Raw genomic sequence first — 55,502 nt, 5'->3', positions numbered from 1 at the left:
TCGACCTGAACCAGGCGGTACTCAAGGAACTCGCCGAACTGGGCGGCACCATCAGCCACTCACCGCGTGATGCGGCCCAAGGTGCCGAACTGGTGATTACCATGCTGCCGGCAGCCGCCCATGTGCGCAGCGTGTGGCTCAATGAAGACGGCGTGCTCGCCGGCATCGGCAAAGGCGTGCCGGCGGTGGACTGCAGCACCATCGACCCGCAAACCATCCGTGATGTCGCGGCAGCGGCGGCGAAACAAGGTGTGGCCGTGGCCGATGCACCGGTCTCCGGTGGCACCGGCGGTGCCCAGGCCGGGACGCTGACCTTTATGGTTGGCGCCAACCCGGAACTGTTCGCCACCCTGCAACCGGTGCTGGCGCAAATGGGCCGCAACATCGTGCACTGTGGTGATGTCGGCACTGGGCAAATCGCCAAGATCTGCAACAACCTGCTGCTGGGTATCAGCATGGTCGGCGTCAGTGAAGCCATGGCCCTGGGCGATGCACTTGGCATCGATACACAAGTGCTGGCCGGCATCATCAACAGCTCCACGGGGCGCTGCTGGAGTTCCGATACCTACAATCCTTGGCCAGGCGTGATCGAGACCGCGCCATCATCGCGTGGCTATACCGGTGGTTTTGGTGCCGACCTGATGCTCAAGGACCTGGGCCTTGCGACTGAGGCTGCGCGCCAGGCGCATCAGCCGGTGATTCTCGGCGCAGTGGCCCAGCAGTTATATCAATCGATGAGCCAGCGAGGGGAAGGGGGCAAGGACTTCTCGGCGATCATCAACAGCTATCGCAAGCCCAAATAAATACCTGTGGCGAGGGAGCAAGCTCCCTCGCCACAGGTTTTGCTGGGTCAGGCAAACACAAAATACTTACGCACTGTCTCGACCACTTCCCACGTCCCCTTCATCCCCGGCTCCACCACAAAGATATCCCCAGCGCGCAGATGGATCGGCTCCATGCCTTCAGGCGTGATCACGCAGTAGCCTTCCTGGAAATGGCAGTATTCCCACTTCACGTATTCCACGTACCACTTGCCCGGTGTGCAGATCCAGGTGCCCATGATCTTGCTGCCGTCTTCGCTGGTGTAGGCGTTGAGGTTGACAGTGTGCGGGTCGCCTTCGAGCTTTTCCCATTTGCAGGCATCCAGGACCGGCAGTGGGTGGGTGTCGCGCAGTACGGTGATGGGCTTGGACATGATGACTCCGAGGCAGGGAAGGGAAAGCTCAACCCTAAGGCCTCGGGCGTTGCGCCAGTGGTCTGAACTCGACATTGGGATGCCCAGAAGCGCAGTCACCTGAACACCGCAGTCCCCTGTGGGAGCCGGGCTTGCCCGCGATGACGCTGGCACAACAAGCATCTCCATTGCCTGACACTCCGCTATCGCGGGCAAGCCCGGCTCCCACAGGAGGTCTTGGTGTATCTGAGCGACAGATCTGTGCATCAAACCGCTGTTTCCTCGCAGTAACTGCGAAATATTTCCCGTGGCGCGCCAGAATTCGCAAGAAAATTCAGAGCTGGCCCTCGTATCATTCACCTCAGTACCCCGTGAGAGCCTTGCAATGAACCCAATAAAAACGTGGTGGGATATCAGCCCGCCCTTGAGCACGGCCACCCCGACCTGGCCGGGCGATACACCGTTTCAGGAAGAGCGTGTGTGGCAGTTCGGCCCGGAGTGCCCGGTGAATGTGGGGCGCGTAACCCTGTCGCCGCACACCGGCGCCCATGTGGATGCGCCGCTGCATTACAGCGCTGATGGCGCGCCGATTGGCGAGGTATCGCTAGATGTGTACATGGGCCCGTGCCGGGTATTGCATTGCCTGGGCAGCGGCGCCCTGGTGCAGCCGCATCAGTTGCAAGGGCGTGTGGATAACCTGCCCGAGCGCGTGCTGCTGCGCACTTATCCACAAGCGCCACTCACCGACTGGGATTCGAACTTCACCGCCATCGCCCCCCAGACCATTGAGCTACTGGCCAGCCTGGGTGTGCGCCTGATCGGTATCGACACGCCGTCTCTGGACCCGCAACAGTCCAAGACCATGGATTCGCACAACGTCGTGGCGCGCCATGGCATGGCGATCCTCGAAGGCATCGTGCTCGATGACGTACCGGAGGGCGACTATGAACTGATCGCGTTGCCGCTGCGCTTCGCCAACCTGGACGCGAGCCCCGTGCGCGCCATTCTCCGCCCGCTCAAGGAGCCCACGCGATGAGCCAATGTCCTTTTTCAGCTGATTACCAACCGCCGGAAGAATGGCATAACGCCGAATTGAATTTCTCCGAGTCCATGAGCTATGGCGACTATCTGGACCTGGGCAAAGTCCTCAGCGCCCAGCACCCGCTGTCGCCAGACCACAACGAAATGCTCTTCATCATCCAGCACCAGACCTCTGAGCTGTGGATGAAACTGATGCTTCACGAACTCAAGGCCGCCCGCGAACATGTGCGCCTGGGTGAGCTGCCGCCGGCGTTCAAGATGCTGGCGCGGGTGTCGCGGATCTTCGATCAACTGGTGCACGCCTGGGCGGTGCTGGCGACCATGACGCCATCAGAGTACAAGGCAATTCGCCCGTTCCTGGGGCAGTCGTCGGGGTTCCAGTCGTTCCAGTACCGCGAGATAGAATTCATCCTCGGCAACAAAAGCCCGGCGCTGCTGCGGCCCCATGCCCATCGCCCGGAGTTGCTGCAGCAATTGCAGGTGGCGATTGCCACGCCGTCGCTGTATGACGAGGCCGTAAACCTGATGATCAAGGCGGGGTTGGCGATTGATCCCAAACGCGCCGAGCGCGACCCGACCGCAGCCACGGTGCACGATGAATCGGTGGAAGCGGCCTGGCGCGAGGTGTATCGCGACCCGAGCCGTTACTGGGATTTGTATCAGTTGGCCGAGAAGTTTATCGACCTGGAGGACTCGTTCCGCCAATGGCGCTTTCGCCATGTGACCACGGTGGAGCGCATCATCGGTTTCCAGCCGGGTACCGGCGGTACTGAAGGCGTGGGGTATTTGCGCAAGATGCTCGACACGGTGCTGTTCCCTGAACTGTGGCGAGTACGTTCCACCCTCTAAACAAAAAGCCCCGGATTACCGGGGCTTTTTCTATGTGAAATACACTCAACTGTGGGAGCTGGCTTGCCTGCGATGGCGGTGTATCAGTCGGCCACCCGTTGGCTGACACACCGCCATCGCGGGCAAGCCCGGCTCCCACAGAGGTTACTGGGTGACCGCAACTCTCGCGTTTCTGATCCGAAACCGATAGGCAACGTAGATAATCCCCACCCATACCGGCATCGCATACACCGACTCACGAATTCCCGGAATCGCCAGCATCACCCCGATGATCATCACCATGAACGCCAGGCACAGGTAGTTGCTGAACGGGAACCAGAAGGTCTTGAACGACGGCGTCACGCCTTGCTCGCCCATGGCCTTGCGGAACTTGATGTGGGTCAGGCTGATCAGCGCCCAGTTGATCATCAACGAAGCAACCACCAAGGCAAACAGCAACTCCAGCGCACTGTGCGGCGCGACGTAGTTGACCACCACGCACAGCATCGTCACCAACGCCGAAATCGCCAACGCCCGCAGCGGCACGCCTTGCTTGTTGAGCTTCATCAGCGCCTTGGGCGCGTCACCTTGCTCGGCCAGGCCGAACAGCATGCGGCTGTTGCAGTACACGCCGCTGTTGTACACCGACAACGCCGCGGTCAGCACCACGAAGTTGAGGATGTGGGCGGCGGTGTCGTTGCCGATCAGCGAGAAGATCTGCACAAACGGGCTACCGCTGTAGGCATCGCCTGACGCGCCGAGGGTTTGCAGCAGTTGATCCCACGGGTACAGCGACAACAGCACGGTCAGCGCACCGACATAGAAAATCAGGATGCGGTACACCACCTGATTGATTGCCTTGGGGATCACCTTGCGCGGTTCGCTGGCTTCGGCGGCGGTGATGCCGACCAGTTCCAGGCCACCGAACGAGAACATGATAAAGGCCATCGACATCAACAGCCCCATGCCGCCATTGGGGAAGAACCCACCATGGCTCCACAGGTTGCTGACCGAGGCTTGCGGGCCGCCGGTGCCGCTGAACAGCAGATAGCAGCCGAGCACGATCATGCCGACAATCGCCACCACCTTGATGATCGCAAACCAGAATTCGGCTTCACCGAAGAACTTCACGTTCAGGGTGTTGATCAGGTTCACCGCGACGAAGAACACCAGCGCGCTGACCCAGGTTGGGATCTCTGGCCACCAGAACTGGATGTACTTGCCCACCGCCGTCAACTCGGCCATGCCCACCAGCACGTAGAGCACCCAGTAGTTCCAGCCCGCCAGGAAACCTGCGTAACCGCCCCAGTATTTATGTGCGAAGTGGCTGAAGGAACCGGCCACCGGCTCTTCGACGATCATCTCGCCGAGCTGGCGCATGATCAGGAACGCGATAAACCCGGCCACCGCATAGCCCAGGATCATCGACGGCCCCGCCGACTTGAGTACCCCGGCCGAGCCGAGGAACAAGCCTGTACCAATCGCACCTCCCAAGGCGATCAGCTGAATGTGCCGGTTCTTCAGGCCTCGCTTGAGGCCCACCGGGTTAACCATGTCATCCGCCATTAACATTCCCTTCTACTTGTTTTTCTCAAGGGTGATTGCACGCCGCATCGGCCCCTCAGAACTGCTGAGGGTCAGATATTACTCTGCGTAAACTTTTCGTAATACAGCTGAACGCCATCAAGTGCCTGATCCACCAGCCATTGCTGGATGGATTCGACCATCGGAGGGGGGCCGCACACGTACATATCCGCCGATCTGTCCCGCAGTTCGGCCAGGTCGAAATGCTCGGTGAGGTAGCCGCGTTTGCCCGTCCACTCGGCTGAGGCGTCGCTCAGCACTTCGGTGTAGCGAAAGTTCGGGATTTTTGCCGCGTAGGCGTGGATACGCGCCGCTTCACATAAATCTTCGGCGCCGCGCACGCCGTAGTACAGGTGCACAGGTTGTGTGCAGCCGTTGACGGCCAGCTCATCAAGCATGCCCAACAACGCCGACAACCCGGTGCCGCCCGCCACCAGTACCAGCGGTTGGGTGACGTGCCGCAGATAAAACGCACCCAAGGGCGCTTCCATCAGCATTTCATCACCTACCTGGCAGCGTTCACGCAGGTAGTTGCTCATGACTCCATCGGGCAGCAGGCGTACCAGGAACTGCAACTGATTACCCGGCCGGTTGGCGAAGGAGTAGGAGCGCCAGCTATCGGTGCCGGGCACCGACAGACGCGCATATTGGCCCGGCAAAAAATCCAGTGGCTGGTCCAGTTGCACCTGCAAGATGGCGGTGCTGGTCGAGACCTGCTGCACCGCGCTCACCGTGCCGCGTACCTGCACGGGCCCGGGGGCGTTGCACAGGCTCGAATCGAAGTCGAAATAAAAGGTGGCGTCGGACTTCACCCGGGTCTGACAACTGAGCATCTTGCGCTGTTGCAGGTCGAGGCTGGAGAGCGCTTCCTCGTCGACGTAGTCCTGGCTGTACTCACCGGATTCGCAACGCCCCTGGCAGGTGCCGCACACACCTTCGCGGCAATCGAGCGGGATCTTGATGCCGTTGCGCAGGGCCGCGTCCAACAGGATTTCATGGGCGCCCACCGGGAAGAACAGGGTCTTGCCATCGGCAAAGCTGAAGGCCACTTTGTGATTCATTGATGAAACTCCAAGCGTGCCCCTGTGGCGAGGGAGCTTGCTCCCGCTGGGCTGCGAAGCTGCCCCAAAAAACTGGGAGCGCTGCGCACTCCAGCGGGAGCAAGCTCCCTCGCCACAGGGGGGATGTGCTGGTTTTAAAGGTGATAGAAATCCAGCACCGAGTTGATGGTGTCGTTGAGCAGCAGGGCGTGCTTGCGCATGATCAGCCAGCTGTCGCCCGCAGGCTTGAGGCGGTACGTGGCATGCCCATAGAACTGCTCGGACGTGGCCAGGCGATAGAACAGCGTGTGCCAGTTCAAACGCACCTCCAGCGTACCGTCGGCCTGCTCGGCAATGCGCACGTTGTTGATCAGGTGCAAGGTGCGCGGCATCGGCGTGGCAGAGGCGGCTTTGCCGGTGCGCAGGCGGAACACACGGTCTTCCAGGCCCGAGCGGTTGGCGTAGTAGATCAACGACATCTCGCGCTTGGGGTCTTGGGTGTAGACGTGTTCGGAATCCCATTGCGGCAGGTGGAATTCACTCTGCGGGTCGAACAATTGCACGTAGGCGTCCCAGTCCTGGGCATCGCACAGTTCGGACTTGCGGTAGAAGAACTGCTCGATCTGGTACTGCAATTGCGCATTCATCATTTCACCTCCCGCAGTGTCAGGGCTCGCTGGTCCAAACCCTTGAGCAGGAACTGCTGCCAGTTGCGATGCTGGTTGACGTACAAGCCTTCATGGGTGAATTCGGTGCCGGTCATCGCCGGTTGGATGCCAATGGCCTCACTGTTGGGCGTCGGCCCGGTCTCCCAGCGATGACTGCCCCGTGAGATGTCGCTCCAGCGTTCCAGACGGCCCTGGAAGCCGCGCTGGGCTTCGCGAAACTCCACCAGGTCATCGGGCGTGCCCATGCCCGAAACGTTGAAGAAGTCTTCGAACTGGCGGATCCGGTTTTCGCGATCGGCGTCGGACTCGCCCTTGACCCCCAGGCACTGGCTGATGATCTCGGTCTTGTTCCAGGCCACTGGGCGGATGATGCGCAACTGCGAGCTGATCTGGTCGAGGAAGAACAGGCTGGGGTAGATGTTCAGGTTGCGCAGGCGGTGCATCATCCATTCGGCCTTCTGCTGGCCGTGCTCTTCAATCAGGCGCGGCATGATGATGGCGTAGCCGGAGCGCACGCTGGGGTTGGGCATGTCGCTGAACAGCACGCTGTGGCCGTTGTTGAAGGCGAACCAGCCGTCGTCGGTATCCGCGTCACCGGCGCCGAGCTTGCTGTAGTCCAGCGTGGTGCTGGAACCCGTGCCGTTTTCGGTGTTGACCTGCTGGCGATGCTGCACGGTGGCCACGTAGTTGTAGTGCACGGTGCTGACGTGATAACCGTCCAGGCCGTTTTCGTTTTGCAGCTTCCAGTTGCCGTCGTAGGTGTAGGCGGACTTGCCCGGCAGCACTTCCAGCTCACCGGTGGCCGATTGCGCCACCATCATGTCGAAGAACACTTTGGCGTCGCCCAGGAAATCTTCCAGGCTGTTGGTGCCGTTCACGTCCAGGCTGATAAACACAAAGCCCTTGTAGCTGTCGATGCGCGCTTTTTTCAGGCCGCGGGTGGCCTTGTCGAAACCTTCCGGGTATTCCCCTGGCGCCTTGACTTTCACCAGTCGGCCATCGCTCTTGTAGCACCAGGCGTGGAACGGGCAGGTGAAGGTGGATTGGTTGCCCTTGCCCACGCGGGTGAGGGTAGTGCCGCGATGCTGACAGGCGTTGATCAGCGCGTTGAGCCGGCCTTCGCCGTCACGGGTGATGATCATCGGCTGGCGCCCGGCGCGCATCGTCACGAAGTCGTGGTTATTGGCCAGTTCGCTTTCGTGGCAGGCGTAGATCCAGTTTTTTTCGAAGATCAGCTCCATCTCCAGGTCGAACAGCTCGGGCTCGGTGAACATGTCGCGGGCGATGCGGAACACTTCATCCGCCGGGCGAAAGTCCAGGCAGCTTTCGATAAAGGATTTCCACTGCTCGACGGTTCTTGCACCACTCATGGGAGGCACCTTTTGATAATGGCTAAAACGGGTAAACCATTAAGGCGCTGCGAAGGGGCGGTGGGCTATCCGCTTAATGGGGGAAGATGGGCCGCAAAGTTGGGCAGCAAATACCCAACACGGTGCGGCGCGGTGACGCGATGCGCTACTGTCATTGCAGGTGACGGTCGCAGAAAACCTGAATTTATCCACATAGTCGACGATTGCTATCCACGCGGTTGCAACGGCGCCGACGTGGCTTGGAACTTGCTGTCGAGGTTCAACGACGCGCCGCCAGAGCGCGCAAACGCCTAACCGCCGTGGGTGCACCCTGATGAGTAGCCAGACACGCGATATTCATATTCAACGCTTCGACCTGGAAGGCGCGCGCAGCTGGATGTCCGGCATCTGCGGGCCCCATCGCCTGGCGACGGCCACCCCCGAACGCCTGCGCTTTCACCACAGCGCCAACGTGTTCAAATCCCGCGCCACCACCCTGGGCGTGATCGAGTACGGTACCGATGTGACCATCGACATCGAAGACGCCGAGCACTTCAGCAGCTACAGCTTGAGCCTGCCGTTGGTGGGGGAGCAGGAGTTGAGCAAGAACGGTGAACGTCTCAGTTCCAACCGCGACCAGGGCGTGATCATTTCCCCCAACGAGCATCAGGTGCTGGCGATTTCCGGTGACTGCCGCAAGTTGCAGGTGGTGATCACCCGCGCGGCGATGAGCGAGTCACTGGAAGGTTTGCTGCAACGGCCCATCGATGCACCGCTGCGGTTTGAGTCGGTGATGGATGCTGTGGACGGAGCACCGGCCTCGTGGTGGCGCATGGCGCGATACTTCATCGCCGAACTGGAATGCAGCAGCGAGTTGTACGAGCAGGCGGCGTTTACCCGTGACCTGGAAAGCTCGCTGATCAAGGGGCTGATCCTGGCCCAACCGAATAACTACTCTGAAGAGTTGCGTGAGGTGTTGGGGGTAAAACTGCCGCACTACTTGATCCGTGCGCGGCAATTCATCCACGACAACGCCCGTGAAGTGCTGCATCTGGAAGACCTGGAAGCGGCGGCGGGCGTGTCGCGGTTCAAACTGTTCGATGCGTTTCGCAAGTACTTCGCACTGTCGCCCATGGCGTATCTGAAGAAGCATCGGTTGGGGGCGGTGCGCCAGGAGATTCTGGAGCAGGGCTCAATGCGCACTATTTCTGAAATCGCCTTGGGCTGGGGGTTTACGCACCTGGGGCGGTTTTCGGCGGAATACCGCAAGCTGTTCGATGAGTCGCCCAGCCAGACATTGCAACGCAAGCGCCTGCGCATTACTTGAACTGGATGAAAAGCATTCTGTGGGAGCTGGCTTGCCTGCGATAGCGGTCGGCCGATCAATACGATGCCAACTGTTCCACCACCATCGCAGGCAAGCCAGCTCCCACATGGAATATGGGGCGCCTGGAGAATCTCAGATCAACTCTTCAACCAGTTGCAGGCAATGAGTCAGCCCCGGCGACTGGTCATTCACCCGCCGGCTCAGAATGATCGGCGAAGTCGCAGTGGCCTCCACAATCGGCGTATAGCCAATATCCGCCCGATGCAGCACCTGCACCGACGCCGGCACCAACGTCACCCCCATACCTGCGCCCACCAGGCCAATAGCGGTCTGCAATTCGTTGGTCCACTGCGCCACCTTCAGGCTCAAGCCATGGGCGTCGAACAGCGCGATCACATGGTCGGCATAACTGGGGCGCGGGTTGCCGGGGTAGAGCACAAAGGGTTCGCCGGCCAACTGGGCGAGGGTGGCCGGGGCGCCCAGCAACGGGTGACCACTGGGCAGCACTGCTACCAGGCGGTCCTCCACCAGTACGCGCTGGACGATGGCCGGATCGTCGATGCGAATCCGCCCGAAGCCTACGTCAATGCGGCCAGCCTTGAGCGCTTCGACCTGCTGCAAGGTGGTCATCTCCGACAAACCCAGCTCCAGCTCCAGGGCCTCGTGAGTGCGCAGGCGCCGAATCAATTCCGGCAGCACGCCGTACAAGGTCGACGGCGCAAAGCCGATGCCCAGCCAGGTTTTCTCGCCTTGGCCGATGCGCCGAGTGGTGTCGCAGACCTTGCCCAGTTGTTCGAGCAGCACATTGGCATGCTCATAGAAAAACCGTCCGGCCTCGGTCAGCCGCAAGGGCCGGCTGCGCTCCAGCAGCAGCACCCCGAGTTCGTCCTCCAGTTGCTGGATCTGCCGACTCAAAGGCGGCTGGGCGATATGCAAGCGTTCGGCAGCTCGGGTGAAGTTGAGGGTCTCACCCAGCACCTGGAAATAGCGCAAGTGACGCAGTTCCATATCGACTCCTTTCATACCTTGAGAGTATTGCACGAGACCAATTCTATATTGGAAGCCCGAAAAAATGCGGAACAGAATCGACGCAAATTTATAAAGAACCCAACGGGTATTGCCATGCCGATTTGCACCATCGAGTCGATTGAAACTGTCATCGTCGACCTGCCCACCCTTCGCCCGCACAAGCTGGCGATGCACACGATGCAAAACCAGACCCTCGTCATCATCCGTCTGCGGTGCACCGACGGCATCGAAGGCATCGGCGAAGCCACCACCATCGGCGGCCTGAGCTACGGCAACGAGAGCCCCGACAGCATCAAGGTCAACATCGACCGTCACTTCGCGCCGCTGCTGATCGGCCAGGACGCGAGTAACGTCAACGCGGCGATGTTACGCCTGGAACGTAGTATTCGCGGCAACACCTTCGCCAAATCCGGCATCGAAAGCGCCTTGCTCGACGCCCTAGGCAAACGCCTTGGGCTGCCGGTCAGCGAGCTGCTGGGCGGGCGTGTGCGGGACGCGTTGCCGGTGGCCTGGACCCTGGCCAGCGGTAATACCGAACAGGACATCAACGAGGCCGAGAAGATGCTCGACCTGCGCCGCCACCGTCTCTTCAAATTGAAGATCGGCGCGGGGGAGGTCAACCGCGACCTGGCCCATGTGATCGCGATCAAAAAAGCCCTGGGCGAGCGCGCCAGTGTGCGCGTCGACGTCAACCAGGCCTGGGATGAAGCCGTGGCCCTGCGGGCGTGCAAGGTGCTCGGCGACAACGGTATCGACCTGATCGAACAACCGATCTCACGCAACAACCGTGGCGGCATGGCCCGGCTCAACCTGTCGAGCCCCGTGCCGATCATGGCCGATGAATCTATCGAATGTGTCGAAGACGCCTTCAACCTGGCGCGTGAAGGCTCGGCCACAGTGTTCGCCCTCAAGATCGCCAAGAATGGCGGCCCTCGCGCTGCATTGCGCACGGCGGCGATTGCCGAAGCGGCTGGCATCGGCCTGTACGGCGGCACCATGCTCGAAGGCGGCATTGGCACCCTGGCTTCGGCCCATGCCTTTCTCACGCTGAACACTCTGGCGTGGGGCACCGAATTGTTCGGCCCGCTGTTGCTCACCGAAGACATCCTCACCGAGCCACCGGTGTACCGCGATTTCCAGCTGCACGTTTCCAGCGCGCCGGGCCTGGGCCTGGCGCTCGATGAAGAGCGCCTGGCGTTCTTTCGCCGTGACAAACACTAAGAGGCCTCAGCCATGTTGTTCCACGTAAAAATGACCGTGAACCTGCCCCTCGACATGCACCCCGAGCGCGCCGCCAGCCTCAAGGCCGAGGAGAAAGCCTTGGCTCAGCGCCTGCAAGAGGAGGGCAAATGGCGTCACCTGTGGCGCATCGCCGGGCATTACGCCAACTACAGCGTGTTCGATGTCGACAGCGTGCAGGACCTGCACGACCTGCTGATGCAACTGCCGTTGTTCCCCTACATGGCCATCGAAGTGAACGCGCTGTGCCGCCATCCGTCGTCGATCCATGCGGACGACCGCTGAGCCGGCTTCCACCTATAACTACAAGATGAGGAATGCACCATGTCCATCCGCCTGTCCCAGACTGCCCACGCCCAACAGTTTCTCGAAGAAGCCAGCGGTAACCTCAATGACGCGGGCAACCCGCGCACCAAGGCGCTGATTTACCGGATCCTGCGCGACACCGTGAATATCATCGAAGACCTGGAAGTGACCCCGGAAGAATTCTGGAAGGCGGTCAACTACCTCAATGAGCTGGGCAAAAACCAGGAGGCCGGCCTGCTTGCCGCCGGCTTGGGCCTGGAGCATTACCTGGACCTGTTGATGGACGCCGCCGACGAGCAGGCCGGCAAGTCGGGCGGCACGCCGCGCACCATCGAAGGCCCGTTGTACGTGGCCGGTGCGCCGCTGTCCAAGTACGAGGCACGGCTGGATGACGGCAAGGACGACGCGGTGCCGTTGTTCATGCGCGGGCAAGTACGCGACACCGAGGGCAAGCCGTTGGCAGGGGCGATTGTCGATGTGTGGCAGGCCAACACGGGCGGGACCTATTCGTGGTTCGACCCGGCGCAATCGGAATTCAACCTGCGCCGGCGCATCGAGACCGACGCCCAGGGTAACTACCGTTTTCGCAGCATCGTCCCTTCAGGCTACGGCTGCCCACCGAGCGGGCCGACGCAACAGTTGCTCGACCAACTCGGGCGCCACGGGCAGCGGCCGGCGCATATCCACTTCTTTATCTCGGCGCCTGGGCACCGGCACCTGACCACGCAGATCAACCTGTCGGATGACCCGTACCTGCATGATGACTTCGCCTATGCCACCCGCGATGAACTGATTGCCGAAATTCGCTTCAGCGACGACTCACAACTGGCGCGAGAGTTTGGTGTGCAAGGGCGGTTTGCGCAGATTGATTTTGACTTCGAGTTGCAGGTGGCGGATGCGCCAATAGAACAGCAGCGCATGCAACGAGTGCGTGCTCTGGAAGACTGATCAACTCGGTCAACTGTGGGAGCTGGCTTGCCTGCGATAGCGGTGGAACATTCACCACCGCTATCGCAGGCAAGCCAGCTCCCACATTGGTTTTGGGGTGTTTGTGTTATTTGCGCACGACCAGGTCCAGCACCTCATCCCGGTCTTTGATCTTCTGCAGCACTATCTCCGAGCGGATATCCATCACCCCCGCCGTGCGGTTCAGGTGGTTCACGATAAAGTCCGAAAAGTGCTTGAGGTTGCGCGCCTGCACCCGCAGCACATAGTTGCTGGCGCCGGTGATCACATAGGCGCTCGCCACCTCCGGCCAGCCTTGCACCTTTTTGATGAATGTCTCATGCCAGTCCTCCACATCCTGGCGCAACGACAGGTGCACGATGGCTTCCAGCTCGATCCCCAACTGCTCGGCGTTCAACACCGCGCGGTAACCGCTGATGATTCCCTCGCTCTCCAGCAGGCGCAAACGGCGCAGGCATGCAGACGGCGACAGCGCAACTTTTTCCGCCAGTTCCTGGTTGCTGATGCGGCCATCCTGTTGCAGGAAATGCAGGAGGCGCAGGTCGGTAGCGTCGAGAATCATGCTTGGAAGATATCCGCGTGTTCGGAGGTCAAATTCGAATTTTCTACAGCTTAAATAGCCCTTTGCCCATCACTTTGCACGAAAATTCTCTAAAAGTTCGTTCATTATTTGGTCCAGCCTCCCTTATAAAAACCAGGACGACCCATGACCACTCGAAGCCATTGCCAAGCCCTCGACGCCCAGGACCCGTTGGCCCCCCTGCGTGCCCAATTTGCCTTGCCCGAGGGTGTGATCTACCTCGACGGCAACTCCCTCGGCGCTCGCCCGGTGGCGGCGCTGGAGCGGGCACAACAGGTGATCGCCGAGGAGTGGGGCAATGGCTTGATTCGTAGCTGGAACAGCGCCGGCTGGGCGGATTTGTCCCTGCGCCTGGGCAACCGTCTGGCGCCGTTGATCGGTGCGCGTGAGGGCGAGGTGGTGATCACCGATACCACCTCGATCAACCTGTTCAAAGTGCTCAGCGCCGCCTTGAGTGTGCAGCGCCAACGTACACCTGCGCGCAAGGTCATCGTCAGCGAAGCGAGCAACTTTCCCACCGACTTGTACATCGCCGAAGGCTTGGCCGAACTGCTGCAACAAGGCTATTCCCTGCGCCTGGTGAACAGCCCGGCCGAACTGCCCCAGGCCATCGATGCGGACGTGGCGGTGGTGATGCTCACCCACGTCAACTACAAGACCGGCTACATGTATGACATGGCGGCCCTGACCGCACTGAGCCACGAGTGCGGCGCGCTGAGCATCTGGGACCTGGCGCATTCGGCGGGCGCGGTGCCTGTCGATCTGCACCAGGCCGGCGCGGATTATGCGATTGGCTGCACCTACAAATACCTCAACGGCGGCCCGGGCTCCCAGGCGTTTGTGTGGGTCAACCCGGCATTGGTAGATGTGGTGCGCCAGCCGTTATCCGGATGGTTCGGGCATACCCGGCAGTTCGCCATGGAGTCCACCTACGCCCCCAGCGCCGGCATTGCCCGCTACCTCTGCGGTACGCAGCCGATTACCTCGTTGGCCTTGGTGGAATGTGGCCTGGAGATTTTTGCCCAGACCGACATGGTGCGCCTGCGGACTAAGTCCCTGGCCTTGACTGACCTGTTCATTGCATTGGTCGAAAGCCGCTGCGCCGCCCACGGCCTGGAACTGATCACCCCGCGTGAACACGCCCGGCGCGGCAGCCACGTCAGCTTTGAACACCCCGAAGGTTATGCGGTGATCCAGGCCTTGATCGCCCGAGGCGTGATCGGCGATTACCGTGAGCCGCGGATCATGCGCTTTGGTTTCACGCCGCTGTACACCAGCTTTACCGAAGTGTGGGACGCCGTGGAAATCCTCGGTGAAATTCTCGACAAGCGCACCTGGGACCAGCCGCAATTCAAAGTCCGCAACAGCGTTACTTAAGGGCAACACAGATCAAATGTGGGAGCTGGCGGCCTGCGACAGCGTCGGTGCATTCACTACCGTTATCGCAGGCAAGCCAGCTCCCACCGGTTCAGCGTCAGCCACCATCACAATAATAAAGGGGCACACCCGTGACCACGCCAGACAACGGCTTTGCAGAAATTACCCACCGTGAACTGGGCCTGAGGCGCCAGCTCACTTCCGGCCAGATGAGCATGATCGCCATCGGTGGCGCCATCGGCACCGGGCTGTTCATGGGCAGCGCCTACGCCATCGGTTATGCCGGGCCCAGCGTGCTGGTGAGCTACGCCATCGGTGCGTTGATTACCTTGCTGCTGATGGGCTGCCTGGCGGAGATGACGGTGGCCCATTCCACCTCCGGCTCCTTTGGCGCTTACGCCGAGTTCTACATCAGCCCGTTGGCCGGGTTCCTGGTGCGCTATGCCTACTGGGCGGCGATTGTGCTGGCGGTGGGGGCCGAGGTCACGGCGGTGGCGATGTACATGAAGTACTGGTTCGCCAACGTGCCGGAGTGGGTGTGGATCGTGTCGTTTTCCAGTGTGCTGATCCTGCTCAATGCGATCAGCGTGAAGACCTTCGGCAACTTCGAATACTGGTTCTCGACGATCAAGATCAGCGCCATTGTCGGTTTCATCATCCTGGCGGTGTATGTGGTGTTCGGCTCCGGTAACCCTGACTACGGGGTGCAGAACTACACGGCCCACGACGGCTTTTTCCCCCATGGCTTGAGTGGCATGTGGATCGCGGTGATCGTGTCGATCTTCAGCTACCTCAGTGTCGAGATGATCGCCGTGGCCGCCGGTGAAGCCGCCGACCCGGAGCAGGCAGTGAAGAAAGCCTTCCGCGCTACCATCGTGCGGCTGGTGGTGTTCTACCTGCTGACCCTGGCGCTGATGCTCGCCATCGTACCGTGGAACCAGGCCGGCCAGGCCCAGAGCCCGTTTGTCACAGTGATGCAGACCATCGGCATTCCCGGTGCCACCGGGGTGATGAATTTCGTGATCCTGATCGCGGCGCTGTCGGCCATGAACAGTCAGCTCTACATCACCACGCGCATGATGTTCAGCCTGTCGCGCGCTGGTTTTGCGCCCAAGTCCATGGGCGCGCTGAGCAAGAACGGCATCCCGCTCAACGCATTGCTGCTGTCCAGCTCGGGCATTGCCCTGGCGACGTTGCTCAACGTGGTGTACCCGGAAAGTTCGTTCACCCTGATGATGGCGATCTCGATGTTTGGCGCAATCTTCACCTGGTTCATGATCTTCCTCACTCACCTGTTTTTCCGCCGCTATCGCAAGCGTCATGGCGGGGCGAAGTTGTCGTTCCAGTTGCGCCTGTTTCCCTACAGCACGTTGCTGGGGTTGGTGCTGATGGGGGCGGTGATGATCACCACCTATTTCACCGACGCCTTCAAGATGACACTGGTGTTTGGCGTGCCGTTCCTGCTGATTCTATCGGCTGTGTATTACGGGTTCTTCCGCAAGGGCAGGGCCAAGGCCTCGAACAAAGCCCTGGCATAGCCCGGCAATTGTTCGAACGAGCGTGCGCATAACAGCAGTTTGCGGCAGGCCCACTCCTCTTGCAGGGGGTGGGCCTTGAAACGACGTTCTGATGGCCAGCGCGCCAAGGCGGCCTGAGGCACGATGCCCAGGCCCGCACCGCCGGCGACCATGCGAATCACTCCATCAAAACCGTCGGCGCGAATGCGCGTCTGCAAGCGAAAGCCCGCGTGCAGTGCCTGTTCTTCCAGGTAAACCGCCAACGCGCTGTTGGCCGCCAGGCCCACGTAGTCGTATTGCAAGCTCTCGATAAAACTCGCGCTGGTCAACGGGTGGTCCAGGGGCATGATCAGCACCAGCGGGTCGTCGCGAAACGCCAGGGTCTGCAAGCCGTGGGTGTCTACCGCATCGGAAATAATCCCCAGGTCCGCCGTACCCTGGCGCAAGGCGTGTGTGATGCGCAGGCTGGGCAACTCTTGCAGGTCGATATCGAGGTTGGGGTGCTCGCGCAAAAACTGCGCGAGCAGTTCAGGCAGGTACTCGCTAAGGGCGGTGGTATTGCACAGCAGGCGTACCTGGCCTTTGACGCCATTGGCGTATTCGGCCAGGTCTTGCTGCAGATGGTCGGCCTGCTGCAACAGCAGGCGAGCATGCCGCGCCAGGGCTTTGCCCGCGGGTGTCGGGGTCACGCCACGGCGGCCGCGCTCGAGAAACGCGATGCCCAGTGAAGACTCCATGGCTCGGATGCGTGCGCTGGCGGCAGCCAGGGACAGGTGGCTGCGGGCCGCGCCGGCGGTGATATTGCCGGTGTCCAGGATGTGCAGGTAGAGGCGCAGGTCGATGAGGTCAAAGTGCATGGCTGCAGGTTTCCGGTGACTGGGCGGGCCTCATCGCAGGCAAGCCAGCTCCCACACTTGAATGTATTCACAATTCCAAATGTGGGAGCTGGCTTGCCTGCGATAGCGTCATCAGCCTCACACAAAACAAGAGGCTACCTCAGTATATGGCGAATTTTCAGCCACTCTCCAGCCCTGCACAATCGGTGCATGAATACCTTCCTCGCGTTCTACCAAAACCTCGGCCCCGCCCTGACCGCGCTGGTCATCATCACCTTCCTGCTGGCCGGTACGGTCAAGGGCGTCATCGGCCTGGGCTTGCCCACTGTAGCCATGGGCATGCTTGGCCTGGCTATGCTTCCGGCGCAGGCTGCGGTATTGCTGATCATTCCTTCGACGGTGACCAACCTCTGGCAACTGTCCTTTGGCGGGCACTTGGGTGTCTTGCTCAAACGCCTGTGGCCGATGCTGTTGCTGATCTTCCTCGGCACCGGGCTGGGCACCTTGTGGCTGGGCATGGGTAGCGGACCTTGGGTGGTGCGTGCCCTGGGTGCGGCTTTACTGGTGTATGCGCTGAGCGGGTTATTCCTGCCGACCTTCAAGGTCGCGCCCCGAACCGAGCGCTGGCTGGGCCCCTTGTGCGGGGTGATCACCGGCATTATTACCTCGGCCACCGGTGTCTTCGTGATCCCGGCGGTGCCGTACCTGCAAGCGCTGGGCTTGAGCCGTGATCAGTTGGTGCAGGCGCTGGGGCTGTCGTTCACCGTGTCGACACTGGCGCTGGCCGCCGGGCTGGCCTGGCGCGGGGCTCTGGGCGGCGGTGAAATGGGCGCGTCATTGCTGGCGTTGGTGCCGGCATTGCTGGGGATGTGGCTGGGTCAGGTGGTGCGCCGACGCATTAGTGCGCTGTGGTTCAAACGTGGATTTTTTACCGGCATGGCGTTGCTGGGAGGCCATTTGTTGCTGGCTGGTTAATAATGAGCGGGCACGTGTCAGCCGATAAATGAAGGACCGCCCGTGAAAGCCCGTTCCGATGAGCTACAGATCTTCGTCAGCGTGATTGAATGCGGCTCGATTTCGGCCGCCGCCGAAAAAGTCGGGCAAACGCCATCGGCAGTCAGCCGCACCTTGTCGCGCCTGGAAGCCAAACTCGACACCACCTTGATCAACCGCACCACGCGGCGCATGGACCTGACCGAGGAGGGCAAGTACTTCTTCGAGCAGGCCAAGCTGATCCTGGCGCAGATGGATGAGCTGGAAGAGCGCCTGTCATCGCGCCAGAAAAAACCGGCCGGCCGCCTGCGTATCAATGCCGCCGTGCCGTTCATGTTGCATGGGGTCGTGCCGTACATCGCCGAATTTCGCAGCCTCTACCCGGATATCCAGTTGGAGCTCAACAGCGATGATTTGATCATCGACCTGCTGGAGCAAAGCACCGACATCGCCATTCGCATCGGCGCCCTTGCCGACTCGACCCTGCATGCGCGTTTCCTGGGCAGCACGCCGCTGCATGTCCTGGCCAGCCCCGGCTACCTCAAGCAATACGGCACGCCGACGACCGTTGCCGAGTTGGCTGATCACACCTTGCTGGGCTTCACCCACACCGAGACCCTTAACCACTGGCCGCTGCGTCACGGCGAAGGTGACCGCTGGCTGATTCAGCCCAGCGTCAGCGCCTCCAGTGGCGAAACCGTGCGTCAGTTAGCGCTGCAGGGGCAGGGCATTTGTTGCCTGTCGAATTTCATGACCGTCGCTGACATCGACGCCGGCCGCCTGGTGCCCATGTTGGAGGTGTTCAACAGCGGTTATCGCCAGCCGATCCACGCGGTGTTCTATCGCAACTCGCAATTGGCGCTACGCATCCAGTGCTTCCTGGACTTTATTCAGGCCAAGCTGGCGCGGTATGCGCGCTGATTCGTGACCTGAGCGCAAGAGTGAATTGGGCCGCACGGGCTTATTTGGCAGCCGTGGGGGCTGGATACTGGACGCATCACTTACCCAGTCAGGAGCAACCTCCATGAATGTATTCGTTACCGGTGCAGCAGGGTTTATCGGCGGTTCGATCGCCACCGGCCTGGTCAACGCCGGCCATCACGTCACCGGCCTCGTGCGCAACGCCGAGCAAGCCGCCGAAATGACTGCCCTGGGCATCACGCCGGTGATCGGCAACCTCGACGACGCAGCGGTATTGACCGAGCAGGCGCAGAAGGCCGATGCAGTGATCAACGCCGCCAGCAGCGACCACCGCGGCGCCGTGCAAACTTTGCTGGCCGCCTTGAAAGGCTCAAACAAGCCGTTCCTGCATACCAGCGGGTCGAGCATCGTCGGCGATGCGTCGGGCGGTAAAGCCAGTGAAGTCATCTACTTTGAAGACAATCTGCCTGAGCCGACCGTCGACAAGGCCGCACGCGTGGCGATCGACAACCTGATCCTCGCGGCGGCCAATGACGGCGTGAATTCGGCGGTGATCTGCAACACCCTGATCTACGGCCACAGCTTGGGCGTGAAGCGTGACAGCGTGCAATTGCCGCGCTTGCTCAAGCAGGCGCGCAAAAGCGGAGTAGTGCGCCATGTGGGCAGCGGGCAGAACATCTGGTCCAACGTGCATATTGAAGATGTGGTCGCCCTGTATCTGCTGGCGCTGACCAAAAACGTCCCGGGTACTTTCTACTTTGTGGAAAGCAGCGAAGCAGCATTCATCGACATGACCAAGGCGATTGCCCAAGCGCTGAACCTGGGCGAGCCACAGGATTGGCCATTGGCCGAGGCTGAGGCCGAGTGGGGCTATGAAATGGCCAACTACGGGTTGGGCTCCAATAGCCGAGTGCGCGGCAAACACGCCCGTGAACTGTTGGGGTGGACGCCAAAGCGCACCTCGGTGGTGGAGTGGATTCGCAACGAGATGGTGTGATGTTCGCTTAGCACCGCGGTGCGGCCTTCGCAGGCAAGCCAGCTCCCACATTTGGATCTGTGAATAGATTCAAATGTGGGAGCTGGCTTGCCTGCGAAAGGGGCGGCTCGGTACATCAGACCTGACACTTCACTAGCCCCACCCGCCGCAATTCCGTACCATTCCCCGCCTTATCCCCCGCACTTCCCTGGTACTCCATGAAGCTCACCCGTCTGCGCGCCGACGCCCTGGCCGGCCTCACCACGTCTTTCGCCTTGCTGCCCGAATGCATCGCCTTTGCGCTGGTGGCCCATCTCAACCCGCTGATGGGCCTCTACGGTGCTTTCATCATTTGCACCCTCACCGCTTTGTTCGGTGGCCGCCCGGGCATGGTCTCGGGCGCGGCAGGCTCCATGGCAGTGGTGATCGTCGCGCTGGTGGTACAGCACGGCGTGGAGTATTTGCTGGCGACGGTGTTGCTGGGCGGGTTGATCATGGTCGCTTTCGGCCTGCTGCGCCTGGGCAAGCTGGTGCGCATGGTGCCGCATTCGGTGATGCTCGGCTTCGTCAACGGCCTGGCGATCATCATTGCGCTGGCGCAACTGGAGCATTTCAAGAGCGGTGAAACCTGGCTCAGCGGCACGCCGCTGTACGTGATGGCCGGGCTGGTGGCGGCGACCATGGCCATTGTGTATCTGTTGCCCCGCCTGACCCGTGCCGTACCGCCAGCGCTGGTGGCGATTCTGGGTGTGGGCCTGGCGGTGTACCTGCTTGGCCTGCCGACCCGCACCTTGGGCGATATGGCGCACATCGCCGGTGGTTTGCCGACTTTCGCCCTGCCGCAGATCCCCTGGACCCTGGAAACCCTCGGCATCATCGCGCCCTACGCGTTTTTGATGGCGATGGTTGGCCTGTTGGAAACCTTGCTGACCCTCAACCTCACCGACGAAATCACCGAGACCCGTGGTTATCCTGACCGCGAAAGCGTGGCCCTGGGCGCGGCGAATATGGTCTCGGGCCTGTTTGGCGGCATGGGTGGTTGCGCGATGATCGGGCAAACCGTGATCAACCTCAGCTCCGGCGGGCGTGGGCGTTTCTCCGGGGTATTTGCCGGGGTGATGATTCTGTTGTTCATTCTGTTTCTGTCGCCACTGATCGAGCGAATCCCGCTGGCGGCGTTGGTGGGCGTGATGTTCGTGGTGTCGCAACAGACCTTCGCCTGGGCATCGTTGCGGGTGATCAACAAGGTGCCGCTCAATGATGTGCTGGTGATCATGGCGGTGACGATCATTACGGTGTTCACCGACCTGGCCACCGCCGTACTGTGCGGTATCGTCATCGCCGCGCTGAATTTTGCCTGGCAGCAGGCGCGGGAGCTGTACGCTGATGAACACCTGGAAGCCGATGGCAGCAAGCTCTATCGGCTGCATGGCACGTTGTTCTTCGCCTCGACCACACCGTTTTTGAATCAGTTCGACCCGGCCAACGATCCGGCCCAGGTCACACTGGATTGCCGTCACCTGAGCTTTGTCGACTATTCGGCGATTGCCGCCCTGATGACCCTGCGCGAGCGCTACACCAAGGCTGGCAAGCACCTGCGGGTGCTGCATTTGTCCGAGCGCTGCAAAAAACTGCTCAAGCGCGCCAAGGTTCATCACGACTGATTGAGCCCCTGTGGCGAGGGAGCTTGCTCCCGCTGGCGTGCGAAGCGCGCCCAGGATTTTGGGGCCGCTGCGCAGCCCAGCGGGAGCAAGCTCCCTCGCCACAGGGGGGAGCTGTAGCAGTTACGGGCCGACCAGGTCTTCCAGTTCCTGGGCGCGGGTCTGGGTCATGTCCAGCACGCAGCCTGAGCCGTTTACCTGATCAATCGTGCCGCCGGTGGCGCTGCCTGCGAAGGCGCAGTTGGCGTCGCGGTATTTGATCCACAAGCGCTGCACGTCTTGCAGTTGTTGTTTGCGCGGGCCTTCCTGGGCGGCGAGGGCGGTCTTGTAGGCGCGGTTCAGGCGGCCGTCCTGCACCTTGGTTTGCCTGGCATTGCAATTGACCATGTCGGCGGTGGTATTGGCGCTGTCCATGCATTTTTTCAAGGCAGGGTTGTCGGCGGCATAAGCGCTGCCGCACAAGAGCAGGACGCTGGCGGCAATTGTGGTGCGAATCATGAGCGGGTTCCTGGGCAATGGATGCGCATTCTATGACTCAAGGGCAGCGATTGAGTTTCCGCCTTCTCTGATCTTCATGTAAGAACACCCCCCGAATTTTCATCGGCTTGCGTCGGGCGTATCCCCAAGCGACAGCGCTTATCCGTGGGCGAAAATTACTTTCATGAAAATTGAAAATGCTCCTCGGGAATGATTTATGAGTTTCACAACCAATTCGACGTGACCCTTTCCGAGGAGTACCGCATGGCCGCATCACCGGGCTTCGGGCTGTTGGCATACGCTGCCATCGCCATCATTGCATTGATCGTGCTGATTGCACGCTACCGACTCAACCCCTTTATCGTGATTACGCTGGTGTCCATCGGCCTGGCGCTGATGGCCGGGATGCCGGCGGACACCATCATGGGCTCGTACGAGGCGGGTGTCGGCAAGACCCTGGGGCATATCGCCCTGGTGGTGGCGCTGGGCACCATGCTCGGCAAGATGATGGCCGAGTCGGGCGGCGCTGAGCAGGTGGCGCGCACGCTGATCAACCGCTTCGGTGAGCGCAATGCACACTGGGCGATGGTGTGTATTGCGTTTCTGGTGGGGCTGCCGCTGTTTTTCGAGGTCGGCTTTGTACTGCTGGTGCCGATTGCCTTTACCGTGGCGCGACGCGTGGGCGTGTCGATTTTGATGGTCGGGCTGCCGATGGTCGCCGGCCTGTCGGTGGTGCATGCGTTGGTGCCGCCGCACCCGGCGGCAATGATGGCGGTGCTGGCCTATAACGCCTCGGTCGGGCAGACGGTGCTGTATGCGATTTTGATTGGTATCCCCACGGCGATTATCGCGGGTCCCGTCTACGCCAAGTTCATCGTGCCGCACATTCAGTTGCCGGCGGAAAATCCGCTGGAGCGCCAGTTCATCGAGCGTGAACCGCGTACACGCCTGCCCAGCTTTGCGCTGACCATGGGCACCATCCTGTTGCCGGTGGTGCTGATGATGATCGGCGGCTGGGCCAACGTGATTTCTACGCCGGGCAGCGGTTTCAACCAGTTCCTGTTGTTTATCGGCAACTCGGTGATCGCCCTGTTGGTGGCGACCCTGGTGAGTTTCTGGACCTTGGGCCTGGCCCAGGGCTTCAACCGCGAGTCGATCCTCAAGTTCACCAACGAATGCCTGGCGCCGACCGCCAGCATTACCTTGCTGGTGGGCGCGGGCGGTGGTTTGAATCGCATCCTGGTGGACGCTGGTGTTACTCATGAAATCCTTGGCCTGGCCCATGCGTTCCAGTTGTCGCCGCTGGTGATGGGCTGGCTGTTCGCCGCGCTGATGCGCGTCGCCACCGGCTCGGCCACGGTGGCCATGACCACCGCGTCCGGGGTGGTCGCGCCGGTCGCCTTGGGCCTGGGTTATCCACACCCTGAATTGCTGGTGTTGGCGACCGGTGCAGGCTCGGTGATCTTTTCCCACGTGAACGACGGCGGCTTCTGGCTGATCAAGGAATACTTCAATATGACGGTCATCCAGACCTTCAAGACCTGGACCGTACTCGAGACCCTGATTTCGCTGGTCGCCTTCGGCCTGACCTACGGTCTGTCCCTTGTGTTATGAGCCTGTAACCCGGAGCCCCCATGGACATCCTCTATCAGATCCGCGCCCGCCAGGACACTTTCAGTGCCGGCGAAGGGCGTATTGCCAAACTGATGCTTGAGGATGTGGGCTTTGCCGCGTCCGCCAGCCTGGAGGAACTGTCGCAACGGGCTGAGGTGAGTACCGCCACCTTGTCACGCTTCGCCCGCAGCGTGGGCTGCCGTGACTTGCGCGATTTGCGCCTGCAATTGGCCCAGGCCAGCGGCGTGGGCAGCCGCTTCCTGGACCCGGCGGGCAAGCCAGAACAGTCAGCGTTTCATCGGCAGATTCTGGGGGATATCGAGGCGACGTTGCGTCAGCACCTGTCGGGCTTCAACCAGCGCAGCTTTGGCGATGCGGTCAAGCTGTTGGGCAAGGCGCGGATGATCCATGCGTTCGGCATGGGCGGGCCGTCGAGCCTGTGCAGCGATGAATTGCAGGTGCGCCTGGTGCGTCTGGGCTATCCGATTGCCGCCAGCCACGACCCTGTGATGATGCGTGTCACGGCGGCGACCCTTGGGCCCGAACATGCCGTGATCGCCTGCTCACTCACGGGCCTGACCCCCGAGTTACTGGAGGTGGTGACGCTGGCGCGCAACTACGACGCGCGGATCATTGCCATCACCCTTGCCGATTCGCCGCTGGCGCAGTTGGCGGATGTCGTGCTGCCGCTGCAATCGGCGGAAACCAGTTTTATCTACAAGCCCACTGCGGCCCGCTACGGCATGCTGCTGGCTATCGACCTGCTCGCCACCGAGTTGGCGCTGGCCCTGCCGGACGACAACCAGGAACGCCTGCGCCGGATCAAACTGGCTCTGGACGATTACCGCGGCGGCCCTGGCAGCCTGCCGCTTGGAGATTGATATGAAGTACGACACGCTGATTCGCCAGGCGCTGATCATCGATGGCAGTAACACCCCAGGGTATGTCGCCGATGTGGGTGTGCACGCAGGGCGCATCCGCACGATTGGCGACTTGTCCACAGCCCAGGCCGAGCAGATCATCGACGGCCATGGCCGGGTATTGGCACCGGGTTTTATCGACGTGCACACCCACGACGACACGGTAGTGATTCGCCAGCCGCAGATGCTGCCCAAGCTCAGCCAGGGCGTGACCACGGTGATTGTCGGCAACTGTGGCATCAGCGCTTCGCCGGTCAGTTTGCGCAGCGACCCGCCGGACCCGATGAACTTATTAGGCAACCGTGAGCAGTTCTGTTATCCGCGGTTCAGCGATTATCGCAACGCGGTGCAGGGCGCCCATCCGGCAGTGAACGTCGCGGCATTGATCGGTCACACGGCGCTGCGCAGCAACCATATGGACGACCTGCATCGCACCGCCACACCGTATGAAATCGCGGCCATGCGCGTGCAGTTGCAAGAGAGCCTGGAGGCCGGTGCCCTGGGGTTATCCACAGGCCTGGCCTACGCCAGCGCCTTCAACGCCGAGACCGATGAAGTGCTGCAACTCGTTGAGGAACTGACGGCCTACGGCGCGGTGTACACCACGCATTTGCGCAGTGAGTTCGAGCCAGTGCTGGAAGCAATGGATGAGGCGTTTCTGATCGGTCGACATGCCAGGGTGCCGGTGATCATTTCCCACCTTAAATGCGCCGGAGCCGGTAACTGGGGGCGCAGCCCGCAGCTGTTGGCGGCCCTGGAAGCAGCGGCAAAAGATCATCCGGTGGGTTGTGATTGCTACCCCTATGCCGCCAGCTCCTCGACCCTGGACCTCAAGCAGGTGACTGACGCGTTTCGCATCACCATCACTTGGTCCACACCGCACCCGCAAATGGGCGGGCGTGATTTGCAGGAGATTGCCGCCGAGTGGGGCGTTTCGCTGATGGATGCCGCCCGCCGTTTGCAACCTGCGGGGGCGGTGTACTACGGCATGGATGAGGCGGATGTGCGGCGCATTCTTGCGCATCCGTTGTCGATGGTGGGGTCGGATGGGTTACCTGAAGATCCGTTTCCTCATCCGCGCTTGTGGGGCGCTTTCCCACGGGTGCTAGGGCATTTCAGCCGGGATGTCGGATTGTTCCCGTTGTACACGGCGATACACAAAATGACCGGGCTGTCGGCGGCGCGTTTCGGCTTGGCCCAAAGAGGCGAAATTCGCGAGGGGCACTGGGCTGACCTGGTGCTCTTCGACCCTGCGCGGGTGCGTGACATGGCGGATTTCAAGACGCCTCAGCGTGCGGCCGAAGGGATTGAGCGAGTGTGGGTAAACGGCGTCTTGAGCTACAGCGAAGGGCAGGCGAACACACGGCGTGCGGGTCGTTTTCTGGCGCGCAGCGGTGATTTGCGCCGAGGGTTTCAGCTTGGTGCGCGGGATGCGATCTGACAGTGCTCGGCCCGATAGCGTGTCTGAATATGGCCAATCAGCGCTTACAAAAAGCTAATTGATTGCAAAGGACGGCTCTCTAGCATGTGCAGGTCTTATTACGGAGAGCCTGTATGAACACTCAGTCTGTAAGCCCCAGCCAACTCGCTAACCGGGCCGGCAACGCCGTCATTTCATCTACCGTCACGCCGCCTGACGCAGCGGTGAATGGGGGCGTCGATGCGATGTCGGCGTTCCCTTTTCCCCGTGACACGATCAAAGGCTGGATCCAGGAAAAAGTCTGGAACCTGACCAATCAATGGATCGACCCCGACAAGGTATACCTGCATCAGTTTTCTCCTGCCAACAGTACCCACACTGGCAGCGCCGTGACCGGGTGGGAACATCGCGGAGTTCCCGAGTCGTCCATGACGCTGACCGATGCCGTGGCCAGTGATTTTTTCTCGGCAGAACGCTACGGCACGGCCGGCAAGGCTCAGGCGCTGGCGCATTTCGTGTCTTCGAATACCAGCCCGTTTTCGTTGCTGGACAGCGAAAGTGTGCCGGATTTTTTCAGCCGGCTGGGCAAGTTCATTTTCGACCGGACGGGACCGGGCTACCTCTACTCGAAAATTCACGATGATGTGCCCAACGCCGTGGAGACCTGGCGTGATCTGGACGCCGCCTATGGCCTGTACCTGGATGGGCCGGGAAAAGGCACCTACGACGCCGGCAACCAACTGCGCATGAAGCCCAGCGAGCTGTTGAACCTGGTGCGTGAGGGGGACCTGCAGAAAAAGGTGATGACCAGGCTGGACAATTTTTGGATGCAGCACGGCGACGAGTGGCGGATGCTGGCCAAGCAACAGTTTGTGATGGAGGCCCGTGCCGCGCGCGCCCTCAACCAACAAGACTCCAGCCAGGGCCTGAGCCCGCAGGCTTATGCCGAGGTAATGAAAGCGGCGGCGTCAGGTGTACCGCTCGAGGGGCCGATGTCCAAGGCCCAGTTACAGGCGCAGACGACGCCGGGTCCGGACACCAGGGTGTTTTGCTTCGACATCAATGGTTATAAGTCCAATGACATCCTGCGCTTCATCGCCAAGAGTGGTACCGAAACCCTCTATGTCCCCGGCGCAAAACCCGCGATCCAGACTTTCAAGGACCGAGCCGCCGTGGACCAGTGGGTGCTCGAACAAAGCAAGGACCCCGCCAAAGCCAAGGTGCTGGAGGAACATTTCTCGCTGCGTGATCGTCAGCAGGGCGTGTTTGGCGCCCTGAGTGCCAACGGCGTGGACGTCACCCTGGCCAAGCTGGGTGCAGGCACCCAGGCAGCGAATGACAGTGTTATCGATACTTTGAATTATCCAATCGGCGGGGACGTGTTTTCCTTCATGGCCAGCCAGACACGCCAACGCATCGACAATGATGCGGATACCGAAATGAAATCCAACGGCGAAGTGCGCAAGGACGACGCACTGGCTCTGTTGCAAGCCGGCAACGCAATATTCTCCATCCCCATGGCCTTGCTCGGGCCTATTGGTCTGGCGCTTGGCGCCGTCTCTTATACGGCACAGGTAGGAATGGAAATCGACCAGGCCGTGGAGGGTGACACTCAGGCCGAGCGCAAGAATGGGCTGCATTCGGCGGTGATGGACGTCGCGACGATGGCTTTTTTTCACGCCCTCGGCAAGGCCGGCCCTTCCACGGCCGACCCCGCTGTCGAGTCCGGCGCTCAACCGACGACGGCGCAAAAACCGTTTTTCAACTATCGCCGCGTGAACGGGCAGATCGGTGTGCTGATGAGTCCGACGGAACCTGCGCGGCTACCCGAAAAACCAGCAAACGGCTTGAATCCTGCGTGGGACCCATCCATGGAGATTTACCTGCAAGGGGGGGCCAAGCGTCCCTCAGTGCAGCCCCGGTATGAGATCGTCGAGGAGGGCCCGTCTACGGCGAAGAAGCCCAAACTCGAGGACTCGGAAAACGAACTGTCGGAGAATGAGGAGTCGCCGTCTTCGGTGGTTTCCGATGCCACGTCCTCCGGGGATTACGAGCCGTACGACGATAGCAACGTGCTCAAGGTCAATCCGTTCAAGGCCGGCGTCCAGGTGCCTGATGGTGGGTATTTCAACAGTCGAGGCATGATTGAACGTACCGATATACCCAAGTTGTACCGCGTCGAAAAGGCGGATCGCGTAGAGCGTCGCGGTGATCCGGCAACTTATGGTTTCCGGGACTCAAACTTCTTTTCCGGGGCTGAAAAAATGATGGACGGCAATGTCGTGATGGCGTCTCGCTCAAAGGCGGCGGCGATACATTTTGGTGATACTGCACTCGGCGGCAAGTACCACCTTTACGAAATCGACAGTCGCGGTGTTCCCGTCGTCTCTTTCAACGAAAATATCGAGGTAAACCCGCAGTTCGTCGAGGCTCGCCAGTGTGTGGCGCCCGGCACCATCGAGCGGATGCGCAAGTCGGGCCACTTGAATGAGTTTGCAGAAAGTTCCTATGAGTTCGATGAAGTGCATGTGGACAATGATCAACTGTCGAGCGCAAGGATCAGGGAAATTCACAACCATTGAGCGTGTTCACTTTGAGCGCTTGCTGAGCTAGGGTGGTCGCTCGCCAGCAACGAGCGACCGGAACTTGGAGAGTTATATGCACTTAGGAAAAGTCACCCCCATCCTGCGGATTTTCGACGAGGCCAAGGCGTTGGAGTTCTACGTCGATTTCCTGGGGTTCAAGGTCGATTGGCAGCATCGCTTCGAGGCGAATTTTCCGTTGTACGTGCAAGTGTCGCTGGGGGAGTGTGTGCTGCACTTGTCCGAGCATCATGGCGATGCTTCGCCAGGGGCGGCTGTGCGGGTCCAGGCCCAAGGGGTCGATGCGTATCAGCAGCAATTGCTGGGCAAGGAATACCGGTATGCCAAGCCTGGGGTTGAAGACACGCCGTGGGGGACGCGGGAGATGAGCATCAGAGACCCGTTTGGGAATCGGTTGGTGTTTGTTGAGGAGAACGAGGGCTGATTCTCCCATTGGGCTGTTCGCAGGTAAGGCCCTTGTGACGAGGGAGCTTGCTCCCTCGTCACCATGGTTGTGGTGCTACACCCGGAAATGACTGACCATCTGCTGCAACTGGCTACCCAGGCGCGCCAGTTCAACACTCGACTTGGCTGTCTCATCACTGGCCGTAGCGGTCTGCTCAGACACGTCACGCACGTTCACGATACTGCGGCTGATCTCTTCCGCCACGGCGCTCTGTTGTTCGGCGGCCGCGGCAATTTGCTGGTTCATCGACTGGATATTGGACACCGTGCGGGTGATGCTTTCCAGGGACACACCCGCCTTGCGCGTCAGCTCGACACTGCTGTCGGTGAGGCTGCGGCTGTTGTTCATCACGTTGGCCACTTGTTGGGTACCGTTCTGCAAACCGGCTACAAGGTCTTCGATTTCTTCGGTGGACTTCTGTGTACGCTGCGCCAGGCCACGCACTTCGTCGGCGACCACGGCAAACCCACGGCCGGCTTCCCCGGCACGCGCAGCTTCAATGGCGGCGTTAAGTGCCAGCAGGTTGGTCTGTTCGGCCACGGCCTTGATCACGTCCATCACGCTGCCGATCTTGTTGCTCTCTTGTTGCAGGTGCGTCATGGCGTCGGTGGAGCGCGCCACTTCGGCCGCCAGGCGTTCGATCTGGGCGATGGCTTCAGCCACCACTTTATCGCCTTCGCGGGCCTGGCCGTCAGCGTCGGAAGCGGCTTGGGAAGCCTGTTCGGCATTGCGCGCAACTTCCTGCACAGTGGCGGTCATTTCATGCATGGCGGTGGCGACCTGATCGGTCTCGATCTTCTGGCTGTTCACGCCGGCGCTGGTCTGCTCGGTCACCGCTGACAATTCTTCGGCGGCGCTGGCGATCTGAGTGACGCCGTCGCGAATGCCGCTGATCAGCTCGCGCAGGGTGGTGCCCATGCGCTGGATGCCTTGCTGCAACACGCCCAGTTCGTCGCGACGGGTCACCTGGATATTGTGGCTCAAGTCGCCCGAAGCGATGCGCTCCACCACGGCCAGGGTGTCCTGGATCGGGCGGGTGATCTGGCGGGTGATCACCCACGCGGCAATCACGCCGACCAACAGGGCCAGCAAGGTGCTGATCAGTTGCAGGCTGCGGGCCTGGGTGCTTTCGGCGTCGCGACGTTCCAGTTGGATGTCGTACAGCTTGTCGCTGATCGTCACGATGTCGGCGCCCTGGGTGGTCATTTCGGCACGGGCGGTGACGATATTGGCATTGGCCGCCTTGTAGCTCTGCACGGCGCTGCGATAGGCGCCTAGCGCGGTTTCCAGTGCGGACAATGCGCTTTGCTGGCCAGTACCGAAGGCAACGCTGAGGCCTTTCAAACCAGTGACAGCTTTTTCCAGCTGTGTAGCAGCGCGGGCTTCGGTTTCTGCGTTGGGGCTATTGGTATAGCCGCGCACTTCGTAGCGAGCCTGCATGAATTCGTTCTTGGCCTGGGTCACGGCCAGGAACTGCGTGAAGCGTTCCGGGCTGTCGGATGACTGCTGCACACTGGTTTCCAGCGCGTTGATTTGCGCGTTGGCAATGTCGGCCTTGGCGCCCATGACATCGCGCGCAGCGTTGCCATTGCGGTAGGCCTCGCGCATTTTGTTCAGGGACTGGCGGTAAGCGGTAATGACGGCTTTCTGCTCATTGAGCAGCTTGAGGTTTTCCGGGCTCTTGAAGCTGTCGAGCAGCTTCTGTTGCTGGGCGGCGAAGGCATCGAGGCTGGTCTGCACGTTCTGCGCCACAGCTTCGTCGCCATTGGCCAGCATGTATTGCAAGCGCACGATACGCAGTTTGGTCAGCGAGGCATTGAGCTGGGTGATGTCGCTCATCCAATTGCTACGGTCGATCAAGCCGCCCAGGCTGGTCCAGCCAGTGAGTGCCAGGATCGAGGTGAGGACCAGCACCAGGCCGAAGCCCAGGCCGAGTTTGAGATTGACGCTGATGTTACCGAACCAGCTGTTCATCGAAAGCTCCTTGAAGAGTGATGTCTGTCTGCTGGACGGTGTGTTTTTGTTTGAGCCAGCCAAGATGTGTAGGGCTGTATCGGCGGGAAAGGATGATTCTGAAATACTTTTATTGTTCGTCGACGAAGGGTCGCCGGCGCGCAACGGCGATGCCGGGGTGGGGCTGATCACGGCCCGCTCATGTGTGCTAGTCTGCGGGCCCTTTTAGTTCTGGGCGGCGCGGGAAACCGTGGCGTCCTACAGCGGAGCCTCTTCATGTCCGAAGTTAATCTGTCCACCGACGAAACCCGCGTCAGCTACGGTATCGGCCGTCAGTTGGGCGACCAGCTGCGCGACAACCCGCCACCGGGCGTCAGCCTGGACGCGATCCTGGCCGGCCTGACCGACGCATTCGCAGGCTCGCCAAGCCGTGTTGACCAAGAGCAAATGGCGGCCAGCTTCAAGGTGATCCGCGAAATCATGCAAGCCGAAGCCGCTGCCAAGGCTGAAGCTGCAGCGGGCGCTGGCCTGGCTTTCCTGGCAGAAAACGCCAAGCGTGATGGCATCACCACCCTGGCTTCCGGCCTGCAATTTGAAGTGCTGACGGCCGGTACCGGCGCCAAGCCGACCCGTGAAGACCAAGTGCGTACTCACTACCACGGCACCCTGATCGACGGCACTGTGTTCGACAGCTCCTACGAGCGCGGCCAGCCTGCAGAATTCCCGGTGGGTGGCGTGATCGCCGGCTGGACCGAAGCCCTGCAACTGATGAATGCCGGCAGCAAATGGCGCCTGTACGTGCCGAGCGAACTGGCTTACGGCGCTCAAGGCGTTGGCAGCATCCCGCCGCACAGCGTTCTGGTATTCGACGTCGAGCTGCTCGACGTTCTGTAAGGCCTGCTGGTTACCTGTTGGGACGAACGCGTTCGCCCCAACAGGTATTTGCCAGTTTCTTCATGGATGGAACTTGCCATTCAAGTCGGTCGCCGGGCGCAACGCTCGTGCATAACAGAACAGAAACAGATTCCTCACCACTTCCTTCAGCACCCCAGGCTCACTGGAACTCAGGCCATTCACGTCCAGATCGCCCTGGTCCTGCAGCTCGTTCAGCGCTTCTTCCTCAAGCACCGCACAGACTTCACCGGTTTCCCGATGCAGGATTCGCAGGTAAGGGTGGGGGCGATCCAGCCAGGCATCTATCAAATAAGTCATGGTCGTTCTCCTTGATGGGTTTCAATGAGAATAATTCTTATTCGTAGAATAGCAAGCGTCTATTGGCAATTTCTGGGTTTTTCTGTGTGGGTATTGCGTTCGATCAACGCAGAGGGCGAAACGCCATCCCGCGGCGGGCGCGGGATGGAATGCAGCAGGTTCAGACTTTGCGCACGAACTCGGACTTGAGTTTCATCGGGCCGATCCCGTCGATCTTGCAGTCGATATCGTGGTCGCCGTCGCACAGGCGGATGTTCTTGACCTTGGTGCCCACCTTGACCACCAGGGAAGTGCCCTTGACCTTGAGGTCCTTGATCACGGTGATGGTGTCGCCATCCTGCAGGACGTTGCCCACAGAGTCTTTCTTCACGGTCTCATCGCCGACCACTTCGGCCTCGCCGTTGGCGGACCACTCATGGGCGCATTCCGGGCAGACCAGTTGGGCGCCGTCTTCGTAGGTGTATTCGGAATTGCATTTTGGGCAGGGTGGCAACGTGCTCACTAAAGCTCCTAGAAAGTCAGGGATGGCTAAAAGTCGCACATTATATAGGGTTTTAAACGCGGGTGGGGTTGGACTCGTCCTAATGTGGGAGCTGGCTTGCCTGCGATAGCGGCAGTGAATTCACTCCCGTCATCGCAGGCAAGCCAGCTCCCACATTAAACAGCGCGGAATCAGTGAGTACGGGCGACCGCAAACTCACTCAGCTCAACCAGGGCATCCCGGTATTCACTGGCCGGCAGCGCTTCCAGGCATGTGATCGCCCGCGCCACGTAGTCACGCGCCAGTTGCGCGGTGTACTCCAGGGAACCGGAGGCTTCTACGGCGGCACGGATGGCTTCCAGGTCTTCGATCCCGCCTTTCTGGATCGCCTTGCGCACCAGGGCAGCCTGTTCCGGCGTGCCTTCGCGCATGGTGTAGATCAGCGGCAAGGTCGGCTTGCCCTCGGCCAGGTCGTCACCGACGTTCTTGCCCAGGGTTTCAGCGTCGCCTTTGTAGTCGAGCAGGTCATCCACCAGTTGGAACGCCACGCCCAGGTGATCACCGAACGTGCGCAGGGCCTCAGCCTGTTCGGCGGTGGCGCCACACAGCGCGGCTGCACTGTGGGTAGAGGCTTCGAAGAGCATCGCGGTTTTGCCGCGAATCACTTCCATATAGGTTTCTTCAGTGGTGCTGGCGTCGCGGACTTTGGACAGCTGCAACACTTCGCCTTCGGCGATGATGCGTGTGGCCTGTGAAAGAATCTTCATCACGGGCATCGAGCCCAGCTCCACCATCATTTCGAACGAGCGCGAATACAGGAAGTCGCCCACCAACACGCTGGGCGCATTGCCCCACATCGCGTTTGCGGTCTCGCGACCACGGCGCATGCCTGACATGTCGACCACGTCGTCATGCAGCAGGGTGGCGGTGTGCAGGAATTCGATCGTGGCGGCCAGCAGGCGCAGGTCATCGCCTTGACGGCCCAGGGCCTTGCCGCACAGCAACACTAATAAAGGACGCAGGCGTTTGCCGCCCGCCGACGTAATGTAGTCGCCAATTTTGGAGACCAGCGGCACTTTAGACGTCAGCTGCTGCTTGATGATGCCGTCGACGGCGCTAAAATCGTCCGCGACCGCGCGGTAGAAAGCTTGGGGTTGCATCAGCGACAGTCGCTCCAGAAGGGTTGCGCGGCATGCTAGGACCCTGACCCCCGGGTGTCAAGGCGCGATAGACGGCCCCTTGCAAGCCTCCCATAGCTTGCGTACAATCGCGCACCCTGAACTTCCTGGGCAGCACCTGCCTTACGCAATTGCATTCGGGACGTCCATCCCATGCAGCCATGCCAGCCAATACCTCTTCTTATAAAGCGCTGGGTGAGCAGGATTATCGGAGAAATACCATGTCGTACGCAGTAATTGTTACTGGTGGCAAGCAATACAAAGTCGCCCCAGGTGAATACCTGAAGATCGAGAAACTGGAAGTCGCTACTGGCGAATCCGTTACTTTTGATCGCGTTCTGTTGGTCGCCAATGGCGATGACGTGAACATCGGCGCTCCAGTTGTTGCTGGCGCTACCGTTGTGGCTGAAGTGATCTCCCAAGGTCGTCACGATAAAGTCCGCATCATCAAGTTCCGTCGTCGTAAGCACCACATGAAGCGTATGGGCCACCGCCAGTGGTACACCGAGATCAAAATCACCGGTATTCAGGCTTAATTTCAGCCTAATTCCTCACTAGGAGAATTGACTCATGGCACACAAAAAAGCTGGTGGTAGTACCCGTAACGGTCGCGACTCAGAAGCCAAACGCCTTGGCGTGAAGATGTATGGCGGCCAGAAAATCATTCCGGGCAACATCATCGTGCGTCAGCGCGGCACCCAATTCCACGCCGGTTACGGTGTTGGCATGGGTAAAGATCACACCCTCTTCGCTAAAATCGAAGGCGTGATCAAGTTCGAAGTAAAGGGCGCGTTCAACCGCCGTTACGTGAGCGTTGTCGCAGCTTAATTGCGAGATCGCTGGAAAAGCCCTGTCTTGCGACGGGGCTTTTTCGTTTGTGGAGTGAGTCTCTTGCAAAGCTGTTTGTGATGAGCTCAGGCGCAGGTTTGCGGTCGCTGATTGAGGTCGCTGCGCTCATTTTTGCAAGAGTCTTATGTCTTGGTTTCTTAAGCTCGTCCATGCGGCGAGAGGCGTTTTGTTATGAAGTTCGTTGATGAAGTTTCCATCCGAGTAAAAGCAGGCGACGGCGGTAACGGTTGCATGAGTTTCCGTCGCGAAAAATTCATCGAAAACGGTGGTCCAAACGGCGGTGACGGCGGTGACGGCGGTTCCATCTACATGATGGCCGACGAAAACCTCAACACCCTGGTCGACTACCGTTACACCCGGCACTTCGATGCCGAGCGTGGCTCCAACGGCGGCAGCACCGACTGCACCGGAAAAAAAGGTGAAGACCTGGTACTGCGCGTACCGGTCGGCACCACGATCATCGACTCTGCGACCCAGGAAGTGATTGGCGACCTGACCAAGGCCGGCCAGAAGCTGATGGTTGTGCAGGGCGGTTGGCACGGTCTGGGTAACACCCGATTCAAGTCCAGTACCAACCGTGCACCGCGCCAGACCACGCCGGGCAAGCCGGGCGAGCAGCGCGACCTGAAGCTGGAAATGAAAGTACTGGCGGACGTGGGCCTGCTGGGCCTGCCGAACGCGGGTAAAAGTACCTTCATTCGCTCGGTGTCGGCTGCCAAGCCGAAAGTCGCCGACTACCCGTTCACCACCCTGGTGCCAAACCTGGGCGTGGTCAGCGTCGACCGCTGGAAGAGCTTCGTGGTTGCCGACATTCCCGGCTTGATCGAAGGCGCTTCCGACGGTGCTGGCCTGGGCATCCGCTTCCTCAAGCACTTGTCCCGCACCCGTTTGCTGCTGCACCTCGTCGACATGGCGCCGCTGGATGACACCAGTGCCGCCGATGCTGCCGAAGTCATCGTCAGCGAACTGACCAAGTTCAGCCCGGCCCTGGCCGAGCGCGATCGCTGGTTGGTACTGAACAAGTGCGACCAGATACTTGAAGAAGAGCACGAAGAGCGCGTCAAGGAGATCGTTGATCGCCTGGAGTGGGAAGGTCCGGTCTACGTCATCTCGGCCATCGCCAAAGAAGGCACCGAGCGCCTGACCCGCGACATCATGCGTTACCTGGAAGACCGTGCCGACCGCCTGGCGGCCGACCCGGTGTACAAGGCCGAACTCGCCGAACTCGACCAGCAGATCGAAGACGAGGCCCGTGCCCAGTTGCAGGCCCTGGACGACCAGCGTGCCCTGCGTCGCAGCGGCGTGAAGTCGGTCCACGACATCGGCGACGATGATTGGGACGAAGAAGACGTGGATGATGAAGACGGTCCGGAAATCATTTACGTGCGTGACTGATCCGTTGCGATAAACTTGAACGCCGCTCCCTGGAGCGGCGTTTTGGTATCCGGGTATAACGTTATGGGCAGCGCTGGGTCGCGCGGCCCCCACTCTAAGGTTGAAGATGATGCGGAGCAAAGTGACAGGTGCGCAGCGCTGGGTCGTGAAAATCGGTAGTGCGCTGTTGACGGCGGATGGCAAAGGTCTGGATCGCGCAGCCATGAGCGTCTGGGTCGAGCAGATGGTGGCCTTGCATGAAGCAGGCGTTGAGTTGGTGCTGGTGTCGTCCGGAGCGGTTGCCGCCGGGATGAGCCGCCTCGGCTGGACCGCGCGACCCAGCGCGATGCACGAACTGCAAGCCGCTGCCGCCATCGGCCAGATGGGCCTGGTGCAAGCCTGGGAGTCCAGCTTTGCCGAGCACGGCCGCCACACGGCGCAGGTGTTGCTGACCCACGACGACCTGTCCGACCGCAAGCGCTACCTCAACGCCCGCAGCACCTTGCGCGCGCTGGTGGAGCTCAAGGTCATCCCGGTCATCAACGAGAACGACACTGTGGTCACCGACGAAATCCGCTTTGGTGACAACGACACCCTGGCCGCCCTGGTGGCCAACCTGGTAGAGGCTGACCTGTTGGTGATCCTCACCGACCGCGATGGCATGTTCGACGCCGACCCGCGCAACAACCCCGATGCCCAGCTTATCTATGAAGCCCGCGCCGACGACCCGGCGCTGGATGCGGTCGCCGGCAGTGTCGGCGGTGCCCTGGGCCGCGGTGGCATGCAGACCAAGCTGCGCGCCGCGCGCCTGGCGGCGCGTTCGGGGGCCCACACCATCATCGTCGGCGGGCGCCTGGAGCGCGTGCTTGATCGCCTCAAGGCGGGTGAGCGCATTGGCACGCTGTTGTCGCCGGAGCGCGGCATGCTGGCGGCGCGCAAGCAATGGCTGGCCGGTCATCTGCAAACCCGTGGCACGCTGGTGCTGGACGCGGGGGCCGTATCGGCCTTGTCCCAAGGCAACAAGAGCTTGCTGCCGGTGGGTGTGAAGTTGGTGCAGGGCAGCTTCCGCCGTGGCGAGATGGTGGTGTGCGTTGCGCCAGACGGTCGTGAGATTGCGCGCGGCCTGGCCAATTACAGCGCCCTGGAAGCACAGAAGATTATTGGACAATCTTCCGACGCCATTGTCGGACTCTTGGGTTATATGGCGGAACCGGAACTGGTTCACCGCGACAACCTGATCCTGGTTTAACCATAGGAAATACACGATGCGCGTGATGAAGGGATTGCTCGGCCTGCTGTTGGCCATGCCGCTGCTGGCTTCGGCCGAAGAAGTCGGCCAGGTGTCGACGGTGTTCAAGTTCGTCGGCCCCAACGACCGGATTGTGGTTGAAGCGTTTGACGACCCCAAGGTCGATGGCGTGACCTGCTACTTGTCGCGTGCCAAGACCGGCGGGGTAAAGGGCGGCCTGGGCCTGGCTGAAGACCGTGCCGAAGCCTCGATCGCTTGCCGCCAGGTGGGCCCCATCCACTTCAAGGGTGAGCTCAAGGACGGCGACGAAGTGTTCAAGGAGCGCACCTCGCTGGTGTTCAAGACCATGCAGGTGGTGCGTTTCCTCGACAAGAAGCGCAACACCCTGGTGTATCTGGTCTATAGCGACCGTTTGATCGAAGGCAGCCCGCAGAATGCGGTGACGGCAATTCCAATTCTGCCCTGGCCGACCGCTCAGTAACCTGCAGGCGAGTTTTGTCACCGGCGTCTATGATTGCAGCTTTGCCGGTTGTAAGCTCCGAAGGGCTGCAATGCAAAGAACATGGGATATCTGGAGTTCGTCATGAGTGCTTTCCACGATCTGAAACTCAAAGCTCTGGACGGACAAGCGCTACCGCTGGCGCCTTTCAAGGGCCAAGTTGTGCTGGTGGTCAATGTGGCGTCCAAATGTGGTTTGACCCCGCAATACGCGGCGTTGGAAAACCTCTATCAGCAGTACAAGGACCAAGGGTTCACAGTGCTCGGCTTGCCATGCAACCAGTTTGCAGGCCAGGAGCCGGGCACCGAGGAGCAGATTCAGCAGTTCTGCAGCCTGAACTACGGCGTGACCTTTCCACTGGGCAGCAAGATTGAGGTCAATGGGCCTGATCGGCACCAGTTGTACCGTTTGCTGGCGGGCGAGGGCGCTGAATTCCCCGGCGATATCACCTGGAACTTCGAGAAATTCCTGTTGGGTAAGGATGGCCGGGTACTTGCGCGTTTTTCGCCGCGTACGCCTCCGGAAGATCCCTCCATCATCCAGGCCATCGAAAAAGCCCTGAGCTGACGTCAGTGAAGGCCTGATCGTTCCCACGCTCTGCGTGGGAATGCCACCCTGGGCGCTCCGCGTCCCGCTTTTACCCCTTAATCATTTAGATCAATAGTGCTACTCAGCGCTGCAAGCTCTCCATATTATCCGCATCATAAATTCACTCTCCCGTGGAGCGTTCCATGCCCGTCCAAGCCTTGTTCAAACCCTTCCAGCTCGGTGCATTGCAACTGTCGACCCGCGTGGTCATGGCGCCCATGACTCGCTCGTTCTCCCCAGGCGGCGTGCCCAATTCCAAAGTCATTGAGTACTACCGCCGCCGTGCCGCTGCCGGTGTGGGTTTGATCATCACTGAAGGCACCGTGGTCGGGCACCCAGCCTCCAATGGCTACCCCAACGTGCCGCATTTCTACGGTGAAGCCGCCTTGGCTGGCTGGAAGAAAGTGGTCGATGCAGTCCACGCCGAAGGCGGCAAGATTGTCCCGCAGCTGTGGCATGTGGGCAGTGTGCGCCGTATGGGCACCGAACCTGATGCCAGCGTGCCGGCTTATGGCCCGATGGAAAAGCTCAAGGACGGCAATGTCGTTGTGCACGGCATGACCAAACAGGACATCAAGGACGTGATCAACGCCTTCGCCCAAGCCGCCAAGGATGCCCAGGCCATCGGCATGGACGGCGTGGAAATCCACGGTGCCCACGGCTACCTCGTGGACCAGTTCTTCTGGGAAGGCAGCAACCAGCGCACCGACGAATACGGTGGCAGCCTGGCCAACCGTTCGCGCTTCGCCATTGAGCTGATCCAGGCCACCCGCGCCGCTGTCGGCCCGGACTTTCCGATCATCTTGCGTTTCTCCCAGTGGAAGCAGCAGGACTACACCGCGCGCCTGGTGCAAACCCCTGAGGCGTTGGGTGAGTTTCTCAAGCCACTGTCTGACGCTGGCGTGGATATTTTCCACTGCTCCACCCGTCGTTTCTGGGAGCCGGAATTTGAAGGCTCCGACCTTAACCTGGCCGGTTGGACGCGACAGCTCACCGGTAAGCCAACCATCACGGTAGGCAGCGTGGGCCTGGATGGCGAGTTCCTGCAGTTCATGGTCAACACCGACAAAGTTGCCCAGCCTGCCAGCCTGGAGAAACTGCTGGAGCGCCTGAACAACGATGAGTTCGACCTCGTTGCAGTGGGCCGTGCCTTGCTGGTGGACCCGGATTGGGCGGTGAAGGTGCGCGAAGGGCGCGAGAGTGACATCTTGCCCTTCAGTCGTGAGGCGTTGATGACTCTGGTGTGAGCGGTAAGAGGGCGGGCACCGGTTGGCCGTCCTCGCATACCCCGCGCAACTGGCGCTCGAACTGCTCGACAATCGCCGGCCAGCCCTGACGGCTGGCATGTTGTCGGGCATTCAAGCGCACTCTGCGCAACGTTTCGCGCTCCTCCAGCAGCCAGATGGCCGCTTCGCAAAATGCGTCTTCATCCCCAGGCATCGCCAGTGCGCCGCTATAGCCATGGCGCAGATGCTGGCTCGCGGCGGCCTGGTCGTAAGCCACCACGCCCAGGCCAGACGCCATCGCTTCAAGCACCACATTGCCGAAGGTTTCGGTCAGGCTGGGGAACAGGAACAAATCCCCTGAGGCGTAATGCCTTGCCAGCTCTTCGCCGCGCTGCGTTCCGCAGAACACTGCATCGGGCAAATCGTGTTCCAGCGACGAGCGCTGGGGGCCATCACCGACCACAATCAGCTTCATCCGCCGCATTGGATAGGCAGCCTGCAAGGCATCAAAGCAGCGCTTGAGCAGCCTCAGGTTCTTCTCTTGGGCCAGGCGTCCCACATGCAGCACGGCAATATCGTGGTTCTCCAACCCCCACTTTTCACGCATGGCGTTACCGCGTTTGGTCGGGTGGAACAATTGGCTGTCGACACCCCGGGATAACATATCCAGACGCTCAAAATGCCGGCGCTCCAGCTCCAGGCGCTGGCTGGCGCTCGGTACCAGGGTCAGGCTCGAGCGGTTATGAAACCAGCGCAGGTAATGGGTGACCACGCGGCTCAACAGGCTCAAGCCATACTGGTTCGAATACTGCTGAAAGTTGGTATGAAAGCCGCTGACTACGCCGATCCCCAGGCGCCGCGCAGCGCGCAGCGCCGAGAGCCCCAGCGGCCCTTCCGTGGCGATATACAGTACATCCGGGCGTTGGCGCGTCCAGCGGCGCAGCAACTTGCGCATTGACGATTGGCCCCATTGCAAGCCTGGATAGCCCGGCAGTGGCCAGCCGCGGCACAGCAGCAGTTCATCGTCGCTGGAGCGGTTTTGGTCGGCACTCTGGCGTGGGCGTACCAGCTCGACCTGATGGCCGCGTGAACGCAAACCCTCACACAGGCGGCCAAGGGTATTGGCCACCCCGTTGATTTCCGGCGGGAAGGTTTCGGTAATGAGGGTGATGTGAAGCGAGGCTGTCGTCATGACCCACAGTGTCGGCGTGGGCCATGTCGCCATTGTGTCAGTGCGATGATGGATTTATGACTTGGCCACCGCCGGCTGCGCCATCGCCTCGGCGCCTTGCTCCCGCACCCAGAACAACGTCGCCCCGGCCACCGCCGCTGGCATCATCAACAGGTTGACCACTGGCACCAGCAGTACCAGGTAGACAATGCCGCCAAAACTCATGCTCTGCCAGCGTTTCTGGCGCAGCCACGCGAGCATTTCGTTCCAGCCCAGCTTGTGGTTGTCGGCCGGGTAGTCGATGTACTGGATCGCCATCATCCACACGCCAAATAGCAGCCACAACGGCGCCGCGATCAGGTTGACCACCGGGATGAACGACAGGATGAACAGGCCGATGGCACGTGGCAGGAAGTAACCCAGCTTGCGCATCTCCCGCGCCAGGGTGCGCGGGACCATGGCAGCCAGCTCACCCCAACTGAACGGCGGGAAGTCGTCGGTGCCGCGTACCACGACCTCGACCTTCTCGGCGAGAAACCCGTTGAACGGCGCGGCGATAATATTGGCGAGCATGGTGAAGGTGAAAAACACCATCAGCACCACCAGCACGACAAACAGCGGCCACAACAGGTAATTCAAAAAGCCTAGCCAGTGGGGCAGCGTCGGCATCAAGCTGTCGACCCACAGGCTGAACTGATGGCCGGCGAAATAGATCAACCCGACGAACAGCACCAGGTTGATCGCCAACGGCAACAGCACAAACAGGCGCAGGCCGGGGCTTAACACCAGTTTGAGGCCTTCACGCAGGTATTGCGGGCCGGAAAGGGCAGGGGCGGGCATGGGGTACTCCGAGCAAAATGGCGAACGCGCCGACCTTACCGGCTTTGCACCTGATGTGAAAGCGCGGGCAAGTAGGCGACATCCAGGGTTACAAAGGTGTCGATTAACTTGATTGCACGCATAGAGAACACCTATGAGCTGGATTGTTATTGCGTATTTCCTTAATCTTGCCCCCCTCGATACGCTGCACCCATTATTTTCAGGATCTGGCGAGTCAAAGCCTTCCCCAAGTGCTTCGCGGTCCTTTTTTATTCCCGCCGCCCTGTGGTCCGGGCGGTCGGTAGGAGTGAGTCATGTCTGATACCCGTCATTCCCGAGTGATTATTCTCGGTTCCGGCCCTGCCGGTTACAGCGCCGCTGTCTACGCTGCTCGGGCCAATCTCAAGCCGCTGCTGATCACTGGCATGCAGGCGGGCGGTCAGTTGACCACCACTACTGAAGTCGACAACTGGCCGGGCGATGTCCATGGCTTGACCGGCCCGGTGCTCATGGAACGTATGAAAGAGCACGCCGAGCGCTTTGAAACCGAGATCGTCTTCGACCATATCAACCAGGTCGACTTCTCGAAAAAGCCTTACAGCCTGACCGGTGACAGCGGTGTGTACACCTGCGATGCGCTGATCATTGCCACCGGTGCCAGTGCGCGTTACCTGGGCCTGCCGTCGGAAGAAGCGTTCATGGGCAAGGGTGTTTCCGCCTGCGCCACTTGCGATGGTTTCTTCTACCGCAACAAGCCGGTTGCCGTGGTCGGCGGTGGCAACACTGCCGTGGAAGAGGCGCTGTACCTGGCCAACATCGCCAGCACCGTGACCCTGGTTCACCGCCGCGAGACCTTCCGCGCCGAGAAGATCCTGATCGACAAGCTGCACGCCCGTGTCGCTGAAGGCAAGATCATCCTCAAGCTCAACGCCACCCTGGATGAAGTCCTGGGCGACAACATGGGTGTGACCGGTGCCCGTCTGAAAAACAACGACGGCAGTTTCGACGAGCTGAAAGTCGACGGCGTGTTCATCGCTATCGGCCACACTCCGAACACCTCACTGTTCGAAGGCGTGCTGGAAGCCAAAGACGGGTACTTGGTGGTGCAGGGCGGCCGTGAAGGCAATGCAACTGCGACCAACATCGAAGGCATCTTCGCTGCTGGCGACGTGGCAGACCACGTTTACCGCCAGGCCATCACCTCGGCCGGCGCCGGTTGTATGGCGGCCCTGGATGCTGAGCGTTACCTCGACGGTTTGAAGGACGCTTCGTTCTAAACCCGTTGACTCAAAAAAACCGGCGAAAGCCGGTTTTTTTATGCCTGCGATCTAACCTACACCGCTAAACAAGTGTGGGAGCTGGCTTGCCTGCGATAGCGGTGTGATAGTCACCACCGCCATCGCGGGCAAGCCCGGCTCCCACATTGAGCGGGGTTGGTTATTAAATCAGCGGCGAGTCAGAGGCTGTTCAGCAAACTTCACTGCGGCCAGCCCATGGGCAATCAACGCTCGGATATTGCCATGGTCACTGCCCTCAGGCGTCGCCACCACCGACCGGTAATGCTCACCAAACGCCAGCAGTGCTTCCTTATCACTCAACCCTTCCAGCAGCGCCAAACCCAGGGTCTTGCACGACCCTTCATTCTGCCCAGCGGCATTTTCCACACCGCCGTTGATGAAAGCTTGCGGCTGGTAGTCGTAACCCGCCGCGACGAACGCCAAGGTATCGGCAAAGACGTGTTCGCCGCTGTTGAGGCTGGCGCGCAGGGTGTTCAAATCAGTCATGAGGCTTTCCTTTGGCGAACGCGGCCTGTTGGTCTGCGTTGGCTTCTTGCTGGTATTGGGCTTTCCACTCTGCGTACGGCATGCCGTACACCACTTCACGGGCGTCATCGAGGCTGACCTCGATCTGGCGTTCGTCGGCTTCGGCCTTGTACCACTTGGACAGGCAGTTACGGCAGAAGCCGGCGAGGTTCATCAGGTCGATATTCTGCACATCCTTGCGGCTGTCCAGGTGGGCCACCAATCGGCGAAAGGCGGCGGCTTCGAGTTCGAGGCGTTGTTGGTCGTTCATAGGGCTCACTTAGTATCAGCGGCTGGCGGCCAGAGTGATCGAAACCGACTCGGCAAAGCGCAGCGCGTGGGGCTTGTCCACTTCGACTTCGGCGTACAGCACCGATTCGTTGCTCATCACCAGGTCCAGCAATTCCTGGGTCAGGCGCTCCAGCAGGGCAAAGCGATTGCCTTCGACGTGAGCGATGATGGCCTTTGTGATGGTGCGGTAGTTCAGGGCGTGGTCGATATCGTTGTCTCGCACGGCTTCCTGGGCGGCATACAGGATGGTCAGGTTGATCAGCACATCCTGCTTGTTGAGGATTTCGTCCTCGTTGATGCCGATAAAGGTGCGCAGGCACAGGTCCTTGACCCGGATACGCGCCATGCCTGGTTGAAGTTGTGGCATTGCTACTTGCTCCGTCCAATCAGTTGCAGGAACTCCATGCGGGTGGTGTTCGACTCGCGAAAGGCGCCGAGCATCACCGAGGTGTTCATGGTTGAATTCTGTTTCTCCACGCCGCGCATCATCATGCACATGTGCTTGGCTTCGATCACCACCGCCACGCCGGCGGCCTGGGTCACGTCCTGGATGGCGTCGGCGATTTGCCGCGTGAGGTTTTCCTGGATCTGCAGGCGCCGGGCGAACATGTCGACAATGCGCGCCAGTTTTGACAGGCCCAGCACCTTGCCGGTCGGAATATAGGCCACATGGGCCTTGCCGATGAAGGGCAGCAGGTGATGCTCGCACAACGAATACAACTCGATGTCCTTGAGGATCACCATCTCGTCATTGTCGGACGCGAACAGCGCGCCGTTGACGATTTCCTCCAGATTCTGCTCATAGCCATGACACAGGTACTGCATGGCCTTGGCCGCGCGCTTGGGCGTATCGAGCAGGCCCTCGCGCTGCGGGTCTTCGCCCAGGCCCTTGAGGATCTCGCGGTAGTGGTGGGGCAGGGATAAGGTCATACAACATCCTCGTAAACGGCTTACTTGATATGCCGCCCACCGTTGACGGTCAGGGTGGTACCGGTGACATAGGGATTGTCCAGCAGGTAACGCACGCTCTGGTAGATCACCTCGGGCCCGGGTTCGATGCCCAGGGCTGACTTGGCCAGGACCTTGGCGCGATAGGCCGCGTCATCGCCTTCGTTGAACATCACCATCGCCGGTGCGATGCCATTGACCTTGATCAGCGGCGCTAACTGTGCGGCAAACGATAACGTGAGGCTGTCGAGCCCGGCCTTGGTGGCGCAATAGGCGATGTGCTGCCGGCTGCCCTTGCGCACCACGTCGTCGCTGATATGCACGATATCGGCAAGTGTCGAGCGGTGCAGCAATGGTGAACAATGCAGGTTGATCAGGTACGGCGCAAGCATGTGCACGCTGAACATGTCGATAAAGGCACGGCTTTCGTCGCCCGGGGTTTCGGCGACCCAGGCTGAAGCGTTGTGGATGATCGCTCGCAGGCTTTGAGTATGGGTTTTTACTGTGGCAATGAAAGCCAGCACTCCGGCTTCGCTGGAGAAGTCGGCAAACACGCCGACGGCGCCCCGTTCACGCAGCGCCTGCACGCCAGGGCGTTCGCTGCGGTAGCTGAAAATTACCGATTGGCCCTCATCTAGCAGGCGCTGGGCACAATGCAGGCCGACACGCTGGCCGGCACCGGTGATCAGGATCGGAGCGTTGGTTGCATTCATGGGAGGCTCAAGTCGCTGGCAGGCTCAAACTATACCAGCGCCCCGGCCTCCCTGTACTCAAGCGGCGGCTTCAGTGACTTTGCGAGGGGGCGAAGGGTGCAGCCAGTTCGCCAGCAGATGGGTCGACAGCGGTATAAAAAGGTAAACCATCAGCGGGGTCAGGGCTGCGGTGCTGACCAGTACGCGGCTGAACAGGTCCAACTCGTTGAGCAGCGGCCCCAGGCCGAAGTTGAACAGCAACGATACCGGGAAAAAAGCCAACCAGATGGCCACCGCCTGTTTCCAGCGTGGCGGGCGGGCACCCGCTGCGCCGAACCAGCCATCGATACCGCTGACACGGTGTTCCGACGGGTTGGCAAATAGCTCGCTGCCACGGCTCAGCCACGCGCTGCGCGAAGCGGAGAACTCCCATGCGTGCAGGGTTTTTTCATCGGCGAAGCGGAAGATGATCTGGAATTCATCATCATGGGGTGGTGGCGCCAGCACGCCGGAGCCCAGGTAACCGGGGAAGTCAGTCGCCAATTGCTCGCCTTCGCGCAGCCAGGCCATCAGTTCTTCGTAGCGACCTTTGGCCACGCGGCGCGCAACCATCAAGGTGACGGGTGAGGTAGACATCGTATATCTCCAAATCAGCAAGTGCGCCGAGCCGGGTAGGCGGCGCACGAACGAAGCTGCGGGGTGGTGCAGCAACGCAAAAGAACAGGCAAGGATTATTCCGGTTTTGCCCAAATACGCCAGAAACTTCGGATGGATCGCCGTAGATCTTGAATCATGCAGTTCAATCGGCGTTAAATGGGATCCAAATTCATACAAGTTTTTTGACTGCTGATGCCCGAAATCACTGCGCCTCTTCGCGAAACGACACCCGACAGCCACACTGACGGCGAGGGCCTGTTTCCGATTCGTGAAGTGGCAAGACTCACAGGCGTGAACCCGGTGACGCTACGTGCCTGGGAGCGTCGCTACGGTTTGATCCAGCCTGTACGCACCGAAAGTGGGCACAGGCTTTACTCAAGCACCGATATCGAAACCGTGCACCGCATCCTCGACTGGATCGAGCGTGGCGTAGCGGTGAGCAAAGTCGGCAAGCTTTTGGCGCGCGACCCACAGCCCAACGAGCCGGCTACAGCGTCACGCAGCGATACCGAGCTGGAGTGGCGCCAATGGCAGGCGCAACTGCGGCAGGCCATCAGTGCCTTTGATGATCGTGAGCTCGACCGGTTGTACGGTCAGATCTTCAGCGTCTATTCGACGACCGTGGTGTTCCAGGACATTTTGGTTCCGCTGTGGCAGCAATTGTTACGTCACCAAGGCCGCTTTGGCCAAGCCAGCGAGTGGCTGTTCTTCGACAATTTCCTGCGCTCGCGCGTCGCACGGTGCCTGCAAATGGCCTGTGCCTCGCCAGTGCCCAGGGTGTTGCTCTCAGCCATTGCCGGAGAGTGCCGTGAGCTGGAGTTGCTGGTGGCGGGCTTGTTGATGTCGAGCGAGAAACTGGCGGTCAAGGTCCTGGGCGTTGGCCAGCCACTGGATGAGTTGACGCTGATCTGCGAGCGCACTCGGCCGCAAGCCCTGGTGCTGTTTTCCAATCATGCCCCTGGCGCAGAGTTGGCGTCGCGGCTCAATCGCCTGGCCTTCACCCTCGATTGTCCGTTATTGCTGGCTGGTGAGGCGTCGGACCTGGCGGAACACAGCCTGGCAGGTTCGTCGATTGGTTGCCTGGGCAATGACGGACGCTGGATGCCGCGCCGCTTGCAGCAACTGCTCAGCGGCCATCTGGAGTCTCAGGCATGAACGTGAGGATGGACCAGGCGGTGCTGGTGCAGGATGAACTGGCGTAACCGTTCGATCTCATCAGCATCGCTTTGGCTCAGGCGGTAGGCGAACAGGCCGCGGGCGGTTACCCGCTCCAGCGTACCGCGCAGGGCGATGCGTTCGTAGCCGGAAGGGCTGAACCACAGGGAAAACGTCTTTGGCGGTTTGACCCGGCCACGCACCTCTACCAGCACCCCTTTGAATGACACTTCGTGCACCCACAGCGCGCTGGAGTAGCCCTTGATGTTTTCCAGCGCCACCGGCGTTTCAAGCGCCAGGCGCCACGGGCGGATCATCGGCCCATCTTCAAAAATGCTCGGTACGCCCAGGCGCAAATGCACAGCATGAAACTCATCTTCCACCAGGTGCAACGGGAAGGTGAGTTGCTGGTTGTCGAACTGCGCCTGGATGGTGACCTGGTCGTGAGCCGCTAGCCGCGTGAGCAAATCGCGAATCTGTGCCCCGCCATTAACCGTCAGGCTCGACCATGCATCCCGCAGGTTGAGCTGCGGGTTGTGCTGCATGTCCTGGATAAAATCCAGCTCGTCCTGCGTCAATAGCGTGTCGCGTTGCATTGATCTGGCTCAAGGCTGAGGCATTAAAAAGCCATTATCGCTCTAAAGACCGCGTTTTTTACAGTTTGTTAAATCCACTCGTCGCCTTGAGTGCGGCGAGCTCGCTCTTGAGCTCGGCCAACTGGGCTTCCAGTTGGGCGACACGCTGTTGTGCCTTGACTTGAGTGGTGACGTCTTTCTGCACCCCGACGAAATAGGTTTGCTTGTCGACCCCGTTGTACACGGTTGAAAGCGATAGCTCGTTCCAGAAAGGCGTGCCGTCCTTGCGGTAGTTGCGCAGGATTTCTCGGCAGGCGCCGCCGCTGTCGAGCGCATCACGAATGGCGATCAGGGCCGGTTGGTCGCGGTCGCCTGACTGCAGGAAGCGGCAGTCCTGATACAGGATTTCGTCCAGGGTATAGCCGGTCAGCCGTTCGAAGGCCGGGTTGACGTAGATCAGCGGTTTGTCTTTGCCTTCGCGCTCGGCAACGACGATCCCGTCGTTGGACGCATTGACGACCATTTGCAGCAGTTTGGCGTTAATCATAGAGCGGTCCATGGCCTGGTTTTGACCTTGCCAGTTTATGGCAAGTCTGGAATGTTGCACGGTGCGCACTGAAATATTGGCACAGGCTGCTAATATCCCACGCTTTCACTCAACTACAGGATCAGATTGATGAAAGTCGCCATCCTCTCCGGCTCGGTCTACGGTACGGCTGAAGAAGTCGCTCGCCACGCGGAAGAAATCCTCAAGGACGCAGGTTTCAACGCCTGGCACAACGCGCGTGCCACGCTGGCAGACGTGCAGGCCTTTGCTCCCGAAGCATTCCTGGCAGTGACCTCGACCACCGGCATGGGCGAGCTGCCCGACAATCTACAGCCTCTGTACTCAACCATCCGCGACCAACTGCCCGCCGCCTGGCGCGGCCTGCCGGGAGCGGTCATCGGCCTGGGCGACGCCAGCTATGGCGATACCTTCTGTGGCGGCGGTGAACAAATGCGCGAATTGTTCGCCGAACTGGGCATCCGCGAAGTGCAGCCGATGCTGCGCCTGGACGCCAGCGAAAGCGTCACCCCGGAAGCTGACGCCGAGCCTTGGCTGGCCGATTTGATCACCGCGCTGCGCGGTTGAACCCCAGGGAGCGCCGTTATTGACGGCGCTTGTTTGACACGTACTTGTACTATTCTCTTGACTGACTCGCTCAGTCATCAAGCTGGCTGCCAAGGAAACTCCTTGCGCCTCGGCGTCTGACTAGACTGGCTCTCACTTTAGACACCATAAGAAGTGCGCCAAGGAGGTCATTGCCATGAGCCTAGCCCCTGCACCATCGCCACAAAACGTCAAAGCCCAGGTCAGCGCCGCCGAATGGCAAACCCGCGTGGACCTCGCGGCTTGCTATCGCCTGGTGGCCATGCACGGCTGGGATGACCTGATCTTCACGCATATTTCGGCCAAGGTGCCGGGCACTGAAGATTTCCTGATCAACCCCTATGGGCTGATGTTCCATGAGATCACCGCGTCGAGCCTGGTCAAGGTTGACCAGGCCGGCAATAAGCAAATGGACAGCCCCTACGAGATCAACCCTGCGGGCTACACCATCCACAGCGCCATCCACGAAGTGCGCCACGACGTGACCTGCGTGCTGCACACCCACACCGCTGCCGGCGTGGCGGTGTGTGCGCAAAAGCAGGGTGTATTGCCCATCAGCCAGCAATCGCTGTTTGTGCTGTCCAGCCTGGGCTATCACGCCTATGAGGGCGTGGCGCTCAATCACGAGGAAAAGGCCCGCCTGCAAGCGGATCTGGGCCAGAACAATTTCCTGATGCTGCACAACCACGGCCTGCTGACCTGCGCCGGCACCATCGCCGACACCTTCCTGATGATGTTCACCTTCCAGCGCGCCTGCGAGATTCAGGTACTGGCCCAAAGCGGCGGCACCGAGTTGATCGCCATCGAGCCGCAGATTCTCGCCGGTGCCAAGGCGATGGTGGCAGCTGTCACAAAAAGCGCCCAAGGTATGGGCGGTGCGCTGGCCTGGCCGGCACTGCTGCGCAAATTGGATAATCAGGACCCCGGGTATAAAAGCTGATGCCACTCGCCGAGATACCGCTCAGAGCCTGGCGCAAGCGCGGCCAGGACTTCGTCTTTCGTGGCCACACCGTGCGGTATTGGGTGGCCGGGCAGGGCGAGCCGTTGCTGCTGATTCATGGTTTCCCCACGGCCAGTTGGGACTGGCACTACCTGTGGCAACCCCTGGCCCAGCGCAACCTGGTGATTGCCTGCGACATGCTCGGCTTTGGCGACTCGGCCAAACCTTTGGACCACGACTATTGCCTGTTGGAACAGGCCGATCTGCAACAGGCGCTGCTTGAGCACCTGCGCGTAGAGCAGCCGGTGCATGTGTTGGCTCATGACTACGGCGACAGTGTTGCCCAGGAATTATTGGCCCGGCATTACGAGGGCCGGTTCCAGATGGCGAGCTGTGTATTTCTCAACGGCGGGCTGTTTCCGGAAACCCATCGGCCGGCGCTGGTGCAAAAGCTACTGCTCAGCCCGTTGGGCTGGATGATCGGTCGGGCCTTTGGGCGCAATGCATTGGCCAGCAGTTTCAACCAGATCTTCGGCCCCCAGACGCGGCCCAGTGAAAGCGTGCTGGATGATTTCTGGAGTTTGATCAGTTGCAACGACGGCCCGCGTATCCTGCACAAACTGATCGCCTACATCCCCCAGCGCCGTCGTCTGCGCGAGCGCTGGCTCACGGCCATGCAGCGAGGCGAAGTGCCGCTGCGGGTGATCGACGGCGAAGTAGACCCGATTTCCGGGGCTCATATGGTCGAGCGCTATCGCCAACTGGTGCCCCAGCCCGACACGATAAGACTGGCCAATATTGGCCATTACCCGCAGATCGAGGCGCCAGTCCAGGTGCTCAAGCATTACCGGGCGTTTCGTGAGCGCATCAGCCAGCCTTCACCGCGCGCGGCCTATTCCTGAGCCTGCGCATCATCCCGCTGCCTTATCAAGCACCATTCAGCCCTGGCCGTCTTTATTGTGACCAAAGGCTGCTTGCGTGACACTCTGCCTATTCCCATTGTCGCCAGCGGAGTTCGGTATGAGTGAGTCAGTGCAGTTCCAGGATAAGGTGGTGATCGTCACCGGCGCCGGTGGTGGCTTGGGCCAGGCCCATGCGCTGCTGTTCGCCAGGCACGGAGCCAGAGTGCTGGTCAACGACCTGGGTGGCTCAACCCAAGGCGAGGGCGCCAACGCCTCGGCGGCCGACCGGGTGGTTGCACAGATCCGCGCGGCGGGCGGCGTTGCCGAAGCCAACCATGACTCCGTCACCGACGGCGACAAGATCGTACAGAACGCCCTGGATGTCTTCGGCCGGGTCGACGTGGTGGTCAACAACGCCGGCATCCTGCGCGATAAGACCTTCCATAAAATGGATGACAGCGACTGGGACCTGGTTTACCGGGTGCACGTCGAAGGCGCCTACAAAGTCACCCGCGCCGCCTGGCCGCATTTGCGCGAGCAGGGTTATGGCCGGGTGATCTTCACGGCGTCGACGTCTGGTATTTACGGCAACTTTGGCCAGTCCAACTACGGCATGGCCAAGTTGGGCCTGTATGGCTTGACCCGCACCCTGGCGCTGGAAGGGCGCAAGAACAACATCCTGGTCAACGCGATTGCCCCCACCGGTGGCACACGCATGACCGAAGGGCTGATCCCGCCGCAGGTGTTCGAGCGCCTCAAGCCGGAACTGGTCAGCCCACTGGTGGTGTACCTGGGCAGTGACGCCTGTGAGGAAACCGCAGGCTTGTTTGAAGTGGGTGGCGGCTGGATCGGCAAGACCCGTTGGGAGCGCAGCCTGGGTGTGGGTTTTGATCCCGAGGCCGGTTTTTCGCCGGAGGATGTGGCCGCGCACTGGCAGCAGATCTGCGATTTCGAAGGGGCTGCGCACCCCAAGGACAATATCGAGGCACTGAAGGAAATGATGGCCAACTTGCAGAAGTTCAGCCTCTGATCATTGCCGGTAAATCAATGAATCCCACGGGGCGTCGATGACGCCCCGTTTTATTGCAGGCATAAAAAAGGCCGCTGCATAGGCAGCGGCCGAAGTAAGACGTTGGATCAAGGAGCGACAAATCAACGTCAGTGAACACCGGGAACAGACTGATTACAGGATCAATCCGTTATAAATCAGCTTTTCTCCCCAATGCGGGAGCGGGCCGTTTGCCCTGAAAGCCAGGCAAGAATAGTCGGTTGTAACAGAATGAGTAATAGCAGTTCGGGACAAGGACTGTTACCAAATCGACAATAATTGCCCGGCACCATCGATGCCTCTGGTAAGCCTTCATCCATCGCATGCATGGCCCGGTCCAGCGCCCGGCCAGCGAACCCCGTCATCCTTTCGAGCGACAACACGAATACCTCCTTGGTGCGCTTATCGCCCCTCAAGGGCGGCAGTAGGGTGGGGTCTTCTGTCACTCACCGGGGAAGACGCATGACAAAAACAATAATGCGCGCCATCTTCACGCCACAGGCGCTGGCCACTGCGGTTGCGCTGGGCTGCTGTGCCCAGGCGCAGGCTGTTTCGTTCAACATCGGCGAGATCGAAGGGCAATTCGACTCCTCGCTGTCGGTCGGCGCCAGTTGGGGCATGCGCGATGCTGATAAAAGCCTGGTCGGCACGGTCAATGGCGGGACGGGCCAGGCGTCCACCGGAGATGACGGGCGCCTCAACTTCAAGAAGGGCGAGACCTTCTCCAAGATCTTCAAGGGGCTGCACGACCTTGAGTTGAAGTACGGCGACACCGGCGTTTTCGTGCGTGGCAAGTATTGGTACGACTTCGAGCTCAAGGACGAAGACCGCGAGTTCAAGCCCATCAGCGATCACAACCGTAAGGAAGGCGCCAAGTCCAGCGGTGCGCAGATCCTCGATGCCTTCGTCTACCACAACTACTCCCTGGGCGACCTGCCCGGCACCGTGCGCGCCGGCAAGCAGGTGGTCAGTTGGGGCGAAAGTACCTTCATCGGTAACTCCATCAACAGCATCAACCCGATCGACGTGTCGGCGTTCCGCAGGCCCGGTGCCGAGATCAAGGAAGGCTTGATCCCGGTGAACATGCTGTTTGCCTCCCAGAGCCTGACCAATCAACTGACCGTGGAAGGTTTCTATCAACTGGAATGGGACCAGACGGTGCTCGACAACTGCGGCACCTTCTTCGGCGGGGACGTGGCGGCGGACGGTTGCACCAATAATTACACCGTGGGCAGCCCGGCGATCCGACCGCTGCAACCGGTGGCGGCTGCCTTTGGCCAAGGGTTTGGCGTGACCAATGAAGGTGTGATTGTGCAGCGTGCCGGTGACCGCGATGCGCGCGACTCCGGCCAGTTCGGCGCAGCCCTGCGCTGGCTGGGCGATGACACTGAATACGGCCTGTACTTCATGAACTACCACAGTCGCACACCGACCGTCGGCACCCTGACCGCCAATACCAACCTGGCCACCATCGGGCGCATCATCAACACCGCCAACGCCCTGGCGCCCGGTTCCGGGGGCGGTTTGGCGCAAAGCACCATGCTCGGCCGCGGCCAGTACTACCTGGATTACCCGGAAGACATCCGCCTGTTCGGCGCCAGTTTCTCCACCACCTTGCCCACGGGCACGGCGTGGACCGGCGAAATCAGCTATCGGCCCAATGCGCCGGTGCAACTCAACACCACTGACCTGACCCTGGCCCTGGTCAACCCCATTGCGGGCCAACTCGCCTCACCCATCCGCAGCAATTTCGGCGATGACAACAAAGGCTATCGCCGCAAGGAAATCACCCAGATCCAGAGCACCATGACCCAGTTCTTCGACCAGGTACTGGGCGCCGAGCGCCTGACCCTGGTGGGCGAAGCGGCGGTGGTGCACGTCGCCGGCCTGGAAGACAAAACCAAACTGCGCTATGGCCGAGACTCGGTGTACGGCGCCTACGGTTTTCAAGGTGACACCGACGGTTTCGTCACCTCCACCTCGTGGGGCTACCGGGCGCGGGCGATCCTTGACTACAACAACGCGATTGCCGGTGTGAACCTCAAGCCCAACCTGTCCTGGTCCCATGACGTCGCGGGCTACGGCCCCAACGGCCTGTTCAACAAAGGCGCCAAGGCCATCAGCGTCGGCGTGGATGCGGACTATCGCAGCACCTACACCGCAAGCCTGAGCTACACCGACTTTTTTGGCGGTGACTACAACACCCTGACCGACCGCGACTTCCTCGCCCTCAGCTTCGGCGTGAACTTCTGATCTGGCTTAAAAGAAGGACAAGACCCTATGCGTAAGATGATTGCAGTGTTGGCCCTGAGCGTATTGGCCGCCAACGTAATGGCGGCGGTATCGCCCGAAGAAGCAGCCAAGCTCGGCACTTCCCTGACCCCGGTCGGCGCCGAAAAAGCCGGCAATGCCGATGGCTCGATCCCGGCCTGGACCGGTGGCATCCCCAAAAACGCCGGCACGGTGGACAGCAAGGGCTTCCTCTCCGACCCCTTCGCTAACGAAAAACCGCTGTTCGTGATCACCGCCGCCACGGTGGACAAGTACAAGGACAAACTCTCCGACGGCCAGGTGGCGATGTTCAAGCGCTACCCCGAGACCTACAAGGTCCCGGTGTACCCCAGCCACCGCACGGTCAACTTGCCGGCGGACATTTACGAGTCGATCAAGCGCAGCGCCGTGAATGTGAAGGCGATCAACGATGGCAACGGCCTGGAGAACTTCACCGGCAACCGTTACTACGCGTTTCCTATCCCCAAGAATGGCGTGGAGGTGCTGTGGAATCACATCACCCGTTACCACGGCGGCAACCTGCGGCGCATCATCACCCAGGCCACGCCCCAGACCAATGGCAGCTACACGCCGATCCGTTTCGAAGAAGAAGTAGCGGTGCCGCAAGCCATCCCGGATATCGACCCGGCCAAGGCCGCCAACGTGCTCAGCTATTTCAAGCAATCGGTCACCGCGCCGGCGCGGCTGGCGGGCAACGTGCTGCTGGTGCATGAAACCCTCGACCAGGTGAAGGAACCGCGCCTGGCCTGGATCTACAACGCCGGCCAGCGCCGTGTGCGGCGCGCACCGCAGGTGTCCTACGACGGCCCGGGTACCGCCTCCGACGGCCTGCGCACAACCGACAACTTCGACATGTTCTCCGGCGCGCCCGACCGTTATGACTGGAAACTGGTGGGCAAGAAGGAGATGTACATCCCCTACAACAGCTACAAGCTCGATTCGCCAAGCCTCAAGTACGACGACATCATCAAGGCCGGGCATATCAACCAGGACCTGACCCGTTACGAGTTGCACCGCGTGTGGGAAGTGGTCGGCACCGTCAAGCCCAGCGAGCGGCACATCTATGCCAAACGCCATATGTTCATCGACGAAGACAGCTGGCAAGTCGCCCTGGTGGACCACTACGACGGCCGCGGCCAACTGTGGCGCGTTGCCGAAGGCCATGCGCAGTTCTATTACGACCACCAGGTGCCGGCCTACACCGTGGAAACCCTGTACGACCTGATTGCAGGGCGCTACATCGCGCTGGGCATGAAGAACGAAGAGAAAAGCAGCTTCGTGTTCGGCTTCGCGGCCAAGGCGGCGGACTACACCCCGGCTGCACTGAGAGCGGAGGGCGTTCGCTGATTCCACACTGAAATGAGGTTGAAAATGTGGGAGCTGGCTTGCCTGCGATAGCAGTGGGCCAGCCCGCTCATCGATTGCTGTTGCACCGCCATCGCAGCATAGGTATCTACACAACTTCGGCACGACGCTAAATCTGTGGCGAGGGAGCTTGCTCCCGTGACGGCCTGGCAGCCGACACAGATATAACTGATGCCCCGCGATCCAATGTGGGAG

General features: G+C 60.5%; 58 protein-coding genes and 1 pseudogene (1 of these 59 running past the window's edge). 34 read left to right on the top strand and 25 right to left on the bottom strand.

All coding sequences use genetic code 11. The annotated features are described in order from the left end of the window. Positions 1–803, top strand: the 3' portion of a protein-coding gene (mmsB, locus tag GIV35_RS15840; protein WP_198715962.1) for a 3-hydroxyisobutyrate dehydrogenase. The gene continues 85 nt to the left of window position 1, outside the view; the window shows 803 of its 888 coding nt (coding positions 86–888); its start codon lies beyond the left edge, outside the window; the stop codon is at positions 801–803. 47 nt (positions 804–850) lie between these two features. Here the strand turns inward: mmsB and GIV35_RS15835 are convergent, their stop codons facing one another. Further along, entirely contained in the window at positions 851–1,195 is a 345-nt protein-coding gene (locus GIV35_RS15835) for a cupin domain-containing protein (protein ID WP_003230905.1), read from the bottom strand. Positions 1,196–1,559: 364 nt separating this feature from the next. Between GIV35_RS15835 and kynB the strand changes: the two genes are divergently transcribed. Together kynB and kynA are read left to right on the top strand one after the other, a co-directional pair. After that, positions 1,560–2,210, top strand: coding sequence for an arylformamidase (kynB, locus tag GIV35_RS15830; protein WP_181125032.1), 651 nt, complete (start codon positions 1,560–1,562; stop codon positions 2,208–2,210). Then, the gene (gene kynA / locus GIV35_RS15825) at positions 2,207–3,064 is read left to right on the top strand and encodes a tryptophan 2,3-dioxygenase (protein WP_105228452.1); all 858 of its coding nucleotides are present in this window, start codon (positions 2,207–2,209) and stop codon (positions 3,062–3,064) included. The genes kynB and kynA overlap by 4 nt, the downstream gene beginning before the upstream one ends. A 144-nt stretch (positions 3,065–3,208) precedes the next feature. Here the strand turns inward: kynA and GIV35_RS15820 are convergent, their stop codons facing one another. From GIV35_RS15820 to antA, 4 genes are all read right to left on the bottom strand, one after another. Then, positions 3,209–4,609: an amino acid permease gene (locus tag GIV35_RS15820; protein WP_105228450.1), complete on the bottom strand. Its 1,401-nt coding sequence runs from the start codon at positions 4,607–4,609 to the stop codon at positions 3,209–3,211. A 71-nt stretch (positions 4,610–4,680) separates the two neighbouring features. Then, on the bottom strand, positions 4,681–5,688 hold the full coding sequence (gene antC / locus GIV35_RS15815; RefSeq protein ID WP_200647682.1) for an anthranilate 1,2-dioxygenase electron transfer component AntC: 1,008 nt from the start codon (positions 5,686–5,688) through the stop codon (positions 4,681–4,683). Between the two features lie 134 nt (positions 5,689–5,822). Continuing rightward, positions 5,823–6,314, bottom strand: a complete 492-nt coding sequence (gene antB, locus GIV35_RS15810; RefSeq protein ID WP_034133666.1) for an anthranilate 1,2-dioxygenase small subunit — start codon at positions 6,312–6,314, stop codon at positions 5,823–5,825. Continuing rightward, positions 6,314–7,705 carry an anthranilate 1,2-dioxygenase large subunit gene (antA, locus tag GIV35_RS15805; RefSeq protein ID WP_213153881.1) on the bottom strand — a complete coding sequence of 464 codons (1,392 nt, stop codon included), beginning with the start codon at positions 7,703–7,705 and terminating at the stop codon, positions 6,314–6,316. The genes antB and antA overlap by 1 nt, the downstream gene beginning before the upstream one ends. Positions 7,706–8,018: 313 nt before the next feature. On the opposite strand from antA, the gene GIV35_RS15800 reads away from it, so the two are divergent. After that, positions 8,019–9,011, top strand: coding sequence for an AraC family transcriptional regulator (locus GIV35_RS15800; protein WP_105228444.1), 993 nt, complete (start codon positions 8,019–8,021; stop codon positions 9,009–9,011). A gap of 132 nt (positions 9,012–9,143) precedes the next feature. Here GIV35_RS15800 and GIV35_RS15795 read toward each other — a convergent pair whose 3' ends face one another. Then, positions 9,144–10,019, bottom strand: coding sequence for a LysR family transcriptional regulator (locus GIV35_RS15795; protein ID WP_236264734.1), 876 nt, complete (start codon positions 10,017–10,019; stop codon positions 9,144–9,146). A 114-nt stretch (positions 10,020–10,133) separates the two neighbouring features. Between GIV35_RS15795 and GIV35_RS15790 the strand changes: the two genes are divergently transcribed. The 3 genes from GIV35_RS15790 to catA are packed head-to-tail and all read left to right on the top strand — an operon-like array spanning position 10,134 to position 12,533. Then, positions 10,134–11,261, top strand: coding sequence for a muconate cycloisomerase family protein (locus GIV35_RS15790; RefSeq protein WP_236264735.1), 1,128 nt, complete (start codon positions 10,134–10,136; stop codon positions 11,259–11,261). A 12-nt stretch (positions 11,262–11,273) separates the two neighbouring features. Continuing rightward, complete coding sequence (catC, locus tag GIV35_RS15785; protein ID WP_003194105.1) at positions 11,274–11,564, top strand: muconolactone Delta-isomerase; 291 nt, start codon at positions 11,274–11,276, stop codon at positions 11,562–11,564. 39 nt (positions 11,565–11,603) lie between these two features. After that, the gene (catA, locus tag GIV35_RS15780) at positions 11,604–12,533 is read left to right on the top strand and encodes a catechol 1,2-dioxygenase (RefSeq protein WP_236264736.1); all 930 of its coding nucleotides are present in this window, start codon (positions 11,604–11,606) and stop codon (positions 12,531–12,533) included. 106 nt (positions 12,534–12,639) lie between these two features. On the opposite strand, the gene GIV35_RS15775 is transcribed toward catA, so the two are convergent. Next, the gene (locus GIV35_RS15775) at positions 12,640–13,113 is read right to left on the bottom strand and encodes an Lrp/AsnC family transcriptional regulator (protein ID WP_003176072.1); all 474 of its coding nucleotides are present in this window, start codon (positions 13,111–13,113) and stop codon (positions 12,640–12,642) included. Positions 13,114–13,257: 144 nt separating this feature from the next. On the opposite strand from GIV35_RS15775, the gene kynU reads away from it, so the two are divergent. Next, complete coding sequence (gene kynU, locus GIV35_RS15770) at positions 13,258–14,508, top strand: kynureninase (RefSeq protein ID WP_236264737.1); 1,251 nt, start codon at positions 13,258–13,260, stop codon at positions 14,506–14,508. A 131-nt stretch (positions 14,509–14,639) separates the two neighbouring features. Next, entirely contained in the window at positions 14,640–16,046 is a 1,407-nt protein-coding gene (locus GIV35_RS15765; RefSeq protein WP_014719903.1) for an amino acid permease, read from the top strand. On the opposite strand, the gene GIV35_RS15760 is transcribed toward GIV35_RS15765, so the two are convergent. Beyond that, complete coding sequence (locus GIV35_RS15760; protein ID WP_236264739.1) at positions 15,992–16,882, bottom strand: LysR substrate-binding domain-containing protein; 891 nt, start codon at positions 16,880–16,882, stop codon at positions 15,992–15,994. The two genes, GIV35_RS15765 and GIV35_RS15760, sit on opposite strands and share 55 nt — an antisense overlap. 189 nt (positions 16,883–17,071) lie before the next feature. Between GIV35_RS15760 and GIV35_RS15755 the strand changes: the two genes are divergently transcribed. The 4 genes from GIV35_RS15755 to GIV35_RS15740 all read left to right on the top strand — a co-directional run bounded on the left by GIV35_RS15755 (position 17,072) and on the right by GIV35_RS15740 (position 21,415). Then, positions 17,072–17,836, top strand: coding sequence for a sulfite exporter TauE/SafE family protein (locus GIV35_RS15755; RefSeq protein ID WP_105228432.1), 765 nt, complete (start codon positions 17,072–17,074; stop codon positions 17,834–17,836). Between the two features lie 42 nt (positions 17,837–17,878). Next, on the top strand, positions 17,879–18,775 hold the full coding sequence (locus tag GIV35_RS15750; protein ID WP_057975038.1) for a LysR family transcriptional regulator: 897 nt from the start codon (positions 17,879–17,881) through the stop codon (positions 18,773–18,775). 103 nt (positions 18,776–18,878) lie between these two features. Beyond that, positions 18,879–19,772 (top strand): NAD-dependent epimerase/dehydratase family protein, encoded by an 894-nt coding sequence (locus tag GIV35_RS15745; protein ID WP_236264740.1) that lies wholly within the window; start codon positions 18,879–18,881, stop codon positions 19,770–19,772. A 197-nt stretch (positions 19,773–19,969) separates the two neighbouring features. Then, complete coding sequence (locus tag GIV35_RS15740) at positions 19,970–21,415, top strand: SulP family inorganic anion transporter (RefSeq protein WP_105228428.1); 1,446 nt, start codon at positions 19,970–19,972, stop codon at positions 21,413–21,415. A 120-nt stretch (positions 21,416–21,535) separates the two neighbouring features. On the opposite strand, the gene GIV35_RS15735 is transcribed toward GIV35_RS15740, so the two are convergent. Further along, on the bottom strand, positions 21,536–21,910 hold the full coding sequence (locus tag GIV35_RS15735) for a lysozyme inhibitor LprI family protein (protein ID WP_236264670.1): 375 nt from the start codon (positions 21,908–21,910) through the stop codon (positions 21,536–21,538). Positions 21,911–22,099: 189 nt separating this feature from the next. Here GIV35_RS15735 and GIV35_RS15730 point away from each other — a divergent pair, with 189 nt between their 5' ends. The 5 genes from GIV35_RS15730 (at position 22,100) to GIV35_RS15710 (ending at position 28,870) form a co-directional block, all read left to right on the top strand. Then, positions 22,100–23,503, top strand: a complete 1,404-nt coding sequence (locus GIV35_RS15730) for a GntT/GntP/DsdX family permease (RefSeq protein WP_200600154.1) — start codon at positions 22,100–22,102, stop codon at positions 23,501–23,503. Between the two features lie 20 nt (positions 23,504–23,523). Further along, positions 23,524–24,384: a MurR/RpiR family transcriptional regulator gene (locus GIV35_RS15725; protein WP_034128758.1), complete on the top strand. Its 861-nt coding sequence runs from the start codon at positions 23,524–23,526 to the stop codon at positions 24,382–24,384. Position 24,385: 1 nt separating this feature from the next. Then, positions 24,386–25,864, top strand: a complete 1,479-nt coding sequence (locus GIV35_RS15720; protein WP_236264671.1) for an N-acyl-D-amino-acid deacylase family protein — start codon at positions 24,386–24,388, stop codon at positions 25,862–25,864. A 113-nt stretch (positions 25,865–25,977) separates the two neighbouring features. After that, on the top strand, positions 25,978–28,425 hold the full coding sequence (locus GIV35_RS15715) for a dermonecrotic toxin domain-containing protein (RefSeq protein ID WP_236264672.1): 2,448 nt from the start codon (positions 25,978–25,980) through the stop codon (positions 28,423–28,425). A 76-nt stretch (positions 28,426–28,501) separates the two neighbouring features. Further along, entirely contained in the window at positions 28,502–28,870 is a 369-nt protein-coding gene (locus tag GIV35_RS15710; protein WP_223023116.1) for a glyoxalase superfamily protein, read from the top strand. A gap of 75 nt (positions 28,871–28,945) precedes the next feature. On the opposite strand, the gene GIV35_RS27520 is transcribed toward GIV35_RS15710, so the two are convergent. Continuing rightward, entirely contained in the window at positions 28,946–29,650 is a 705-nt protein-coding gene (locus GIV35_RS27520) for a methyl-accepting chemotaxis protein (protein WP_414478987.1), read from the bottom strand. A gap of 198 nt (positions 29,651–29,848) precedes the next feature. Further along, positions 29,849–30,730, bottom strand: a pseudogene (locus tag GIV35_RS27515) (methyl-accepting chemotaxis protein); the annotation flags it as partial. Positions 30,731–31,120: 390 nt separating this feature from the next. Between GIV35_RS27515 and GIV35_RS15700 the strand changes: the two are divergent. Then, positions 31,121–31,738, top strand: a complete 618-nt coding sequence (locus GIV35_RS15700; protein ID WP_034128752.1) for an FKBP-type peptidyl-prolyl cis-trans isomerase — start codon at positions 31,121–31,123, stop codon at positions 31,736–31,738. A 60-nt stretch (positions 31,739–31,798) separates the two neighbouring features. Here the strand turns inward: GIV35_RS15700 and GIV35_RS15695 are convergent, their stop codons facing one another. From GIV35_RS15695 to GIV35_RS15685, 3 genes are all read right to left on the bottom strand, one after another. Beyond that, positions 31,799–32,056, bottom strand: coding sequence for a PA4570 family protein (locus tag GIV35_RS15695; protein WP_005791321.1), 258 nt, complete (start codon positions 32,054–32,056; stop codon positions 31,799–31,801). Between the two features lie 160 nt (positions 32,057–32,216). Continuing rightward, on the bottom strand, positions 32,217–32,558 hold the full coding sequence (locus tag GIV35_RS15690) for a zinc ribbon domain-containing protein YjdM (RefSeq protein ID WP_034128750.1): 342 nt from the start codon (positions 32,556–32,558) through the stop codon (positions 32,217–32,219). Between the two features lie 170 nt (positions 32,559–32,728). Then, positions 32,729–33,697, bottom strand: a complete 969-nt coding sequence (locus GIV35_RS15685) for a polyprenyl synthetase family protein (protein WP_003194086.1) — start codon at positions 33,695–33,697, stop codon at positions 32,729–32,731. 239 nt (positions 33,698–33,936) lie between these two features. Here GIV35_RS15685 and rplU point away from each other — a divergent pair, with 239 nt between their 5' ends. The 7 genes from rplU to GIV35_RS15650 all read left to right on the top strand — a co-directional run bounded on the left by rplU (position 33,937) and on the right by GIV35_RS15650 (position 39,521). Next, positions 33,937–34,251, top strand: a complete 315-nt coding sequence (gene rplU, locus GIV35_RS15680) for a 50S ribosomal protein L21 (protein ID WP_007950961.1) — start codon at positions 33,937–33,939, stop codon at positions 34,249–34,251. Positions 34,252–34,285: 34 nt separating this feature from the next. Next, on the top strand, positions 34,286–34,543 hold the full coding sequence (rpmA, locus tag GIV35_RS15675) for a 50S ribosomal protein L27 (protein ID WP_003176049.1): 258 nt from the start codon (positions 34,286–34,288) through the stop codon (positions 34,541–34,543). Between the two features lie 192 nt (positions 34,544–34,735). After that, positions 34,736–35,959, top strand: coding sequence for an Obg family GTPase CgtA (cgtA, locus tag GIV35_RS15670; RefSeq protein ID WP_003194084.1), 1,224 nt, complete (start codon positions 34,736–34,738; stop codon positions 35,957–35,959). Between the two features lie 109 nt (positions 35,960–36,068). Further along, entirely contained in the window at positions 36,069–37,187 is a 1,119-nt protein-coding gene (gene proB, locus GIV35_RS15665; RefSeq protein ID WP_019817476.1) for a glutamate 5-kinase, read from the top strand. Positions 37,188–37,203: 16 nt separating this feature from the next. Beyond that, complete coding sequence (locus GIV35_RS15660; protein ID WP_003194082.1) at positions 37,204–37,668, top strand: CreA family protein; 465 nt, start codon at positions 37,204–37,206, stop codon at positions 37,666–37,668. A gap of 102 nt (positions 37,669–37,770) precedes the next feature. Continuing rightward, positions 37,771–38,253 (top strand): glutathione peroxidase, encoded by a 483-nt coding sequence (locus GIV35_RS15655; protein WP_054896977.1) that lies wholly within the window; start codon positions 37,771–37,773, stop codon positions 38,251–38,253. A 164-nt stretch (positions 38,254–38,417) separates the two neighbouring features. After that, positions 38,418–39,521 (top strand): NADH:flavin oxidoreductase, encoded by a 1,104-nt coding sequence (locus GIV35_RS15650; protein ID WP_034128747.1) that lies wholly within the window; start codon positions 38,418–38,420, stop codon positions 39,519–39,521. Here GIV35_RS15650 and GIV35_RS15645 read toward each other — a convergent pair. Beyond that, positions 39,490–40,692, bottom strand: coding sequence for a glycosyltransferase family 4 protein (locus GIV35_RS15645; RefSeq protein WP_236264673.1), 1,203 nt, complete (start codon positions 40,690–40,692; stop codon positions 39,490–39,492). The genes GIV35_RS15650 and GIV35_RS15645 overlap by 32 nt on opposite strands. Positions 40,693–40,746: 54 nt before the next feature. Continuing rightward, a complete protein-coding gene (gene cysZ, locus GIV35_RS15640) occupies positions 40,747–41,511 on the bottom strand; it encodes a sulfate transporter CysZ (RefSeq protein ID WP_054896976.1) in 765 nt (254 codons plus the stop codon). Between the two features lie 293 nt (positions 41,512–41,804). Between cysZ and trxB the strand changes: the two genes are divergently transcribed. Beyond that, positions 41,805–42,767: a thioredoxin-disulfide reductase gene (gene trxB, locus GIV35_RS15635; protein WP_010206474.1), complete on the top strand. Its 963-nt coding sequence runs from the start codon at positions 41,805–41,807 to the stop codon at positions 42,765–42,767. Between the two features lie 168 nt (positions 42,768–42,935). Here the strand turns inward: trxB and GIV35_RS15630 are convergent, their stop codons facing one another. The 6 genes from GIV35_RS15630 to GIV35_RS15605 are packed head-to-tail and all read right to left on the bottom strand — an operon-like array spanning position 42,936 to position 45,859. After that, positions 42,936–43,274: a HopJ type III effector protein gene (locus tag GIV35_RS15630; protein ID WP_127881029.1), complete on the bottom strand. Its 339-nt coding sequence runs from the start codon at positions 43,272–43,274 to the stop codon at positions 42,936–42,938. Further along, positions 43,267–43,563, bottom strand: coding sequence for a DUF1244 domain-containing protein (locus GIV35_RS15625; RefSeq protein ID WP_032879544.1), 297 nt, complete (start codon positions 43,561–43,563; stop codon positions 43,267–43,269). Before GIV35_RS15625 ends, GIV35_RS15630 begins: the two co-directional genes overlap by 8 nt. Positions 43,564–43,578: 15 nt before the next feature. Beyond that, positions 43,579–43,950 (bottom strand): dihydroneopterin triphosphate 2'-epimerase, encoded by a 372-nt coding sequence (folX, locus tag GIV35_RS15620; RefSeq protein ID WP_003194073.1) that lies wholly within the window; start codon positions 43,948–43,950, stop codon positions 43,579–43,581. A 2-nt stretch (positions 43,951–43,952) separates the two neighbouring features. Beyond that, complete coding sequence (gene folE, locus GIV35_RS15615; RefSeq protein ID WP_003194072.1) at positions 43,953–44,513, bottom strand: GTP cyclohydrolase I FolE; 561 nt, start codon at positions 44,511–44,513, stop codon at positions 43,953–43,955. Between the two features lie 20 nt (positions 44,514–44,533). Beyond that, positions 44,534–45,244, bottom strand: coding sequence for a dihydromonapterin reductase (folM, locus tag GIV35_RS15610; RefSeq protein ID WP_223023114.1), 711 nt, complete (start codon positions 45,242–45,244; stop codon positions 44,534–44,536). A 57-nt stretch (positions 45,245–45,301) separates the two neighbouring features. Beyond that, the gene (locus GIV35_RS15605) at positions 45,302–45,859 is read right to left on the bottom strand and encodes an antibiotic biosynthesis monooxygenase (RefSeq protein ID WP_105228414.1); all 558 of its coding nucleotides are present in this window, start codon (positions 45,857–45,859) and stop codon (positions 45,302–45,304) included. Positions 45,860–46,072: 213 nt separating this feature from the next. Here GIV35_RS15605 and GIV35_RS15600 point away from each other — a divergent pair, with 213 nt between their 5' ends. After that, entirely contained in the window at positions 46,073–47,035 is a 963-nt protein-coding gene (locus tag GIV35_RS15600) for a MerR family transcriptional regulator (RefSeq protein ID WP_236264674.1), read from the top strand. On the opposite strand, the gene GIV35_RS15595 is transcribed toward GIV35_RS15600, so the two are convergent. Both GIV35_RS15595 and GIV35_RS15590 read right to left on the bottom strand, forming a co-directional pair. Beyond that, positions 47,026–47,631 (bottom strand): hypothetical protein, encoded by a 606-nt coding sequence (locus GIV35_RS15595; protein ID WP_054921549.1) that lies wholly within the window; start codon positions 47,629–47,631, stop codon positions 47,026–47,028. The genes GIV35_RS15600 and GIV35_RS15595 overlap by 10 nt on opposite strands. A 58-nt stretch (positions 47,632–47,689) precedes the next feature. After that, positions 47,690–48,157 (bottom strand): PAS domain-containing protein, encoded by a 468-nt coding sequence (locus tag GIV35_RS15590; protein ID WP_105228410.1) that lies wholly within the window; start codon positions 48,155–48,157, stop codon positions 47,690–47,692. A 129-nt stretch (positions 48,158–48,286) separates the two neighbouring features. On the opposite strand from GIV35_RS15590, the gene GIV35_RS15585 reads away from it, so the two are divergent. The 4 genes from GIV35_RS15585 to GIV35_RS15570 all read left to right on the top strand — a co-directional run bounded on the left by GIV35_RS15585 (position 48,287) and on the right by GIV35_RS15570 (position 51,632). Then, complete coding sequence (locus GIV35_RS15585; protein ID WP_105228408.1) at positions 48,287–48,742, top strand: flavodoxin; 456 nt, start codon at positions 48,287–48,289, stop codon at positions 48,740–48,742. Between the two features lie 175 nt (positions 48,743–48,917). Then, complete coding sequence (locus tag GIV35_RS15580) at positions 48,918–49,700, top strand: class II aldolase/adducin family protein (RefSeq protein WP_060765090.1); 783 nt, start codon at positions 48,918–48,920, stop codon at positions 49,698–49,700. Beyond that, complete coding sequence (locus tag GIV35_RS15575) at positions 49,700–50,602, top strand: alpha/beta fold hydrolase (RefSeq protein ID WP_198714924.1); 903 nt, start codon at positions 49,700–49,702, stop codon at positions 50,600–50,602. Before GIV35_RS15580 ends, GIV35_RS15575 begins: the two co-directional genes overlap by 1 nt. A 118-nt stretch (positions 50,603–50,720) precedes the next feature. After that, a complete protein-coding gene (locus GIV35_RS15570) occupies positions 50,721–51,632 on the top strand; it encodes an SDR family oxidoreductase (RefSeq protein WP_236264675.1) in 912 nt (303 codons plus the stop codon). Between the two features lie 176 nt (positions 51,633–51,808). Here GIV35_RS15570 and GIV35_RS15565 read toward each other — a convergent pair whose 3' ends face one another. After that, positions 51,809–52,033, bottom strand: coding sequence for a hypothetical protein (locus tag GIV35_RS15565; protein ID WP_146120470.1), 225 nt, complete (start codon positions 52,031–52,033; stop codon positions 51,809–51,811). Between the two features lie 79 nt (positions 52,034–52,112). Here GIV35_RS15565 and GIV35_RS15560 point away from each other — a divergent pair, with 79 nt between their 5' ends. Continuing rightward, positions 52,113–53,903 (top strand): DUF1302 domain-containing protein, encoded by a 1,791-nt coding sequence (locus GIV35_RS15560; RefSeq protein ID WP_213153966.1) that lies wholly within the window; start codon positions 52,113–52,115, stop codon positions 53,901–53,903. 27 nt (positions 53,904–53,930) lie between these two features. Then, positions 53,931–55,289: a DUF1329 domain-containing protein gene (locus tag GIV35_RS15555; RefSeq protein WP_223023112.1), complete on the top strand. Its 1,359-nt coding sequence runs from the start codon at positions 53,931–53,933 to the stop codon at positions 55,287–55,289. Positions 55,290–55,502: the final 213 nt, after the last annotated feature.

The organism is Pseudomonas sp. PA-1-6B, from assembly GCF_021609545.1.
Classification (GTDB): Bacteria; Pseudomonadota; Gammaproteobacteria; order Pseudomonadales; family Pseudomonadaceae; genus Aquipseudomonas; species Aquipseudomonas fluorescens_BV.
This window is presented reverse-complemented; position numbering and strand designations above follow the sequence as displayed.

Coding starts and splice junctions, on each gene's coding strand:
- GIV35_RS15795 (WP_236264734.1), bottom strand. CDS start 10,019: ATGGAACTGCGTCACTTGCGCTATTTCCAGGTGCTGGGTGAGACCCTC.
- antA (WP_213153881.1), bottom strand. CDS start 7,705: ATGAGTGGTGCAAGAACCGTCGAGCAGTGGAAATCCTTTATCGAAAGC.
- folX (WP_003194073.1), bottom strand. CDS start 43,950: ATGCCACAACTTCAACCAGGCATGGCGCGTATCCGGGTCAAGGACCTG.
- GIV35_RS15600 (WP_236264674.1), top strand. CDS start 46,073: ATGCCCGAAATCACTGCGCCTCTTCGCGAAACGACACCCGACAGCCAC.
- folE (WP_003194072.1), bottom strand. CDS start 44,513: ATGACCTTATCCCTGCCCCACCACTACCGCGAGATCCTCAAGGGCCTG.
- GIV35_RS15625 (WP_032879544.1), bottom strand. CDS start 43,563: ATGAACGACCAACAACGCCTCGAACTCGAAGCCGCCGCCTTTCGCCGA.
- GIV35_RS15660 (WP_003194082.1), top strand. CDS start 37,204: ATGCGCGTGATGAAGGGATTGCTCGGCCTGCTGTTGGCCATGCCGCTG.
- kynU (WP_236264737.1), top strand. CDS start 13,258: ATGACCACTCGAAGCCATTGCCAAGCCCTCGACGCCCAGGACCCGTTG.
- rplU (WP_007950961.1), top strand. CDS start 33,937: ATGTCGTACGCAGTAATTGTTACTGGTGGCAAGCAATACAAAGTCGCC.
- GIV35_RS15655 (WP_054896977.1), top strand. CDS start 37,771: ATGAGTGCTTTCCACGATCTGAAACTCAAAGCTCTGGACGGACAAGCG.
- proB (WP_019817476.1), top strand. CDS start 36,069: ATGCGGAGCAAAGTGACAGGTGCGCAGCGCTGGGTCGTGAAAATCGGT.
- GIV35_RS15820 (WP_105228450.1), bottom strand. CDS start 4,609: ATGGCGGATGACATGGTTAACCCGGTGGGCCTCAAGCGAGGCCTGAAG.
- GIV35_RS15715 (WP_236264672.1), top strand. CDS start 25,978: ATGAACACTCAGTCTGTAAGCCCCAGCCAACTCGCTAACCGGGCCGGC.
- trxB (WP_010206474.1), top strand. CDS start 41,805: ATGTCTGATACCCGTCATTCCCGAGTGATTATTCTCGGTTCCGGCCCT.
- GIV35_RS15585 (WP_105228408.1), top strand. CDS start 48,287: ATGAAAGTCGCCATCCTCTCCGGCTCGGTCTACGGTACGGCTGAAGAA.
- folM (WP_223023114.1), bottom strand. CDS start 45,244: ATGAATGCAACCAACGCTCCGATCCTGATCACCGGTGCCGGCCAGCGT.
- GIV35_RS15605 (WP_105228414.1), bottom strand. CDS start 45,859: ATGTCTACCTCACCCGTCACCTTGATGGTTGCGCGCCGCGTGGCCAAA.
- rpmA (WP_003176049.1), top strand. CDS start 34,286: ATGGCACACAAAAAAGCTGGTGGTAGTACCCGTAACGGTCGCGACTCA.
- GIV35_RS15730 (WP_200600154.1), top strand. CDS start 22,100: ATGATTTATGAGTTTCACAACCAATTCGACGTGACCCTTTCCGAGGAG.
- GIV35_RS15790 (WP_236264735.1), top strand. CDS start 10,134: ATGCCGATTTGCACCATCGAGTCGATTGAAACTGTCATCGTCGACCTG.
- GIV35_RS15555 (WP_223023112.1), top strand. CDS start 53,931: ATGCGTAAGATGATTGCAGTGTTGGCCCTGAGCGTATTGGCCGCCAAC.
- GIV35_RS15580 (WP_060765090.1), top strand. CDS start 48,918: ATGAGCCTAGCCCCTGCACCATCGCCACAAAACGTCAAAGCCCAGGTC.
- GIV35_RS15720 (WP_236264671.1), top strand. CDS start 24,386: ATGAAGTACGACACGCTGATTCGCCAGGCGCTGATCATCGATGGCAGT.
- GIV35_RS15725 (WP_034128758.1), top strand. CDS start 23,524: ATGGACATCCTCTATCAGATCCGCGCCCGCCAGGACACTTTCAGTGCC.
- GIV35_RS15835 (WP_003230905.1), bottom strand. CDS start 1,195: ATGTCCAAGCCCATCACCGTACTGCGCGACACCCACCCACTGCCGGTC.
- GIV35_RS15800 (WP_105228444.1), top strand. CDS start 8,019: ATGAGTAGCCAGACACGCGATATTCATATTCAACGCTTCGACCTGGAA.
- cysZ (WP_054896976.1), bottom strand. CDS start 41,511: ATGCCCGCCCCTGCCCTTTCCGGCCCGCAATACCTGCGTGAAGGCCTC.
- GIV35_RS15775 (WP_003176072.1), bottom strand. CDS start 13,113: ATGATTCTCGACGCTACCGACCTGCGCCTCCTGCATTTCCTGCAACAG.
- catC (WP_003194105.1), top strand. CDS start 11,274: ATGTTGTTCCACGTAAAAATGACCGTGAACCTGCCCCTCGACATGCAC.
- kynA (WP_105228452.1), top strand. CDS start 2,207: ATGAGCCAATGTCCTTTTTCAGCTGATTACCAACCGCCGGAAGAATGG.
- GIV35_RS15740 (WP_105228428.1), top strand. CDS start 19,970: ATGAAGCTCACCCGTCTGCGCGCCGACGCCCTGGCCGGCCTCACCACG.
- GIV35_RS15630 (WP_127881029.1), bottom strand. CDS start 43,274: ATGACTGATTTGAACACCCTGCGCGCCAGCCTCAACAGCGGCGAACAC.
- GIV35_RS15570 (WP_236264675.1), top strand. CDS start 50,721: ATGAGTGAGTCAGTGCAGTTCCAGGATAAGGTGGTGATCGTCACCGGC.
- GIV35_RS15590 (WP_105228410.1), bottom strand. CDS start 48,157: ATGATTAACGCCAAACTGCTGCAAATGGTCGTCAATGCGTCCAACGAC.
- GIV35_RS15710 (WP_223023116.1), top strand. CDS start 28,502: ATGCACTTAGGAAAAGTCACCCCCATCCTGCGGATTTTCGACGAGGCC.
- GIV35_RS15560 (WP_213153966.1), top strand. CDS start 52,113: ATGACAAAAACAATAATGCGCGCCATCTTCACGCCACAGGCGCTGGCC.
- GIV35_RS15595 (WP_054921549.1), bottom strand. CDS start 47,631: ATGCAACGCGACACGCTATTGACGCAGGACGAGCTGGATTTTATCCAG.
- antB (WP_034133666.1), bottom strand. CDS start 6,314: ATGAATGCGCAATTGCAGTACCAGATCGAGCAGTTCTTCTACCGCAAG.
- GIV35_RS15755 (WP_105228432.1), top strand. CDS start 17,072: ATGAATACCTTCCTCGCGTTCTACCAAAACCTCGGCCCCGCCCTGACC.
- GIV35_RS15735 (WP_236264670.1), bottom strand. CDS start 21,910: ATGATTCGCACCACAATTGCCGCCAGCGTCCTGCTCTTGTGCGGCAGC.
- GIV35_RS15685 (WP_003194086.1), bottom strand. CDS start 33,697: ATGCAACCCCAAGCTTTCTACCGCGCGGTCGCGGACGATTTTAGCGCC.
- antC (WP_200647682.1), bottom strand. CDS start 5,688: ATGAATCACAAAGTGGCCTTCAGCTTTGCCGATGGCAAGACCCTGTTC.
- GIV35_RS15695 (WP_005791321.1), bottom strand. CDS start 32,056: ATGACTTATTTGATAGATGCCTGGCTGGATCGCCCCCACCCTTACCTG.
- GIV35_RS15575 (WP_198714924.1), top strand. CDS start 49,700: ATGCCACTCGCCGAGATACCGCTCAGAGCCTGGCGCAAGCGCGGCCAG.
- GIV35_RS15700 (WP_034128752.1), top strand. CDS start 31,121: ATGTCCGAAGTTAATCTGTCCACCGACGAAACCCGCGTCAGCTACGGT.
- cgtA (WP_003194084.1), top strand. CDS start 34,736: ATGAAGTTCGTTGATGAAGTTTCCATCCGAGTAAAAGCAGGCGACGGC.
- catA (WP_236264736.1), top strand. CDS start 11,604: ATGTCCATCCGCCTGTCCCAGACTGCCCACGCCCAACAGTTTCTCGAA.
- GIV35_RS15645 (WP_236264673.1), bottom strand. CDS start 40,692: ATGACGACAGCCTCGCTTCACATCACCCTCATTACCGAAACCTTCCCG.
- GIV35_RS27520 (WP_414478987.1), bottom strand. CDS start 29,650: ATGACCGCCACTGTGCAGGAAGTTGCGCGCAATGCCGAACAGGCTTCC.
- GIV35_RS15745 (WP_236264740.1), top strand. CDS start 18,879: ATGAATGTATTCGTTACCGGTGCAGCAGGGTTTATCGGCGGTTCGATC.
- kynB (WP_181125032.1), top strand. CDS start 1,560: ATGAACCCAATAAAAACGTGGTGGGATATCAGCCCGCCCTTGAGCACG.
- GIV35_RS15650 (WP_034128747.1), top strand. CDS start 38,418: ATGCCCGTCCAAGCCTTGTTCAAACCCTTCCAGCTCGGTGCATTGCAA.
- GIV35_RS15760 (WP_236264739.1), bottom strand. CDS start 16,882: ATGCACTTTGACCTCATCGACCTGCGCCTCTACCTGCACATCCTGGAC.